This window comes from Arthrobacter sp. DNA4, assembly GCF_024362385.1.
Taxonomy (GTDB): domain Bacteria; phylum Actinomycetota; class Actinomycetes; order Actinomycetales; family Micrococcaceae; genus Arthrobacter.
Genome location: NZ_CP101466.1, coordinates 390808 through 446974 on the forward strand (window position 1 = coordinate 390808; position 56167 = coordinate 446974).

Below are 56167 nucleotides of genomic sequence, written 5' to 3' on the forward strand. Positions count from 1 at the left end.
GCCCGGTGATGATCGCCGGCCTGGCCCTGTTCATCGCCTACCTCTTCCCAATGTTCGGCATGCTCGGCTCGGGCAACGTGGGGTTGGTCTTCCTGGCCTTCACCGTGGCGCTCATCCTGCACTCCTCCCTTTACGGGCCGCTGGCGGCGTTCGTGTCCGAACAGTTCGGCACCACCTCCCGCTACACCGGCGCCGCCGTGGGCTACCAGCTGGCCACCCTCATCGGCGCAGGCTTCACCCCGGGCATCATCGCCGGACTCTACAAGGACTCCGGGCAAAACATCCTCCCGGTGGTGGTGTTCCTGTCCGTCATGGCGCTGGTCTCGATTGTCTTCATCACCCTGACGCGGGAATCTAAGAACAACGACCTCACCACGGTCCGTTAGGAGAACCATGGACAACAATGGAGTTGGATCCTGGCTGCAGCGCCGCCGCCGGAAGTCGGGCTCCAAGGCAGCCCTCCTGTCCGGTGCCGGCGCCTTGAGCTACCAAGAGCTGGCCGAAAGGGCCGACCGCCTGGCCAACGCACTCCGGGACAGGGGAGTGGCCAAGGGTGACCGGGTGGCCTACCTTGGCGAGAACCACCCTTCCTTCGTGGAAACGTTCTTTGCCTGCGGCATCCTGGGCGCCATCTTCGTGCCGCTGAACACCCGGCTCGCGCCGCCGGAACTGCAGTTCCAGCTGCAGGATTCCGGAGCCCGGCTCCTGGTCAACGCCGGCGTCCTTGAGGCGTCCGCAACTGCCGCGCTGGAAGGGACCGGTGTCACCCACCGCCTGGTGGTAACGCTCGACGGCGGGACGGAACCTTCCGCCGCCGCGTCACCCGCCGCCGTCGAACGCTCCGTCACGGTGGAACAGTACGGGGAGGCGCTGCAAACGGCGGCTGCCGAACCCGTCGACGTGCCCGTGGCCCATGACGACGGCGCCATGATCCTGTACACCTCCGGGACCACGGGCAAGCCCAAAGGTGCGCTGCTGACGCACGGGAACATCACGTGGAACTGCATCAACACCATCGTGGACATGGACCTGAACCGCAACGACGTGGCGCTGATGATCTCGCCGCTGTTCCACGTGGCGTCCCTGGACATGGGGCTGCTGCCGATGCTCCTCAAGGGCGCCACCGTGGTCCTCGAGGCCAAGTTCGATCCCGCCAGGGTTCTGGACCTGATCCAGAAACACAAGGTGACCACCCTCAACGGGGTGCCCACCACGTTCCAGCTGCTTTGCGAAGACCCAGGCTGGGCAACCGCGGACCTCAGCTCCCTGGACAAGCTCACCTGCGGGGGCTCCGCCATTCCGCGCCGGGTCCTGGACGCGTACGAGGACCGCGGCATCGGCTTCACCAGCTGCTACGGCATGACCGAAACGGCCCCCGGCGTCACCATGCTTCCCGTGGACCGGTCCAGGGAGAAAGCCGGTTCGGCGGGCCTGCCGCACTTTTTCACCGACCTCCGGATCGCCGATCCCATGGGTGGCGCGGTGGCCCCTGGCGAGGTGGGGGAAATCCAGATCTCCGGCCCCAACGTGATCAAGGAGTACTGGAACCGGCCGGAGGCCACTGCCGCCAGCTATGCGGACGGGGCATGGTTCCGCTCCGGCGACATGGGCTACCGGGACCCGGAAGGCTTCCTGTTCGTCTCGGACCGGCTCAAGGACATGATCATCTCCGGCGGGGAGAACATCTACCCGGCAGAGGTGGAAGCGGTCATCTCCGAGCACAGTGCCGTGGGCAGCGTGGCCGTCATCGGCGTCCCGGATGACAAATGGGGCGAGGTCCCCCAGGCGATCGTGACCCTGCGCGAAGGGGAATCGTTGACCGCGGAGCAGCTGCGCAGCTTCCTCGACGGCAGGCTCGCCCGCTACAAGATCCCCAAGTCATTAGTGGTGGTGGAGGACATGCCGCGCACCGCCAGCGGCAAAATCCGCAAGATGGAGCTCCGCAAGCAGCTCTGACGTTCGCTGTACAACGCCCGCCCCGGTATCCCGGAGCGGGCGATTGTCTTAAGGGGCGATGAGCCCTGTCAGGCGGCACGTCCACGGGCGCCCGTTTGGAAAGTGACACCGAGACTGCGGTGGAAGGAAGCGCGCCACCTCGATTTCGACAACAGCGGAGCTTCCGTGGATGTCAACGACTTCGCAACCCAGACAACCCCAGGGGCAGCATAGGGTGCTGTTTCACGTACCGGTGCGCTGGGGCGCTCCGCTGGATTGGCGTGGGATGAGAGTGGGCATGGACCGGCGGATGAGTGGTTCGATGCCTGGGTTGACGATGAGGTCGATGGCGGTGGCTGCTATCTGGTCCAGGGGAACGTGCACCGAGGTCAGGGGCGTCGGCAGCCGGGCGGACAGTGGCGTGTCGTTGTATCCGACCAATGCCAGATTGTCGGGGATGCTGATCCCGTTGCGGTGGGCTGCGGCCATGACACCCATGGCGATGTTGTCGTTGGCGGCGAAGATGGCTGTCGGGCGGGATTGCGGTGTTCCTGCGAGGAGCGTTTCGCTTACCGTGTAGCCATTCTCGATGCCGTACCCGGCAGCGATAAGCCATTCTTCGCGCGGCTGGATGCCTGCTTCATTCAGTGCTCTGCGTGCTCCCGCCAAGCGTGCGGTTCCGGTGGAGGTGAAAGCGGGGCCGGTAACGACAGCAATGTTGCGATGGCCCAGGTCGATGAGGTGACGTGTGGCGAGGTAGCCGCCGACCTCGTCGTCTCCGAGCGCCGAGGGACTGATGCCGTCGGTTCGGAGCACCAGCGCATGCGCTACACGGCGCTCACGCAGCAGTCGGGGGAGCTCGTCATCGAGCCGCGCCGTGGCGAGAATCAACCCATCGACGTTTCTATCGAGGAGTGTTTCGGCCGCGCTGCGTTCATCCACGGGGTCATCTCCGCTGGTGGCGACCATCGCAAAGTAGCCGCGGGAAGACGCTGCCTTCTCGAGCTCTTCGAACATCAAGGCCATGACCGTGTCGCTGAGCCGGGGCACAAGGACGCCCAAAGTCCGGGTCTCGCCGCGGCGCAGGCTTGAGGCAAAGGAGTTCCGCCGGTACCCGAGTTCTTCCGCGATCTTCCGGACATGGGCTGCCGCCGCGGATCTGGAGGTGGTGCGTTCATCCAGCGCGCGGCTGGCGGTCGAGATGCTCACGCCACTGGCAGCCGCGACATCCTTGAGCGTGACAATCCCTGCGGGGGCGGGACGTTCCATCGCGGTTCTCCTCTTCAGCAAGGGTGTTACAGCCACTCTATTCCTCCTTCTTGCAAACGTTCTCTTGACAGTGAGCTGCGACACGTGCAAACTTGAAAACGTTCCCGCAAACGATTTCATCTTAGCGGAACTACCGACCATCAATGAAGACAAGAAGGTAGCTGCAAATGGCACTCGATCTCCGCGGACTTAGCCCCGCACCTGTCACCCCGTTCACCGAAGATGGCGCTGTCGACTTCGCTGCGATCCAGCGCCTGGGTTCGTGGCTCGGATCGATTGAGGGCGTAAAGAGCCTCGTCGTCCTGGGCCACGCCGGCGAAGGCACGTTCCTCACCGAAGAAGAACAGCTTGACGTCATCCGCGCGTTCGTGGCCTCCACCGACGGCCGGGTACCGGTTGTGGCTGGTATCACCAAGGAAGGCAACAAGACTGCGGCCCTCGAGGCCAAGAAGGCCGTCGAGGCCGGCGCGTCAGCTGGTCTCGTTTACCCCTCGCACGGCTGGCTGCGCTTCGGCTACCAGCAGGGCGCACCGCAGTCGCGCTACAAGGAAATCTATGAAGAGTCCGGCCTGCCGCTGATCCTCTTCCAGTACCCCGACAACACCAAGGCGACCTACGACCTCGACACTCAGCTGGAGATCGCTGGCCAGGAGGGAGTCTTTGCCACGAAGAACGGTGTCCGGAACATGCGTCGGTGGTACACCGAGATCCCCGCCCTGCGCGCCGCTTACCCCGAACTGCAGATCCTGTCCTGCCACGACGAATACCTGCTGCCGACAATGTTCGATGTCGACGGCCTGCTCGTCGGCTACGGTAACATCGCCCCCGAACTGCTCGTCGAACTGATCGAAGCAGGCAAGGCGCAGGACTACAAGCGTGCCCACGCAATCCATGAGCGGCTGCTCCCGGTAACGAAGAACGTTTACCACCGCGGCTCCCACATGGAAGGCACGGTCGCCTTGAAGTGGGGCCTCGTGAACCGCGGCATTCTGGACCACGCCACGGTGCGCACCCCGCTCCTGCCCCTGCCCCAGGGCGCCGAAACCGAAATCGCGGAAGCCTTCGCTGCCGCGAACATCGGCAAGGTCACCGTCAGCGCCTGATCCCCGGATCCTGAGGATGGCGGGAGCAACTCCCGCCATCCTCCCCTAGGCTTTAGCCATCTCCACTCTGGTCAATGAGGACCCCAGCATCACCGCTGGAGAAGGAGGACTCGCAATGCGCGAGCCAAACAACACCACAACCATGGCTGGCGGCCCCAACGCCGCCAGGATCAATGCAGAGCTCGTAGCCCGCCTCGAACGGCTCCCGCTCACCCGACGCCTGACCCTCATCCGCGTGGTCATCGGGTCAGCCACGTTCTTCGACGCTTACACCGTCCTGGCCATCGCATTCGCAATGCCCCAGCTGTCCTCAGAATGGCACCTCACCGCCGGGGAAATCGGAATGATCCTCTCCGCCGGCTACGTCGGCCAAATCTTCGGATCACTCTTCTTCGGCCAACTCGCCGAACGGATCGGACGCCTCCCGGTCCTGCTGATCACGATCCTGCTTTTCGTCTCCATGGACGTAGCCTGCCTCTTCGCCTGGGGCGCCACGTCAATGATCATCTTCCGCTTTCTCCAAGGCATCGGCACCGGCGGCGAAGTACCGGTCGCCAGCGCCTACATCAACGAATTCGTCGGAGCCAAGAAGCGCGGCAGATTCTTCCTGCTCTACGAGGTCATCTTCCCTGTCGGTCTCATGTTCGCGGGCGTCGCCGGATACTTCCTCGTCCCGGTCGTTGGCTGGAAGGCCATGTTCATCGTCGGCATCGTCCCGGCCCTGCTCACCATCCCGATGCGGTGGCTGATGCCCGAATCACCGCGCTGGCTAGCCTCCCGCGGACACGTCCACAAAGCCGAAACCGTCGTCACCATGCTCGAAAAGGAAGCACTCAAGGCAGGACACACCCTCTCCGAGCCCGTCATCCGCCCCGTGGATCCGAAGGCCACCGCCCGCACCAGCTGGCGCGAACTCTTCTCAGGCATATACAAAAAGCGCACCTTCATGATCTGGATGCTCTGGATCTGCGTCTACATGGTCAACAACGGCCTGGTCACCTGGCTGCCGACCCTTTACAAGCAGACATTCAACCTCCCCCTGCAGACCAGCCTCGCCTACGGCTGGGTCACCTCCGCCGTGGGCGTCGTGGCATCCATCCTCTGCGCACTGCTGATCGACCGCGTAGGCCGTAAACGTTGGTACACATTCGCCTTCCTGGCCGCGACCGTCCCTCTTGTCATCCTCACAGCCCTCGGCGCCGTGTCGGCGACACAGGTCGTAGTATTCGCCAGCATCGCCTACGCCATCCTCCAGACCATCTCCTTCTCGCTCTACCTCTACTCCGCCGAGCTGTACCCGACCCGGCTCCGCGCCATCGGCACCGGCTTCGGCAGCGCCTGGCTCCGCGCCGGCTCCGCCATCGGCCCCATCCTGGTCGGCTACATCGTGGACAACTACGGCATCAGCCTGGTGTTCACCGTCTTCGCAGCCGTTGCCCTCATAGGTGGCCTGGTGACTATCTTCTTCGCCATCGAAACTAAAGGCCGGGTCCTCGAGGAACTCTCGCCCTAACTCCCTAGCACCCGCCTCAATGGCAGCGCCACGAACCAGCTCCGGTCCGTGGCGCTGCCGTTGCCAGTCAAGGACTACCCTCGGAACATTGCTTCCCGTTCCGCCCAGATCCCAGGTGCGCCGTCTTGAGGACACTCGCGCTGCGCTTCGGCGGCCAAGGCGTCGACCTCAAAGGCGCATTGCCGCGGGATTCCGCCGTTGTTACCGTTCACGGTCATCAATTGGCGGAATCCTATAGGACAGTGCCACCATTATTGGATGCTTGAGGCAACTAAACCCCAGAAGTCCCCGGACGGGACACCCGTCAATCCCGCGCTCGAGGCGGAAAGCAGGATCGCCCGCATCGCGGTGACTGTGTTCCCCATCCTGGTGGTCGTTGCCGGCATCCTCGGTTTCCTGCTCCCCGGAGTCTTCAAGCCCATGGCCCCCAGCGTGCCCTACCTGCTGGGCATCATCATGTTCTGCATGGGCCTGACCCTCACCCCGCCGGACTTCGCCGCCGTGGCCAAGCGGCCGTGGGCTGTGGCCTTGGGAATCGTGGCGCACTACATCATCATGCCCGGCGCAGGCTGGCTGATCGCGGGCGCCCTCAACCTCCCGCCCGAGCTGGCCGTCGGCGTGATCCTGGTGGGCTGCGCACCCTCCGGCACGGCCTCGAACGTCATGGCCTTCCTGGCCAAGGGCGATGTTGCCCTCTCCGTGGCCGTGGCCTCCGTCTCCACCCTGATCGCCCCGATCGTCACCCCGCTGCTGGTCCTGTTCCTGGCCGTCTCGTACCTGCAGATCGACGCTGCCGGCATGGTCCTGGATATCGTCAAGACCGTGCTGCTCCCGGTGGTGGTAAGCCTCCTCGCCCGGGTCTTCCTCAAGAAGCTCGTTGCCAAGGTGCTGCCCGCGCTGCCGTGGGCGTCCGCCGTCGTGATCTCCCTGATCGTGGCCATCGTGGTAGTAAGCAGCGCCAACAAGATCATTGAGGCCGGGGCCATCGTCTTCCTCGCCGTGGTGCTTCATAACGGATTCGGACTGGGCCTTGGCTACCTTGCCGGCAAGCTGGGCCGCCTGGACGACAAAGCCCGCCGCGCCCTCGCGTTCGAAGTGGGCATGCAGAACTCCGGCCTGGCCGCGACGCTGGCCACCGCCCACTTCACGCCCCTGGCCGCACTGCCGTCCGCGGTCTTCTCGCTGTGGCACAACATCTCCGGGGCCATCGTGGCCGCCTGGCTGGCCCGGCGCCCGCTGCAGGACAAGCAAGCCTAAGGAGCCCGTTTCCAGCCAGCCATCCTGGGTACAGGATCCGGTAGGGACAGCGCCGTTTCGACGCTGTCCGCCGGTTCCTGTAAGGAGATGGACAGATGGCTCGGATTGACCGGATAGCTGAACCATGGGGGACACGGACGCCGTACGGCAGCGGCGCTGACTGGCCGGTCAGGGTGGATACCCACTTGGCCGAAGGCGTGACGCCGGAGGACGTGGACCGGTGGGTCCAGACGGCCTCGCTCCTGCATTCCAACGGCGACGCCATGGACATTGCCGTCAAGGACAACAGGATCGTTGGCGTGCGCGGACGTGCCGTGGACCGGGTCAACCACGGCCGGCTGGGACCGAAGGACCTGTACGGCTGGCAGGCCAACGCCTCCCCGGACCGGCTCACCAAACCCCTTATCCGCGAGGGCGGGAAGCTGGTGGAAACGGACTGGGACACCGCCATGCAGCGTATCGTGGACAAGTCCAAGGCGCTGCTCGCGGAACAGGGCCCCAGCGCCCTCGGCTTCTACACCACCGGCCAACTCTTCTCCGAGGAGTACTACACCCTGGGCACTATGGCCCACGGCGGCATCGGCACCAACCACGTGGACGGCAACACGCGTCTGTGCACCGCGACGGCGGGGGAGGCGCTGAAGGAATCCTTCGGCTGCGACGGGCAGCCCGGCTCCTACACGGACGTGGACCACGCCGATGTCATCGCCCTGTACGGGCACAACGTGGCGGAAACCCAGACCGTCCTCTGGACCCGGATGCTGGACCGGCTGGCCGGTCCCAACCCGCCCAAGATCATCTGCGTGGACCCGCGCATGACGCCCGTGGCCAGGGCCGCCACCGTGCACCTGGCGCCGCGGCCCGGCACCAACGTGGCGCTGATGAACGGCATCCTGCACGAGATCATCACCAACGGCTGGGTGGACCAGGAGTACATCCAGGCGCACACCGTGGGGTACTCCGAGCTCGAGAAAGAGGTCAAGAACTACCCGCCGGCCCTCGTGGCGGAGATCTGCGGTGTCCCGGCGGAACAGATCTCCGAGGCGGCCAGCATCATTGGCCACGCGGAGCGGCTGCTGTCCACGGTGCTGCAGGGCTTCTATCAGTCCAACCAGGCCACGGCCGCCGCCGTGCAGGTCAACAACGTCAACATCATCCGCGGCATGCTGGGCAAACGCGGCTGCGGCATCCTGCAGATGAACGGCCAGCCCACCGCCGAGAACACCCGCGAATGCGGGGCCGACGGCGACCTCGCCGCCTTCCGTAACTGGTCTAACGACGCGCACATCCAGGACCTGGCCCGGGTCTGGAACATCGACCCCATGTCCATCCCGCACTACTCCCCGCCCACGCACGTCATGCAGATGATGCGGTACGCGGAGGACGGCTCCATCCGGATGCTGTGGGTCAGCGGCACCAACCCCGCCGTCTCGCTGCCCGAGCTGGCACGCATCCGCAGCATCCTGGAACAGGACCGCCTGTTCCTGGTGGTGCAGGACATCTTCCTGTCCGAGACGGCCCAGCTGGCCGACGTCGTCCTTCCCGCCGCCACCTGGGGCGAAAAGACCGGCACCTTCACCAACGTGGACCGCACCGTGCACCTCTCCGAGAAGGCGGTTGACCCGCCGGGCGAGGCCCGGCCGGACCTGGAGATCTTCATCGACTACGCCCACCGCATGGGCCTGCAGGACAAGGACGGGCAGCCGCTGATCAAGTGGCACGACCCCGAATCAGCCTTCGAGGCCTGGAAGGAATGTACCCGCGGTAAGCCCTGCGATTACACCGGCATCACCTACGACAAACTGCGCGGCGGCTCCGGCATCCAGTGGCCCTGCAACGAGGAGAACCCGGACGGCACGGAACGCATTTACGCTGACGGAAAATTCTGGGCGCACCCCGAGTACTGCGAAACCTACGGCCGCGACCTCATCACCGGTGCCCCGGTGGAACCCACGGAGTACAAGGCCCTGAACCCGGAGGGCAAGGCCATCATCAAGGCCGCCGAATACATGCCGCCGCACGAGCTGCCCAGCCAGGACTTCCCGCTCCAGCTCATCACCGGCCGCACGCTCTACCAGTTCCACACCCGCACCAAGACGGGGCGTGCACCGGAGCTGCAGGCGGCCGCGCCTGACGTGTGGGTTGAGTTGTCAGCGGACGACGCCGGCGCGTACGGGATCGCCGAAGGTGACCTTGCCGAGGTGGAGACGCCCCGCGGTTCGGTCCGTGCGCGGGTGCGGATCAGCGGCATCCGGAACGGCGTCCTCTTCCTGCCCTTCCATTACGGCTACTGGGACACCAAGGGCGGACACCAGCCGGACGGGGCCGGGCGGGCAGCGAACGAACTGACCATTACCGACTGGGATGCGGCGTCCAAGCAGCCCATCTTCAAGACGGCGGCAGCACGCATTACCCGCATTTCCGGCGGTGATGGGCCCTCTTCGGCGCCCACCACCACGGCGTCGGCACCCGCCGGCGTCTTCCCGGAAGACGCCAGGACCAAGGGCCTACCCACCGCCTTGGCGGACGAAGCCACCGGCACGGCAGGAGGGGCACGATGAAATTCGGGCTGGTACTGGAGGAAATGCACCGCTCCGAGAACGACCTGGCACACCACCTGCTGGTCATCTCCGAGCGGCACAAGGTGGACCACGAGATCTACCACCTCGCCCGGGACCTGGCGCGATGGTCGCAGCAGCACGTCCGGGACATCGCGGACATCGCCAAGAACTACGGCCAAAACCTGGATCCGGAGCCCCGCGGCGAAGCAGGGCTGATGGAAACCATCCGGGAGAAGGGCAGCGAGATGGTTGGCCGTCGCCCCGAAACCGGGATGCTGCTGCTGCGCGACCTCCGCGAGCTTTACCTGAAGGCCTGCGGGGTGTCAGCGGACTGGGAACTGCTGGCCCAGGCCGCCCAGGGGATGAAGGACAAGAATCTGCTGGCCCTGGCGGAGAAGTGCCACCCGCAGACCATCCGCCAGATGAAGTGGGCCAACGGGAAGCTGAAGGAATCCGCCACCCAGATCCTGGTCAGCTAAGCGCCGGCTGCGGGAACTTTCAGCGCGTCTCCCGCGCCGCCTGGAGGTGCGCCACCAGGGCCTGCAGCTGCTCCGCGGTCCACGGCAGGGCGTGGCTCAATTCGGTGCTGTTCTCCGCCCACATCGCGCGGGCGGCTTCCTTGGTGCCCTCGCTGCTGTGGAAACGCGAGCCCAGCTCATCCCAGCGGCGCACCAGCTCCCGCGCGTCGGGGCTGACGGCGGGGACACCGCCGTCGACCTGCCGCAGGCCTTCCTGCACGAGGCCCGCCCACTCGGTCCGTGATTCATCGGCGGCCTCCTGCCCCAGTCATCCTTTCCAAAACAGTCATGAAATAGGCGGGCTCGGCGTGCCCTTGCCCCTGCCCGCCGAGGCGTGCCAGCAGCTCCCGGACGGTCCCCTGAGGCTGTTCCAGCTGCAAGGCCTGCTCGCCCAAGGCATCGAGCTGCCTCAGCAGCAGTTTTTGCAGGGAATCGGAACTTCCTTCCGGCCCGTCCACCAGGGCGCCAATCTCGCCAACTCCAGCGGGGTTCTTCCGGTTGTTCCATACCGCCCACCGTAGGACCTGACGCCGCGTCAGGTTCAACCGCGGCGCACGCGACCCTGGGCAGGATCCTGCGCGGAGTGAACCAGTTTCATTCAGTGAAACTGGCGGCGCGTGCAGCCCGGCCCATGGCACAGAGTTGAGTCCATGAACGCGGGTCCCGTTGCGGGCCCCCGCCCAGCCCATCCAGCAGTTCGGTAAAAACAGCACAGAAACGGCGCGCTACACATGGAGTCAACGATGACGGGACGGCAGATCCTCAAAGGGATCGAGTTCGCCCGGCCACAGAACGCGGCGCCGCTGCTGCTGGACCTCTACCTTCCCGCAGGAGCAACGCACCAGGGCGGCCAGCCGGCGGTGGTCCACTTCCACGGCGGCGGCTGGCGGACGGGGGAGCGGTCTTCGCTGGGCCCCGCTGTTGACGGTTTTGGGCTGAACCCCATCGAACAGCTCGCGGATGCCGGGTTCGTGGTGGCTTCGGCCGACTACCGGCTCAGCACGGTTGCCACGTTCCCGGCCCAGCTGGAGGACGCCAAGGCAGCCGTCCGCTGGCTCCGCACCCACGCGGCCGAGTACGGCGTGGACCCACACCGGATCTACGCCTGGGGAGACTCGGCCGGCGGCCACCTCGCTGCCCTCCTGGGCCTGACCGCAGGGGCAGCGGAGCTTCCGGGCCAAGCCGGATATGACGGGCCCGCCAGCGACGACTCGGTTGCCGGCGTCGTGGCCTGGTACCCGCCCACTGACCTCCTCCGGATGGGTGGACAGGCACGGCCGGATGCCGTGGCCCGGGCGGATGATCCCGGATCCCGGGAAGCGCTGCTGATCGGCGCGCAGCCGGCCGACGCCCCGGACAAGGCCAGGGCCGCAAGCCCCCTCAGCCACGTCCACGCAGGCGCCCCGCCTTTCCTCCTCATCCATGGAACGGCGGACCGCTTCGTCCCGGTAGCCCAGTCCACCTCGCTGGCCGGGGCGCTGGAAGGCGCGGGCAACGCCGTCGAACTCCTCCTGCTTGACGGCGCGGACCACATGTGGGCCAGCCCGGACGGCAACAGCGAGGACGCGGAACAGGCCATTGCCGCCACCATCGATTTCCTCCGCCGCCAGGCAAAGCAGCACTGATTTCCCACCACCATGCCGGGGCAATACGCGCACCCCGGACCAGACCGAAAGGCCTCCCATGCAGTTCATCGGCATCACCCACCACGGCGGACCCTGGGCAGCGGCGCTCGCAGGCTCCCGCGTCCTCCCGCTCACGTCCGTCGACGATTTCTGGGCCGACGCCGAGGGCTGGCAGGACAAGGCAGCAGCCTTGGTTGCCGGCGCAGCAGACACTGAAACGTCCGACGCCGGCACCTGGCTGGAGCGCGGCAGTGTCACCGAAGTGCCGCTGGTCCCGGCCTCCGCTCGCGTGATCTGCGTGGGGCTGAACTACAAGGCGCACGTAGCCGAGGGCAGCTTCAAGGACCAGGAACTGCCGTCCTACCCCACTCTGTTCGCCCGCTGGACGGCCTCCCTGTCCGTGGGCAACGTCCCGGTCCCCGTCCCGGCGGGCGAGGAAGGCCTGGACTGGGAAGGCGAAGTGGCCGCCTACATCGGCCGCCGCGTGGAGTCCGCCGACGAGGACACGGCCGCGGATTCCGTCTTTGGCTACTCCACGTTCAACGACATCACCTCCCGCAAGGCCCAGAAGCTCACCTCGCAGTGGACCCTGGGCAAGAACGGCGATTTCAGCGGCCCCCTGGGTCCCGTGGTGAGCCGCGACGAGGTGGGTGACCTGCGCGACGGGTTGCAGGTCCGCACCCGCGTCAACGGGATCGAAGCCCAGAACGGCAACACCCGGGACATGATCTTCTCCGTCCCGGCCATCATCTCGCTCATCAGCGAAACCTTCACCCTGCACCCGGGTGACGTCATCGCCACCGGCACCCCCGAAGGCGTGGGCTACGCCCGTACCCCGCAGTGGCTCCTGCAGCCCGGCGATACCGTGGAAGTGGAGATCGAGAAGCTGGGCACCCTGACCACGCCGGTGGGCGACATTTCCCTCCGGAGCCGTGCCTGATGAACTCCTTCCATACCGCTGCTGACCTGCCGGCGGAGGTACAGGTCCTGATCGCCGGCGGCGGCCCCAGCGGGCTGTTCCTGGCCCTGGACCTCGCCTCCCGCGGGGTGCCCAGCACCGTCATCGAACCGCGGACAGCGCTGGACCACACCCGTCCGCGCGCCAAGACCACCAATGCCCGTACCATGACGCACCTGCGCCGGCTGGGCCTCGCCGAGGTCCTCCGGGACGCTTCGCCGCTGCCGGTGGAGTACGCCCAGGACGTCATCTTCTGCACCGGCCTCACCGGCCCTTCCGCGTACGAGCTGCGCAGGTTCAGCAACGCCTTCCAGCTGGTCCCCGGCAGGTACGGGCCGCAGCCGGAGTGCGGCCAGCAGGTGCCCCAGCCCGTCCTCGAGGAGGTGCTCCGGGCCGCCGTCGAAAGCCACCCGCTGGTGACGTTCCTGGTAAGCTGGACTGTCACTGGCGTCAACGTCCCTGAAGGCGGGGCAGCCACGGAACCGCGCGCCGTCGTCATTAGGGATCCCGAAGGTGATGAACGCACCATCGCCGCCGAGTACGTCATCGGTGCCGACGGCGGGTCCTCCGCCGTGCGCCGCAGCCTCAGGCTGCGGCTGGAAGGCGGGTCCGCCGAGCTGTCCAACATCAGCATCCTCTTCCGCTCTGAATCGCTGGCGTCAGCTGTCTCCTTGGCTCCGGCGGTGCAGTACTGGGTGGTGGGCTCGGAGACCTCCGGCATGGTGGGGCCCATGGACCGTGACGGGACGTGGTGGGCGATCGTCCAGGGCGTGGATCCGTCCTTCACCGTCACTGCGGGGGAGGCGGCCGCGATGGTCCGCTCCCTGGTGGGCTCGGATGTGGACATCGAGGTGGTGGCCACCGACCCGTGGACGGCCCGGATGCTGCTGGCTCCCGAATACAGCCGCGGCAACGTCTTCCTGGTGGGGGACGCCGCCCACCTCAACCCGCCCTGGGGAGGCCACGGATTCAACACCTGCATCGGTGACGCCGCCAACTTGGCCTGGAAGCTCGCCGCCACGATCAACGGCTGGGCCGGGCCCGGACTCCTTGCCAGCTATGGGGCGGAACGCCGGCCGGTGGCTGCGCGCACCATCCGCGACGCCGCCACCAACGGCAAGGCCCTGGCCTACCACTTCGCAGACCCGGAGCTGGTTGCGGCGGGGATTGCCGGGGAAGCCGCGCGGGACGCGGCCCACCGGGCGCTCGCCGTGAAGCAGAGCGAGTTCGATTCCCTGGGCCTGGTGCTGGGCTACGACTACGGCGGTTCATCCGTGGTGGTGCCGGACGGTTCGGCCCTCCCCGACGAGGACCCCATCCGTTACGTTCCGTCCGCTGTTCCGGGGGCCCTGCTGCCGCACGCCTGGCTGGCGGATTCGGTCTCCGTGTACAGCGCCCTTGGTGCGGGTTTCACGTTGCTGGCCGACGCCGGGGCGCTGGGCGGGGTGCCCGCCGCCGAAGTTTTCGAGCCGGTCCTGGCAGCCGGTGCCCGGCAGGGCATCCCGGTGACCGTCGCCGCCGTCGGGCCTTCCGACGACGGAACGCACCTTGCGGACCTGTGGGGCGCCACTGCACTGCTGGTCCGTCCCGACCAGCACGTGGCCTGGCGCGGCAACTCCCCGGTGGAGGCCGCCGCAGCGTTGTCCGTCGCCGCGGGCTGGGCGCCGGCTGTCCTTCCCGCACGTCCTGAAGAATCTGCACCTTCCATCGAGACCAGGAGCGCCCGTGTCGACGCCGTCATTCCGTGATTTCCTCTTTGCCCCGGACCACCCCCGCGTGGCGGACATCCGGGGGCTGGACGCCCGCGAATACGCCGAGGCGGCCAAGACCGATGCGTTCGCCGGGCCCATGATCGAGGGCTGGCGGAAGCTCTATCCCCAGCCGTTCACGGGCATCACCAGCGACGGCGTCCGCCGGGAGGGCCTGTATCCGCTGGCTCCTGCCCGGCCGGGGGAGGAAGCGCCCACGGCGGACATGGTGGCTGCGGCGCGGAAGCTGCTTGGCGCTGTCGCCGCGGACCAGGCCGGGAAGCTTTGCTACGCCGTGGACGCGCCGGAGTGGCAGAGCTGGGCCAACCCCGAATTCATGCAGCACGACACCGGACTCCGTTTGGACGAGGTTGCCGGTCCCGTGCGGGACGCGGTGTTGGGCGTGGTGGAGGCTTCGCTGAGCCCGGCCGGGTTTGAGCTGGTGCGGAACCTGATGCGGATCAACGGTTTCCTGGGTGATCTGGTGGAGCTGCCGCTGCTCATGAACGAGTTCAGCTACAACTTCGCCCTCTACGGGGAGCCTTCCGAGACGGAACCGTGGGGGTGGCAGCTGTTTGGCCACCACGCGGCGCTGAACTGCCTGGTGGCCGGGACGCAGCTGGTGATCTCGCCGGTGTTCATGGGGGCCGAACCGGACATGATCGACGCCGGCCCGCACAAGGGTGTCAAGGTGTTCAAGGAGCGCATCGCCCTGGCCCGGCAGCTGATGGCCGCCCTGCCCGCGGACCTGCGGTCCCGGGCCGTTGTTTATGCCGGGATGGTGGATCCGGCCATGCCCGAGGGGCGCCTCCACCCGGGCGACGAGCGGCACCTGGGCGGCTGCTTCCAGGACAACCGGGTGATCCCGTACGAGGGCATCCGGGTGGCCGAGCTGCCGGCCGGGGCCCGGGAATTGCTCGACGCGGTGGTGGAGGACTTCATCGCCTACCTTCCGGACGGTCCCCGTGCCGCCCGGCGTCGGGAAATTCAGGAGCACTATTCAGAGACGTTCTTCAGCTGGATCGGCGGCTGGGAAGGGGAGGAGGCCTTCTACTTCCGGGTCCAGAGCCCGGTGGTGGTGCTGGAACTGGACCACCACACCGGCGTCTTCCTGGGCAACGATGAGCCCGCCCCCTTCCACATGCACACCGTGGTCCGCACCCCCAACGGCAATGACTACGGCCGCGAACTCGTCAGGCAAGCCACTTCCTGACCCACTCTCCACCCATCCACTCAGCAATCGATGGGTTTCAAAGACCAGAAGGCCCGGATTTCCTCTCGGAAGTCCGGGCCTTCTGTGTTAACTGTGGGTTAGGGGATGTCCAGTGCTGCGCGGCGCTGCGGCGGCGGGCCGACGACGGTCAGGTCCATCTCGGCCTGGGCGCGCCCGAAGCCGTCCATGTCCATGTAGGGCTCGCCGCCCTCGGTGTACATGTAGTCCTCCGTGGGTTCGTTGAAGTACTCGAAGAAGCCGTTGAACACCGAAGGGGTCAGGAAGCCCACCATCTGGGTGTTGTGGGCATCGAGCGCGAATGAGTGGATGGTCCCGGCGGGGGCGTGCACAAAATCGCCCTTCGTCAGGAGCATCTCGCGGCCGTTGGCATAGAGCCACATCCGGCCCTCGGTGCAGAGGAAGTTCTCCGTGTGCTGGGAGTGGAAGTGAAGCGGGATATAGGGGCTCTTGGCGCCCTTGGTGTGCACAGCGAAGTAGTTGGAGCCGGTGTTGGCGGGCCGGGACAGGTAGGTGAACATAGTCTGGTAGCTGACCATCCGCTCACCCTCCCCGGCAGTGAGGAAGTACGGGCTCTGTGTGGGCGGCAGCCCGGCGTCGTGCTTGAACGACGGCGCCACCCGCTCAACGTCTGGGAACGTGATGCCAAACTCGGCACCCACCTCGGCCTGCTCCTGCAGGCTGGCCTTGTGGCCAGGGCGCGCCGGCGGGACGTGCGAATCGATGGGCGTGCCCACCCGCTCGTAGTAGGCCTCGCCGCCGCCGGGGGTCATCCAGTTCAGGAAGCGGGTGTAGTGGCTGGCCATCCGGTAGGCGTGCGGCGTGTTGGGCGGGATGACCACGGAGTCGCCGGGGGTGAGGATGCGGCTCTCGCCCGGCAGCCAGACATGGAGGATCCCGTCGAAAACGTAGAGCGTCTTGTGCTCCACCGTGTGGCTGACAAACGGGGACTCAGCGCCCATGCCGCCGGAGATGTAGGCAGCGCTGAAGATGCCCCCGGTGTCGGCAGCGCGGGCGATGACCGTGACCAGCTGGCCGTTGATCTCGTAGCGCGCGCCTTCGCCCGAGGCCATGTAATACGGGACCGCCTCGCCGGGCAGCGCGTTGGCCACCGGGAGCTGCTTGTTCATTTCCTCAACGCTGAGGGACATGGTTTCCTTCTTTCCAGTCGGTAAGCCCTTGCCGGAGCGTGACCTACATCATGGCTGTCCCACGCCCCCGGCCACGAGCCCTGATTCCATTAGTTGAAATCCGAACGTGGCCGGTCATCGTCCCCCTGCTACCCCTCACATTCCTTGCAGTACTTCTTGCCGTCCTTCTCACGGGCCAACTGGCTGCGGTGGTGCACCAGGAAGCAGGACATGCACGTGAATTCGTCTGCCTGCACCGGGACCACCTGGATGAGGAGTTCCTCGTTGGAGAGGTCGGCGCCGGGCAGCTCGAAGCTGTCCGCGAGATCCGTTTCGTCCATGTCGGGAGCGGCCTCCCGGCGGCCGGACTTGTCGGACTTCAGCTCCTCCAAGGCGACGTTCGGCTCTTCCTCGGGAGTCACCCGCGGAGCGTCGTAGTCAACTGACATGTGGTGTGTTCTCCTGTCCAGCTGCTGATGTCCAGATTGTTCTGGACAGATCGACAACGCCGGATGGGCGCAACTAATTCCCATTCCGGATGTTGCTGTTTTCCCGCAGGGCCAGCGCGGCCTGCACCAGGGCGGCGTGGGTGAGGGCCTGGGGGTAGTTGCCCAGGAAGGCACCGGAGGCGGGATCCAGTTCCTCGCTGAAGAGTCCCAGCGGGGAGGCCAGGTCCAGCAACGCCCGGAAGGTCTCCACCGCCTCCCGGCCCCTGCCCGTCAGGGCCAGGGCCTGCACCAGCCAGAAGGAACAGGGCAGGAAGGCGCCCTCACCGCCCTCCAGCCCGTCCTGGCCGGGCGGATACCGGTACAGGAGGGGCCCGCCCGCGCCGAGCTCGGCCCGCACCGCGTCAACGGTTTGGCGGACCACGTCAGCGTCCGGGTCCTCCAGCCCAATCAGCGGAAGGACCAGCAATGCCGCGTCCAGGTCTGCCGACCCATAGGTCCGCGTGTAGGTGCCCCGCACGGGGTCGATGCCCAGGCTCCGGACTTCGGCGCCCAGCTGGTCCCTCGCGGACAGCCAGCGCTGCCGCTGCCGCGCGCCCAGGTGGTGGGTGGCACCGATGCGCAGCGCCCGGTCCAGGGCGAGCCACGCCATGAGCTTGGAGTGGACGTGGTGGGCGGCATCATCCCGGATTTCCCAGATCCCTGCATCCGGGGCGGCCCAGGACGCCGCCACCCTGTCGGCGAAACCGCGCATGGCCCGCCACGTCTCCGAGTACAGCCGGTGCCCGCCCTGCACCAGCACCCAGGCGGCGTCCAGCACCCAGCCGTAACCGTCCAGCTGGTGCTGCCCGGCCGCCCCGTTGCCCGTCCGCACCGGTACGCTCCCCAAATATCCAGGCCAGCCGCGCAACTCGTGCTCGCGGGGGACCGGCCGACCGGACAGTGTGAGCAGCGCCGGAAGCCGTGGCCGCTGGAGCCGGCTGGCGTGCAGCAGCCAACCGAAGAAGTTCCGGGCCACATCCGTCTTGCCCGCGTGCAGGAACGCGGCCACGCCGATGCTGGCGTCCCGCGGCCAGGCAAACCGGTAGTCCCAGTTCCTGATGCCGCCCGGATTTTCGGGCAGCGACGTGGTGGGTGCGGCCACTGGAGCCCCGGACGGTGAATAAGTGAGCAGCCGCAGGGTGAGCAGGCTCCGCAGGACCTGGCCGCGGAACGGGATGTCGGCGTCCACCTCCCCGGACCAGGCTTCCCACCGTTGCTCGTCCTCAAGCACCAGGTGCCAGGCCGCCTCGGGGTCCACGTGAATCAGCGGCTCGCCGTAGGCAATGGACAGGACCAGGGTCACCGGGTTGCCGGGCTGCACCACCAGCGTCTGTTCTTCGCCGTCGGGGAGCGGGCACCCCTCGCTGGAGCCCAGCGCTATGGCCAGCGGTCCCCATTCGCACACCAGGTCCCGCGCCCGCCGGCTGATCCGTGGCACGCGGTGGGTTTCACCCAGGCGTGGAGTGAAGCGGACGACGGCGGCTGCCGGGCCGCCGTGGGCGGTGAGCCGGCGCACCAGGAGCGTTGTGGGCAGCAGGGCTCCGGAGACTTCGGCCACCATCGCTTCGGTGAGCGTCAGCCGGGCCCCGCCCGCGGACCATGTCGTTTCCAGTGTTGCCGTATTCCCGCGGTAATGGCGCTGGAGCAGGTGGGCGGGGCCGGCGGGTCCGGCGACGAACTGGCCCGCTTCCGTTCCTCCCAGCAGGGCGCCGAAGATTGGCTCGCCGTCGAACGCCGGAGCGCACATCCAATCCACCGACCCCTTGGAGGACACCAGGGCGGCCGTCCTGGTGTCGCCGAGCATGCCGTAGTCGGCGATGGCAGCGGGCTGCCAGGGCCTTGGTTCGCGCGTGGGGACGGGGGAGGGGGCGACGGCGGGGTGCCGCTTTGGCGGCCCGGTCACGGAAGGTTCTTCCATCGAAGGGCGGGGCTTCCGCTCGAATGCGATGCTCACGGCTGCCTGCTCACAGCGCCCTCAGCAGAAGCCCCAGCACGGCCCCGTAGGCGACATGCGCCACGATGGCTACCGCCGGTGTCTGGATGCCGTAATTCAAACCCAGCAGTCCCGGTGGCTCCAGCACGGCGGTAGTGGACAGGCCCGCGCGGGTGGATGCCATCCTCGGGTGGACACCGGGCAGCAATGGCAGGATGACCGTCAGGGCCACGGCTACGTGCAGCAGGCCCAGCAGCGCGCCGATCCACCAGGTTGCCCTGCCCAGGAGGGAGAACGCCGCGGCATAACCGAGGGCAAACACCTGGTAAGCAGCCAGATGGATGAAGAAGCCGGCAACACGGGCCCGGTCGGGATCAGGCGTCACCAGGGTGCCCAGGACCAGAGGCAGGTCGAGCCGGGTCAGGCTTACCATCTGGGCCGCGATCATGATGACCGTCAGTGCGGCGGTAGCCAGGAGCCCGAACAGGTCCCATCCTTGCCAGTCCATGTCATGCCGTCCAGCCCTGGTCGTTCTAAAAAAGATTATCTTGAATTTAGAAGCATCCGCGGAGGTTGTCAAGAGTGAGCGCGGGCCAGCACACCCGCTCCCCGATTCCGAGGGCCTGATGGCGTTGTTAACGCCCTTGATTACGCCATTGAGACGCCGCGGCACGTGAATGTTGGCATGCTTGAGCTCATGCCCATCTTCCAGGTCCCGGGCGGCCTGACCTTTGACCGCCGCGAGCCCACTGCCTGACGTCCGCCCGCACTTCAACCACCACCAACCGATAGGTCCCCGCCAATGCAGCATGTGCACACCGTCAGCTTTCCCGATTCCCAGCTCCTGGCCGACCTGTCGCCGCTTCCCGGAAGCCTGCGCGGGGTTGTCTGGGACATGAAGGAGGCCCCCGGTGGGGACCTGGGCAGGATCGACGGCGTCATCCTGCCGTACATCAACGCCGGGGAAGTGCTGGGTTCCCTGGGCAAGGTCCCGGACCTCAAGTTCGTGCAGACGCAGTCAACAGGGTACGACGGCGTGTGCGAGGCCGCCGGTCCGGGCGCCGCGGTGGCAAACGCCTCGGGCGTCCATGCAGCTGCCACCGCGGAGCTGGCCGTGGGCCTCATCCTCGCCAAGCTGCGGGGGATCGACCAGGCTGTCAAGGACCAGCAGGCTGAAAGCTGGAGGCCGCAACGCCGCCAGTCCCTGGCCGACCGCAAGGTCCTGCTGCTGGGCATCGGCGGGATCGGCAAGGAACTGGCCCGCCGCCTGGAACCCTTCGAGGTCACCATCACCCGGGTGGGAAGCACGGCCCGCACGGACGCCGACGGGCAGGTTCACGGCCCGGACGAACTGGTGGCCCTCGCCGCGGACCACGACATCCTGGTCTCCGTCCTGCCCCTGAACGACAACACCCACGACCTGGTGGGCCGGGACGTCCTGGCCGCCCTGCCCGACGGAGCCCTGGTAGTGAACGTGGGCCGCGGCGCCGTCATCAGCACCGAGGCGCTGACCCGCGAAGTGGTCTCCGGCCGCCTCCAGTGCGCCATCGACGTGGTCGATCCCGAGCCGCTTCCCGCCGGCCACCCTCTGTGGTCCGCGGAGAACGCCCTCATCACCCCGCACGTGGGCGGCAACGCCTCGGCCTTTGAGCCCCGAATCCTGAAACTCCTGAAACAGCAGCTCGAGGCCCTGGCGACAGGCCAAACCCCGGACAACCTGGTGCAGCAGGGACCCTTTCAGCAGGGCCCGTTCTAACGGCCGCCGCGATCTCATGCAGGCAGCGGTACGAAACAACAATGAAGAGGAAGTAACCAGGACATGACAGGGCTTTTTGATCTTACGGGGCGCGTAGCCCTGGTCACCGGTTCGAGCAGGGGCATCGGTTCGGCCCTTGCCAAGGCATTGGCCGACGCCGGAGCAACAGTAGTGCTGAACGGCGTCAACCCCGAGCGGCTCAAGGACGCCGAAGCGGCCATGGCGGCAGGTTTCCCGCCGGGCCGAATCCACAGCGTGGCCTTCGACGTCACCGACGACGATGCTGCCGCCCGCAGCATCCGCTGGATCGAGGACAACGTAGGGCCGCTCGAGATCCTGGTGAACAACGCCGGTATCCAGCACCGCGTCCCCATGCTTGAGCTGGACGTGGCGGACTGGGAACGCGTCCTCTCCACGGACCTCACCAGCGCCTTCCTGGTGGGCCGCGAAGCCGCCCGGCACATGATCACCCGGGGCCGCGGCAAGATCATTAACATCTGCTCTGTCCAGGCCGACCTGGCCCGCCCCACCATCGCCCCGTACATCGCGGCCAAGGGCGGGCTGCGGAACCTCACCCGTGCCATGACCGCAGAATGGGCGGGCTCCGGGCTGCAGATCAACGCCGTTGCACCGGGCTACATCCACACCGAAATGACCCAGAACCTGGTGGATGACGAGGAGTTCAACTCCTGGATCCTCGGCAGGACACCCGCGCACCGCTGGGGCACCGTGGAGGATCTGGCCGGTCCCGTGGTGTGGCTGGCCTCGGACGGGTCCAACTTCGTGAACGGGCAGACCATCTTCATCGATGGCGGAATGACGGTGGTGGTCTGATGGCACCGTCCCTTGATGTCGCATTGCCCGCCACCGGTCCGGCGCTGGTGGCCCATGCCGCCGGCGACCTGCGGATCGACGAGGTCCCGCTGCCCCTGCCCGCAGCCGACGAAGCGGTGGTCGAGGTCCGCTACGGCGGCATCTGCGGTTCCGACCTGCACTACTGGCTGCACGGTGCGGCGGGGGAGTCCATCCTCAAGGCGCCGCTGGTCCTGGGGCACGAAATCTCCGGGACCGTGGTCCGGGCCGCGGCCAACGGTACCGGGCCGCAGGCAGGGACCGCCGTCGCCGTCCACCCGGCAACGCCTGGTCCAGGCGCCGCGCGCTATCCGGAGGACCGGCCCAACCTGTCCCCTGGCTGCACATACCTGGGCAGCGCCGCCCGCTACCCGCACACCGACGGCGCCTTCAGCCGCTACGTCACGCTGCCCGTCCGGATGCTCCGCCCGCTCCCGGACAGCATCGACCTGCGCACCGCGGCCCTGATCGAACCCGCGTCCGTGGCCTGGCACGCCGTGTCCCGCGCCGGTGACGTCCGCGGGAAAACCGCGCTGGTCATCGGCTCCGGCCCCATCGGCGCCCTCACCGTCGCCGTCCTCAAACGCGCCGGCGCCGCCCGCATCACCGCCGTCGACCTCCATCCCAAGCCGCTGGAGATCGCCACGGCCGTCGGCGCGGACCAGGTCATCAACGCCGCGGACACCGCAGCCATCGCCGCCGTCGAGGCCGACGTCGTGATCGAATCCTCCGGCAACCACCACGGCCTTGCCTCCGCCATCAACGGCGCGGTCCGCGGCGGGACTGTGGTGATGGTGGGCCTGCTGCCAGCCGGCATGCAGCCGGTGCCCATCTCGCTGGCGATCACCCGCGAACTGCAGCTGCTCGGCTCGTTCCGCTTCAACGACGAGATCGATGACGTGATCACGGCCCTCGCCGACAGATCCCTGCACATCGAGCCCGTCATCACCCACGAATTCCCGCTGGCCGACGCCCTCCACGCCTTCGAAGTCGCCAAGGACTCCACCAGTTCCGGCAAGGTGCTCCTCTCTTTCGGCGATGAGGGGCAGGCCCAATGAGGAGAACTTCTCCTGCGCGAAGGTGGTAGGTAGACTGGTCTACCTACCACCTCTGTGAGGAGTGAACTATGGCAGCTTCAGGACTTTCATCACCTGCCCGGCGCCCCGCCCGGGAGCTCCTGCTCGACGCTGCGGCGCGCCTTTTCTATGCAAACGGCGTCGCGGCCACCGGGATCGATACCATCACTGCCGAAGCCGGAGTGGCCAAAAAGAGCCTCTACAACAACTTCACTTCCAAGGCGGACCTGGTGGCCGCATATCTTGAGGCGAGGCACGAGGAATGGCTCGGCCTGTACCGCAAGCGGCTGGAAACGGCGCCGACACCGCGCAGCCAGGTCCTGGCCGTCTTCGATGCCTACCTGGACCACGCCAACTTCGCCTACGAGCACGGCTTCCGGGGATGCGGCTTGCTCAACGCCGCCGCGGAACTGCCGGCCGGCGATCCCGGCCGGGACGCCGTGCGCCGCCACAAGGAAGAAGTCCAGGAACTCCTGGCCGGGCACGTGTCGGGGTTGTTGCCGGAGCGGGAGGAACAGGTCCCCGCCATCGCCGCGCACCTGGCGTTCCTGCTCGAAGGCGCCATGGCCCGCGCCGGGCTGGAAGGCAATGACGGTCCGCTGAAGGACGCCAGGCGCATGGCCGGACAGTTGCTGGACGCCCTGTGAGCATCGAGCGCCACCACCCCAAGGCCCAACGGTGGGGGGCAATGTCCGTGGTGGCTGCCTCCGTCCTCTGGGGCACCACCGGGACCGCAGCCACCTTCGCCCCCGACGTGAGCCCGCTGGCCATTGGCGCCGTGGCAATGGGACTGGGCGGCCTGCTGCAGGCGCTCTTCGCAGCACGGCACATCGGCCTCCAGACGGGCAGCCTGCTCGCACGGTGGCGCCTGGTCTCGCTCGGTGCCGCGGCCGTGGCCACCTACCCCCTGGCCTTCTACAGCTCGATGCACCTCTCCGGCGTAGCGGTGGGAACCGTCGTCTCCATCGGCTCGGCCCCCGTGGCGGCAGCGCTCATCGAACGCTTCGCGGACAGGAAACCGCTGAGTAAGCAATGGATTCTTGGGGCCCTGCTGGGAGTCGGCGGCGCCGCATTGCTCTCCTTTGCCGGGCATGCCCCCGCAGCGTCATCACCGGTTCCAGCTGCTCCGGCTGCTGCGGGGGAGGCCACGGCTTGGAGTTCGACGGCGGGAATCCTCCTTGGGCTGCTGGCCGTCGCCACCTATGCCCTGTATTCCTGGGCGGCGCACCGCCTGACTGGTCTCGGTGTTACCCCCAGGGCCGCCATGGGCAGCATTTTCGGGCTGGGCGGACTCCTCCTGATGCCTGTCCTCGCGGTGACGGGCGGCCCGCTGCTGCAGTCCTGGGCCAACGCGGGCGTGGGGGCCTACATGGCTGTGGTGCCGATGTTCGCAGGGTATGTCCTGTTCGGCTGGGGCCTGGCCCGCGTGGGGGCGAGCACGGCCACCAGCATCTCCCTGCTGGAGACCGTGGTGGCTGCTGTCCTCGCCGTACTGGTGGTGGGTGAAAGGCTCCCGGCGCTCGGCTGGCTTGGCGCCGCCGTCGTCCTGGCCAGCTTGTTCATCCTGACCCCACGCACCCGCGCACTGGCCCCCGCAACGGCATCATCACCCGCAACGGCATCATCACCCGCAGCGGCACAGTCACGGGCAACAGAACGGCCTGTTGCGGAATCAGCCGGTGTGCTGCCGACCCGCGCTCCGGGCCAGTACCGTGGGGCCGAGCAGCAGGCAGGCGCCCAGCCCCAGCAGCAAAATCCCTAGCACCACCGCGCCCGGGGCAGGGACCCCGGCCCCTGCAAAGACGAGCACCACGCCGATCAGGGCCGCCAGGATCCCCGGGAACAGGCCTGCGGGGAAACGCCGCGCGGGATAGCCGGACAGCAGTTCCATGGCCAGGTGGGGATCGTCCGCGATCAGCCCCAGTTCGAGCTCCTTGAGCAGGCGTCGCTCCTCATCGGACATTGGCATGGCGGGCCCCTGTTTTCCCTGGGAGGCGGTAACGGTATCGACCGTAGGAGCCTTCTACCGGTTAGTCAATAGGTGCAGCGGCCCGGCACTGCCCTCACTCCAGGACGTCGTAACGCAGCTCATCGCCCGTTACCCGTACGCCTCTGGTGGGAACGTGCGGAACTGCCTTGGCCGTCGGCATCAGGTGTTCAACGGGCAGGCTTACCAGCAGGACGCAATGGTCCGCGATGAGGCGGCGGTGGCAGCGCCACCACAGGGTTTCGCTGCACATGATTGCGGTGGTTGCCGCCTGGGAGCCTGCCACCAGTTCTGCGGCTGCCGCCAGGAAGTCTTCACTGCGCATATAGCCTGCGTAGGCGCGGAACGACTCGTTGCGGAGGGCCGTATCCGGAGAGTCCGGGAGCAGCTTGCGGAACCCGCCCAGCCGCTTCTCCCAGCGGTAGTCGATGCACGCCTCCGGAAGCCACAGGGCCAAACGGTCCTTGCCGAAATGCGGATACTTGCGGCTGCCCGGGCCGATCCGGACATCCACCAGGGACGTCACTCCGGCGCTGCGGAGCAGCCCGGCGAAGTCCTCCTCGGACGCGGTGCCGTGACCTACGGTGAACAGGGCCTTCATCGAAGCCATGATAGGCACGTGGGCGGGGTGGCCCGCAGAAGCCGGCTACCGTCGTCGTAATTCGGCGAACTCGATGGACGGCACGATGGCGCCCGCATCCCGCTCCACGAAGTTGGTGCCCGGGGGCACCAGGTCGTCGATGGCGTCCAGTACTGTCTCGCCCAGCTGGACGTCGGCTGCGCGAAGGTACGCCTGGAGGTGTTCCTCGCTACGGGGGCCGATGATCACGCTGCTGATGGCGGGGTGGGTCAGGGCGAACCCCACCGCCAGGTCCACCAGGGACAGCTCCAGCTTGTCCGCCAGGCGGGCCAAGGAGTCTGCGGCGAGCAGCTTCCGCTCGCTGGACGGTCCGGACAGGTCGTACCGGCCGGGAAGCGTATGGACGCGGGTGGGCGGCTTGCCCGATTCCAGCACGAAACTGCCGGAAAGCCAGCCGCCCGCCAGGGGCCCGTACGCAAGGACACCCAGGCCGTACTGTTGGGCAATCGGCAGCACGTCGCGTTCATTGCCGCGGACCAGCATGGAATACGGGACCTGGTTGCCCACCGGCGGGATCAGGTGGTTGGTGGTGGCCAGCCATTGTGCCTCCACCAGCTGCGCCGGCGTGAACACCGAGGTGCCGTAGTACAGGATCTTGCCCTGGCGGATGAGGTCGTTCAGGGTGGTGATGGTTTCCAGGACGTCGGTGTTGTAGTCCGGCCGATGAGCCTGGTAGAGGTCGATCCGGTCCGTCTGCAGCCGGCGGAGGCTGCCCTCCACAGCCTGCATGATCCAGCGCCGGGAGTTCCCGGAATGCGCGGGGTTGCGGCTCATCTGGCCGTGAAACTTGGTGGCCAGGAAGACGTCGTCCCGGCGTCCCCGGAGTGCGCGGCCTACCACCTGCTCCGATTCGCCCTGCGAGTAGACATCGGCGGTATCAACCGCGGTGATGCCGGCGTCCAGGGCCGCGTGGATGATGCGGATGCTCTCGTCGGCCCCGGTGGGTGCACCCTGGCCGTTGCCGGTCCCCTCACCGAAATTCATGGTCCCAAGGGTGAGGGGACTGATGGGGGTTCCCGACCGTCCAAACACCCGCAGTTCGCTCAGGCTCATCTCCGGTCTCCTCCATTCAGTTGCCGTCCCCTGGATCGTCACGACGCTACACAGATCAGGCAGGCGGCCGCAGATTTCCGTTTTAGTCCTTCTCTTTTCGTCGCATGGAGTAACCGGGGCAGCGGGGATGACGTTTTGTGGCGCACAAAGGAGGAGGGAACAACGCCTATATTGAGGGCATGGGCATCCTCAGCAGCGATGAACAGTTCGTCCAGTTGCACGACCTCATTATCGGCAGCAGCAACGTGGCCGACTTCCTGTCCGAGCTTTCCGCTGTTGCCGCGTCAGCGCTCAGCGATGCAGCGGGCGTCTTCATCGAATGCGGGGTCACGCTCCGCCGCCGCAAACGCAGCGCCACCATTGCCGGCAGCAGCGAACGGGCCGTCGTGCTGGACAAGCTGGAACAGGCCCTCGGGGAAGGGCCGTGCATCGCCTCCCTGGACGCAATGAAGCCCATGGTCCTGTCCGACGTCCACACCGATACCCGCTGGCCTGAATACCAGAAGGTGCTGGCCGACAACGGCTGCCGCAGCGTGCTGGGCGTGCCTTTGGCGCTCGACCGGAACCAGGCGGCCGCGTTGAACTTCTTCGCCGCGGAGCCCGACGTCTTTGCCCCCAATGTCATCCGCACGGCGGAGGGGTTTGCGGACCTTGCCGGCCGGGCGCTTCGACTGGCCCTGCGGATCGCGGACGCCCAGAACCTGGCGGACGACTTGAAGGCCGCGATGGCGAACCGCACCGCGATCGACCTTGCGTGCGGGGTGATCATGGCGCAGAACCGGTGTACCCAGGATGAAGCCATGGCCCTGCTCACCAAGGCATCCAGCCACCGGAACCAGAAGCTGCGGGACCTGGCCGCTGAAGTCCTTGGCAGGGTGAGTACCGGGCCGGTGACGACGCACTTCGATCCGTAGGCAGCCCGGATCCACTCCCTATAAACCGGTCTTGACCCGCTTGTATGCCGCCTGGGTTTCGCCTCCGCGCCGCGCTGCAATAATCTGAACCAACGGTTGTGCACGGGGGTGTGAGCGCCCGGCACGACAGGCAGCACTGTAAGTTCCGGGACCATCACAGACGAGGCGGACGCCCATGACGGCTTCAGACCAGCAGCACGCAGCACGGCCAACGACGCCCGCAGACCCTCCAGCCGCGGCGCCAGGGCCGGTGGATCCGCACCTGCTGCAGCAACTGGCCGACGCGCACGGCGTGGGCACGTCCTTCCAGGGCTGGGACGGCCTTCCGCACTCCGTTGCCGAACCGACGCTGATCAAAGTGCTGGCGGCGCTGGGAGTCGAGGCCCACACCAACCAGCACATCGAGGCCGCCCTGGCCGAGGTGGAACTGGCGCCCTGGCGGCGGATGCTGCCACCCGCCGTCGTCATCAAGCAGGGCGAACCGGCGCAGGTTCCGGTCCACGTGCGGGACGGTGCCACAGCCAGCCTCACCATCAACCTTGAAGGGGGAGCCGGATCCAGGGAGGCGCTCCAGCAGGACATCTGGATCCAGCCCCGGGAGGTCGACGGCGTCTCCACCGGACGTGCCACGTTCTCCCTGCCCGAGGACCTGCCGTTGGGCTGGCACACCCTGCATGCGGAGGCAGAGGGCGCCACGGCCAGTGCCGTCCTGGTGGTCACGCCCGCCCGGCTAACGACGGCAAAACCTTTGGAGGAACGCCGCGGCTGGGGGCTGGCCACGCAACTGTATTCGGTCCGGTCCAAGCGGTCATGGGGCATCGGCGACTTTGCGGACCTGGCGGACCTGGCGGCCATCAGCGGTGCGCGCGGGGCCGATTATGTGCTGGTCAACCCGCTGCACGCGGCGGAGCCCGTCCCGCCCGTCCAGCCCTCGCCCTATTCGCCGTCCACCCGCCGGTTCTTCAACCCGCTGTACATCCGCATCGAGGCCATCCCCGAACTGGCGTACCTCCGGCCCCGGAAACGGGCGGCGCTGGAAAAGCTGCACGAGGAAGTGGCCGGCCTGAACCGGGACGCTGCGCGGTTGGACCGGGACGCTGTCTATGCGGCCAAGCTGCAGGCACTGGAGATGCTGTACCACACGCGGCGTTCGCCCTCCCGGCAAGCCGCCTTCGAGGAGTTCTGCCGCATCTCCGGCAGCGGGCTGGATGATTTTGCGCTTTGGTCCGCCATCCGCGAGGACCTGGCGCCCGGTGATCCGTTGTGGGCGGATCCGGCGTGCGCCATCGGAACACCTGAGGCGGAGTCGCTGCGGGAGAAGCTGGCGGACCGGATCGGGTTCCACCGCTGGCTGCAGTGGATCTGCGATGAGCAACTGGAAAACGCCCAGCAGGTGGCGCTCCGCTCCGGCATGCGGCTGGGCGTGGTGCACGACCTTGCAGTCGGCGTGGACCACAACAGTGCCGACGCGTGGACGCTGGGCCGTGTGCTGGCCCCGAACACCAGCGTGGGCGCGCCGCCGGACATGTACAACCAGCAGGGCCAGGACTGGGGCCAGCCGCCATGGCACCCGGCCCGCCTGGCCGAGGCCGGTTACGAACCGTTCCGCAACATGCTGGCGAACGTGCTCCGGCACGCCGGCGGCATCCGCGTGGACCACATCCTGGGCCTGTTCCGGCTGTGGTGGATTCCCATGGGGAACGCGCCCGGGGACGGTGCCTATGTCCGGTACGACCACGAGGCATTGATCGGCATCCTGGCCCTTGAGGCGCACCGCGCCGGGGCCGTGGTGATCGGAGAGGACCTGGGCACCTTCGAACCCTGGGTGCGTGACTACCTCGCGGCCCGCGGCATCCTGGGTACGTCCATCCTCTGGTTTGAGTACGACGGCGAGTCGCCCCTTGCGCCGGAAAAGTACCGTACGCAGGCGCTCGCAAGCGTAAACACCCATGACCTTCCGCCCACGGCAGGCTACCTTGCAGGGGACCACGTGGGGCTGCGGAGCCGGCTGGGACTGCTGGAGCGGTCTGAGGAGGAAGAACGGGCCGAGCACAACGCGTCGCTGGAGAAGATGTTTGCCCTGCTGCGCGAACGCGGGTACCTCTCCGAGGGGGCAGCCGGCGGAGCCGGTGCGCAGTCGGCGGAGGAGCACACCATCGAGGCGCTGCACCTCCTGCTGGCCCAGGCACCGTCTGTACTGCTCGGTGTGGCACTGGTGGACGCGGTGGGGGAGCGGCGGGTGCAGAACCAGCCCGGAACAACGGAAGCCCTGTATCCAAACTGGCAGGTTCCGCTGGGCGGCCCGGACGGCAGGCCGGTTTACCTGGACGACCTCCCCGGCAATAAGCGCTTCAACGCACTGCTCGCTGCCGTGGAGGGATCCCTGCACGGGTCCTGACTGGCTGGTTAACCACCATGGCCCCGCCGCTTCCGTAAGCGGCGGGGCCATGGTGGTTGTTCCGCTGAACTAGCGTGCGGTGATCACGTGGGTGAAGTGGTCGTAGCGGAAGGTGACCGGGCCGCCGTCGTGCTCAAACACGATGTTGGCTCCGGGCGTTGCCCCGCCGGCCCCGTAGCTGACGTCCCATGACTTGTTGAGGGCCGCCTTGAACTCGTAGCTCCCTGCCGGCAGGTCAGGCACGGTGAGCTTCCAGACGAGGTCTGCCGGGTCCAGGACCAGCTGGGCCTGCTGGCAGGCCGGCTCCCAGTCGGTGGCGCAGCCCAGCTCGCTGTCCATGCTTCCGGCCGCCGCCACGGCGGACGGCTGCTGCGACGCGTAGACGGCGCTGAGCAGGTGCGTGCTGTTGTCGTAGCGGAAGGTGACCGGTCCGCCGGGGTGGTCCAGCACGATGTTCTGGCCATTCAGCTGGCCGTCGGAACCGTAGTTTTCGTCCCAGCCGCCGTTGAGCGCGGCCTTGTATTCGTACTTCCCGGTAAGCAGGTCCGCGGTCAGCCGCCAGATGCGGTCCGCCGGGTCCAGGACCATCTTTGCCTGCGGGCAGGCCGGATCCCACTGCGCGGTGCAGCCCATGGCCTGGTTCAGTGATCCGGCCACCGTGACCGAGTCGGGCTGCGGCGCCTGGCCTACCGTGACGGTCCTGGTGCCGCTGGTGACGCTGAAGGCCGTGCCGGCCATGACGGCCCGGTACTGGACCTTCGTGCCGTCAGCCAGCGTGGAGACATCATCGGTTGCCGAGTACACGGGCGACGACGAGTCGGTCCCCACCGCCGTCCAGTCTCCGCCGTTCACGCTGCGCTCAAAGGACACCACGTGGCTGGCCTTCTCCGGATCGGCGGTGGCGCTCAGCTCCACCTTTCCTTCCACGCTGCTGCCTTCGGCGGGCTTCTGCAGGGTCAGCACGGGCGCGGGGACGCTTGCTTGACGGCTCTGGCTGGTGGCGGTGTGGCCGCCGTTGTCCAGCACGGTGGCGCGGTACTCCAGGGGTGTGCCGGCGTCCAGGGCCGCGACGTCGTGGAACACCTGGTACGGGGCGGTGTCGTCCGTGCCGATCGGCTGCCACTGGCCGCCTGCCGTTCGGGCCTCGAAGGTGACCTCGTAGAACGAAGTACCGTCGACGTCGGCCGTCACGTTGATGCGCCCGTTGTCGCTTGGGGCTGCGGCCGGCTGTTGCAGGGCGACGGCGGGTGCAGCCTTTGAGTGCGGGATCCGCCCCGAGGATTCGTAGACGACGGCGGAAAGCGGCGGCACGGTGACCGTCAGCTTGGCGTCCTCCGAGGTTTTGGCCTCGTCGGCCCCTTCGCCGTAAATGCGCGTGTAGCTGCGCTTGGCAATGTAGGTGGGGATTTCGGCCGTCTGCGGCTGGGCGCTGTTGTTCAGGGCCACCACGTATTCGCGCTGGTCCTGGGCGTCCGTGCGGGAGAAGGCGTAGATGCCTGGGCCGTCCGAGGCGTAGCGGTGCTGGTGGGCGCCGTTCCGCAGTGCCGGATGCTCCTTGGTGAGGGCGGCCAGGTCGCGGATCTTCGCATACAGCGGATGGCCAGGGTTGAAGTTGTCCGTGGCGTGGGTGGCATCCGTGCCCAGCAGGTCGTCGTCGAGGTAGTCCGGGACCTTGCTTGCGAAGAGTGTCTGGCGGGCGTCCTGGTCGCCGCCGGGGCCGGTGAATCCCTGTTCGTCGCCGTAGTACACCACCGGGTTGCCGCGGGAGAAGTACATCAGCTCGTGGGCCAGTTCGTCGCGGGCCACCTTCTCGGCATCGCTGGCGGCCGGGTTGTCCTGGCTGATGAAACTGCCGATGCGGCCCATGTCGTGGTTGCCCAGGAAGGTTGGCAGTTCGTAGACGTTGGAGTCGGCGTCGGTGTACCAGTCGTCCCCGGCGAAGAAGGTTTGCAGGGCCTTGGCGTCCTGGCCCTTGGACGCGAAGTTGCGGGCCGCATCCTGGAAGGGGAAGTCCAGGACTGCCTGCATCTTGTTGCGGGTGGTGAACTGGGACGTGAAGCTCTTGGTGGTGTCGAAGACCTCGCCGAACATGAAGAACTCGTCCTTGCCGTGCTCTTTGGCGTAGTTGAGGACGTTGGGGCCGAATTCCTGCCAGAACTCGTTGTTGACATGCTTCATGGTGTCGATCCGGAAGCCGTCCACGCCGAAGTCGCCGATCCAGGACTTGTAGATGTCCTCCATGCCGTGCACCACTTTGGGGTTTTCGGTGAACAGGTCATCGAGGCCGAAGAAGTCACCGTACATGGAGTCCTCGCCGGTAAAGGTGGTGTCGCCCCGGTTGTGGTACAGCGTGGGGTCGTTCAGCCAGGCCGGCACTTTGAGGTTTTCTTCGCCGGGTGTCAGGACGGGTTTGTAAGGGAATGAAGTGTTCGCGTCCAACTGGGGGAAGGTCCCGGTGCCGGCATAGTCGCGGTCATCGAAGGGTTCGCCCGAGGCCGTCTTGTACGGGACGGCGTCCTTGGAGACGTAGCCTTTGCGGTCGCCCTCCTGGTAGCCGATGACGTCAGCCGTGTGGTTGGTGATGATGTCGAAGTACACCTTCATGCCGCGGGCGTGGGCCTCGTCAATCAGGGCCTTGAGTTCGTCATTGGTGCCCAGGTGCGGATCGATCTGGGTGAAGTCGGTGACCCAGTAACCGTGGTAACCGGCTGACTTGTCTTCCGGCTGGACTGCCTTGTTCTTAAAGCTGGGGGTCAGCCAGATCGACGTGGTGCCCAGGCCCTGGATGTAGTCGATCTTGTTTCGGAGGCCGGCGAGGTCGCCGCCGTTGTAGAAGCCTTTCTTTGTGGGATCGAAGCCGGAGACCATGGGATCGGGGCCAAGGCCGCCTTGGTCGTTGGCCGTGCTGCCGTTGCTGAACCGGTCCGCCATGACGAAGTAGAAGTTTTCATCCGTCACGGGACCGCGCAGCGAATGCAGGGCGGGCGCGGATCCCTGGTTCCTGGTGCCCGGGTCGTTGGACCCTGGACCGTTGGGGGCGGCCTGCGCCGGGAGGACTGCTGCGGAGACTGCGACGGCGGCCGCCAGGAGGCCGGCGGCGGACCGGCCAGCAACGCGTTTCCGCGTTGGCCGGGTGGTTGGAGGGTGCGGTGTCCCTGCCGGACCTGCCGGCAGGTGGGCGCGTGGGGGCGCGCCGGGAGGGGTGCGGAATAACAAGGGTGAGACCTTCCTGGGAAGCAGCGCTGCTGTACAGGCTTGCCGTTGACATGGGGATGCGGCAGGAGGGTTCGAAGAACAGCATGCTGTCTTGTGAACCAAGTCACAACTGTAAGCGCTTGCACTGAATTACTCCAGTGTTTAGGGAACGCGCTGGCGCGGGAAGCTTCCGCGGGGACCTGAAGTGCTAGCCGGCGGCTATCAGTGCGGTGGGCGACGCGGCATGCAGGTTGTGCAGCACCGGTCCGGGAAGGCCGGTGATGGGATCCAGCTCAAAGGTCGCGATGTTGTGTGATCGTTCGTGCGCCACGTGGAGCCAGTTTCCGCGGACAAGGTGGTGGCGCGGCCAGTTCCCGCCGCTGTCAAAGTCCTTGACGGGTATCAGTTCGGTGCCATCCCCGGCAACCTCCAGGACGCTGATGAGGTTGGAGCCGCGCACGCCGGCATAGGCGAAGTTTCCTTGCGGGCCCAGGCAGATCTCGGCGGCGGAGTCCCCTCGCTGGCTTCCGCCCGCCGTCGCAGGTCCGCGGAAGACCAGCTCGTAGGTGCCGGCCTCGGGACGGACCACGAAGACTTCCACGGAGTACTCCGACACGATGAAGACGTTCCCGTTCGGGTGCTCCACCAGGTGGCGCGGGCCGCAGCCGAAGGGGAGGACCACCTCGTGGTCCGCCACCAGCCCTGCACCCGCCTGGTAGGTCCAGATGCGGAGGGTGTCATGGCCCAGATCTGTGGTCATCACCCGGCCGTCCCGCAGCATCAGGCTCGCGTGGGCACGGCTTTGCCTCGGGCTGCCGGGAAAAAGGGCAGCGTGGGGATCAACGGACGGTGCGGCCGGGAACCGCCCGGCCAGGCCGCCGTCGGAATCCAGCTCGTAGAGCAGAACCTGCCCGTCGCCCCAGCACGCGGCAGTGACAAAGCGGCCGTGCGGGTCAACGGCAACATGGCAGGTGGCCTCGCCGGTCGGTTGTGGTTCCCCGTAGGGTTCCAGGGCGGCTTCGCCGTGACGGCGGTATGCCCGGACTTTCCTGCGCTGCTCAGCCGCCGCGTACACCACCGGCAGGGTTGGGTGTGCAGCAACGAACGACGGCGATTGCGCTTCGACGGCCGTTCCCAACCATTCCAGGCGGCCGTCCTGGTGCGCGCGGACGGCGCCGATGCCGTCCGCGCGGCCGCCGCCGTCGGGGGTGTACGCGCCGATCCACAGGATGTTGGTGGCCGGATTGTTGGTGGCTGCGCCGTTGGTCATGGCCCAATCCTGCCAAGGTTTCGCCCCTATTCCCGTACCCCGGGCCGCCGATTAGCATGGGATTTCCGGCAGTGGCAGAAGGGAGACGGGCGCGGTCATGGCTGCATGGATGTCGATTGTCCACACCCGACGCCCTTCTGGGGCTTGGGCCTAGCCCGCGTGGAGGTGCCCGTGGGCTGGCCGGAGGGCGCTGCCCAGCCTCCTCCCGGACCGCGCGCTGTTCACGGCCGGTCCCCGTTGCTGGGCTTCGGCCGGATCGTTTCCCTGTTGCGTGCTGCCGGTTGTGTATTCGCCGAAGACGAGGCGCGGCTCCTGCTCGCTGAGGGCGCTGGCCCCGAGGAACTTTCACGCAGTGTCCAGCGCCGTATGGAGGGTGTTCCCCTGGAGCACATCCTGGGCTGGGCTGAGTTTGCCGGTGGCCGCGTTGTGGTTGAGCCCGGCGTTTTCGTGCCACGGCGCCGCACGGAACTGCTGGTCAATGAGGCCTTGGTTCTGCTGACGGACGGAGCACTGCCTGCGCCGCCGGTTGTGGTTGACCTGTGCTGCGGGTCCGGGGCCGTGGGAGCTGCAATTCTTCGCCGTGCCCCCCAGGTGGAGCTGCATGCAGCGGATATCGAGCCCGCTGCCGTAAGGTGCGCCCGGCGGAACCTGGATCCCCTGGGCGGCCATGTTCATGCGGGTGACCTGTTCGCAGCCCTCCCGCCGGCGCTGCACGGGCGGGTCGGGGTGCTCGCCGTCAACGCGCCGTATGTCCCTACGGAAGCAATTCGAACCATGCCTCCGGAAGCGCGCCTTTACGAACCTGTTGCCTCGCTCGACGGAGGCCCTGACGGCCTGGACTTCCACCGACGGGTCGCCGCCGGGGCCGTTCACTGGCTGGTTCCCCACGGCCGCCTACTCATCGAAACCAGTGACCGGCAGTCGGTAAGCACCTCCAAAATCCTGGCCGCAGCGGGGTTCACCGTCCGCACCGTGCGGTCGGAAGAGCTGGATGGGACGGTGGTCGTGGGACAGTACGAGTCCCAAAACCCCTAAGTGGAAAACCTGGCTGTGGTTTAAGCGCTGCCGGGGTTTAAGCACTGCTTACCGCCGCGTCCCCCAAGGATCGCGACGGTAAGCAAGGCGATTCAGTTGTAACACAAAGGCGTGCCACGCCCATGTCACGCGGCGGCCCGTGCGTAATGAACGTTGCCGCTGCGGCAATCAGGACTTCGTGCCGGTCCCATCGGAGGTACCAAGGTTGGTGGTCTCCGGGTGGGTGCTGTGGGCTGGGATGTGGTCCTCGCCCAGGGCACCGGCGTCGCCGGCCCCGGAAGTGCCGGTGGAAGTACCAGCGGCAGCAGCAGTAGAGGGTCCTGAGGCCTGGCTGCCACCGGATGCGCCGTCACGGTGCATCGCAGAGCCAATCACGGTGCCTGCCCTGCGTGCGGCTTCCCCAAGCTGGTCTGCCACTTCAGGCGCCTTTTCCTTGATGGTTTCCGTCGCCACGGACACTTTGTCCTGGACCGGCTTGCTGTCCCAGATGCCGGCCGCGCGGGCCTTCAGCTTGTCGTAAGCCGCACGGCCTGACCGCGAACCGAGGACGTATCCCACGGCAACGCCTACACCCAAAAGAAGCTTGTTTTTCACGATGAACTCCTGCTCTGCGAGAAGGTTGTCAGTCCCGGCCGGGGCAACGGGCGCCCGTGGCCGGGGAAAATGAAAGCCGGCCTGGGGATGATGTCCCCAGGCCGGCTTCCTGGCTTGCCCGTGCAGTTATCCGCGGGCGCTGCGCTTGGTGACCATGCCGTAAATGGCAAGGACGATCAGCGAGCCGACGATCGCCAGCAGCCACGTCTGGATCGAGAAGAACTCCTGCAGTCCACTGCCGAAGATCATCCCGCCCAGCCAGCCACCGAGGAATGCGCCAACGACGCCCAGGATCAGAGTGATGACCCAGCCGCCACCCTGCCTGCCCGGGAGGATCGCCTTAGCGATCGCACCAGCAATAAGTCCGAGAATCAGAAATGCAATAAATCCCATTTGAAGCTCTCTTCCTAAGTAAAGGAGGCCTCCAGGTTCCGGAGGCACTTCATCCTTCTGGCTCAATAGTAATCATGCTTACTATCTATTTGCCAACCCCGTTTTTGGAAAAGAGTGCAGTTCAGGCTGGTTTCAGTGTCCTGTTTTGTCCGAGTCGTTGCCTGATCCGGGACCTTCGTCAAGGATCGATAATTCCGCTAGATCCTGCGGGTCCAGGGCGAAATCAAACACGTCCAGGTTCTCCGCCATCCGGTCCGGCGAAGCGGTCTTCGGAATCGTTACCAATCCGTTTTGTATGTGCCACCGAAGGACGAGTTGGCCAGGGGTTTTCCCATGCTTTTCCGCCAGTTGGGAAAGGACGGGAGCGCCCAACAAACCCGCTCCCGAGCCGCCCAGCGGACTATAGGACTCAGTAATAATGCCATGCCGGCTATGGAATTCCCGCTCGGCGGACCGCGTGATGGCCGGGCTGAGTTGGATTTGGTTTACCGCCGGCACTACGTCAGTCTCCGCCATCAGCCGTTCGAGGTGCGCTGGCTTGAAGTTGGACACTCCGATGGACCGGACTTTTCCCTCCGCCTGCAGCCGTTCAAAGGTCTGCCACGTGGAGACGTACTGGTCCCTGCCGGGCAGGGGCCAGTGGATCAGCAGCAGGTCCACGTAATCAAGCCCAAGACGCGCCAGCGACCCCTCGAGGCCGGCTACGGCACGGTCGTGGCCCTGGAATTCGCCGTCCAGCTTGGTGGTGATGAATAGCTCACTGCGGTCCGCGCCGCTGGCCCTGATGCCGTTGCCCACACCGCGTTCGTTGCCGTACTTCACGGCGGTGTCGATATGCCGGTACCCGGCTTCCACGGCCTGTACGACGGCGGCGCCCGCCTGTTCGTCGTCCAGCGGCCAGGTGCCAAGCCCCAGCTGCGGAATCCTGTTGCCGTCATTGAGTTCGATGAGCGGTGCAAGTGTCATGCGATCAGTCTGCCCCCTCCCGGCCGTCCCGGCTCCAAGTGCCCGCGATTCGGGACGGCCCGGAGGGTACTGCCGGCGGCCTAGGCCGGTTCCTCCGCCAGTTTCCGCTTCAGGATCTTTCCACTGGGTCCCAGCGGGAGCTCGGAGAGTATCTTGACCACGCGCGGATACTTGTAGGCCGCAAGCTGGGAGCTGGCGAAGTCCATCAGCTCGGTCTCGGTGACACTGGCCCCGGCGTCCAGCACGATGGCGGCCGCGATCTCCTGGCCGTGGACATCGTGCGGGATGCCGTAAACGGCGGCACTGACAACTGCAGGGTGTGTCAGCAGGACTTCCTCCACCTCCCGCGGATACACGTTGTAGCCGTTGCGGATGATCATGTCCTTCTTGCGGTCCACGATGGTGAGGTAACCGTCGTCGTCCTTTGTGCCAAGGTCCCCGCTGCGGAACCAGCCATCCACCACGGCCTCGGCGGTGGCCTCAGGCCGGTTGAGGTAGCCCTTCATCAGCAGGTGTCCGCGGATCACCAGCTCGCCGAGTTCCCCGTTGGGCAGCAGCTCGATCCGCTCCGTCACCTCAGGGCGGGCGATTTCGATATCCACACCCCAGATCGGGATACCGATGGTGCCGGGCCGTGGCTGCATGCCCACGTGGTTGAAGGCCGCCACGGGGGACGTCTCGGTCAGGCCGTAGCCCTCATGGATCTCCACGCCGAAGACGTCGCGGAACCGGTCCATCACTGCCAGTGGAAGTGAGGCTCCGCCGGAGATGCCGTAGCGCAGGGCCGCCGGCCGGTCCGGCACGGTCTTGGCGGCTTCCAGGAGCGCCACGTACATGGTGGGGACGCCCAGGAAGATGTTCACGTCGTGCTTCGCCAGCAGCTTCAAGGCGTCCGGGCCGGTGAACCGGGGCATGAGGACGATGGTGGCCCCGGCGCGCAGGCCCGTGTTCAACACCACCGTCTGGCCGAAGGTGTGGAAGAGCGGCAGGCCGCCGAACAGGACGTCACCGGGCCGGAAGTCCATCACGCTGGTCAGCAGGACGCTGGTTTGTTCCACCAGGGCGAAGTGGCTGCCCAGTGCGCCCTTGGGCTTGCCGGTGGTGCCTGAGGTGTACAGGATGGTGGCCGTGTCCGATGGGCGGCAGGGTTCGTACGTCCGGATCGGCTCCGCGGCGGCCGCCTCCGCTTCCAGCCGTGGAAACCCGCCGTCGTCGGGCGCCATGACCGTCAGCACATCGACCCCGCTGGCTGAAGCACCGGCAGCGCCTTCCGTGAGCAGGGGAGCAGCGCAGATGAGCAGCCGGGCGCCGCTGTCCTGCAGGACGTACTCGATCTCGCGCGCCTTGAGCAGGGCGTGGACCGGGACAACGATGGCGCCCAGCGACAGGATGGCGTAGTACACCCGGGCGAAGTCCGGGACGTTGGGGATCAGGACGGCGACGGCGTCTCCCGGCCCGATTCCCCGCGCCCGCAGTGCACCGGCATAGCCGCGGGTTTGGCTCCACAGGTCGGCGTAGCTGACCTGGTCCTCGCCGACAACGAGGGCGATGCTGTCAGGATTCCTCTTGGCTGATTCTGCCAGGACGGCAGCGACGGAGATGGTGGCGAAGCCGTCAGCGGAGTTTGTGTTGGTCATGGCCTGCTTCTTTGTTGGGATGGGTCACGCTGTGAGGATCAGGGCGTCGCCCTGGCCGCCGCCCCCGCAGAGGGCCACGACGCCGGTGCCTCCGCCGCGGCGTTTCAGCGCCAGTGCCTGGTGGAGCACCAGGCGTGCACCCGAGGCGCCCACGGGGTGGCCCAGTGCGATGGCGCCGCCTTCGGCGTTCACGGATTCGGTGTCGATGCCAAGATCGTTGGCGGACTGGATGAGGACCGAGGCGAAGGCCTCGTTGATTTCCACCAGGTCCAGCTCCTGCACGGTCAGCCCCTGGTCCTTGAGCGCGCGCTCGATGGCGCGGGCGGGCTGGGAATGCAGGGATCCGTCGGGGCCTGCGGTCTGGCCGTGGGCGCCGACCTCGGCAATCCACTCCAGGCCTGCCGCTTCCGCGGCTGCCTTGCTGGCAATGACCAGCGCCGCTGCGCCGTCGGAAAGGGGCGACGACGACCCCGCCGTGATGGTGGCACTCTCCGCCTTGGAGAACGCCGGGCGGAGCTGCGCCAGGGATTCCGCGGTGGTGTCCGGACGGATGCCTTCGTCGTGTTCAAGGGTCACGGCAGGTCCCTTGCGCTGCGGTATCTCGATCGGAGCGATCTCCTCGGCCATGATCCCGGCGGCGCGGGCGGCTTCGGCGCGCTGGTGGGAGCGGGCCGCGACGGCATCCTGCTCTTCGCGCGTGATGCCGCGTTCGGCGTTTCCCGAGTCGGTGGCCTCACCCATGAGCTTCTTGCTCACCGGGTCCTGCAGCCCGTCATGGTTAAGGGAGTCCAGCATGGGCGCATCACCGATGACGACGCCGGCGCGCAGCCCGGGGACCAGGTGCGGTGCGTTGGTCATCGATTCCTGGCCGTCGGCCACAATGAAGTCGGCTTCCCCTGTGCGGATCATCCGGGCGGCGTCGATCACTGCCGTCAGGCCGGACAGGCAGAGCTTGTTGATGGTGATGGTGGGGACGTCCCAGCCGATTCCGGCGGCCAGGCTGGCCTGCCGTGCGGGGCCCTGGCCGGCGCCGGCTTGAATGACCTGGCCGACAATGACGGCGCCGATCTGCTCTGGCGCCACGCCGGTGCGTTCCAGCGCGGCGCGGATGGCGTGGGCGCCGAGTTCGCTGGAGGAAAAGGGCGTGAGTCCGCCGCGGAACCTGCCGAACGGGGTGCGGGCGCCGCCCAGGATGACGGGGATGTTGGCGTTCTGGTTCAAGAACAGTCCTTTCAGGGGATGATGGGCAACCAAAGCCGAAGGGCAGGGCTCAGGCGAAGGCGGAGGTGCCGGTGATGCCGCGGCCGATGATGAGGGCCTGCATGGTTTCGGTGCCTTCGTAGGTGTGGATGGCTTCGATGTCCGCAAGATGCCTGGCAACGCGGTTTTCCAGCAGGATGCCGTTGCCGCCCAGGAGGTCGCGGGCGTTGGAGGCGATGCCGCGTGCGGTGCGGGTGCAGGTGTACTTCACGAGGGACGCCTGCTCGGGCGTGAGCGTTCCGGCTTCATCAAGCCGGGTCATCTGCACCACCATCAGCTGCATGGTGGCCAGTTCACTGAGCATCCGCGCCAGGCGCTCCTGCACAATCTGGGACGCGGCCAGCGGCCGGCCGAACTGCTTGCGCTGTTTGGCGTACTGGACGGCCGTTTCGTAGCAGGCGGTGGCATGGCCGACGGCGGACCAGGCCACGCCCAACCGGGTCGCCAGCAGTACCCGGGCCGTGTCCTTGAAGGTGCGTGCCCCCGGCAGGACGTTCTCCTCGGGGACGAAGACGTCCTCCAGGCGGATGTGGGCCTGCCAGATGGCGCGGAGGGCAAGTTTGCCTTCGATTTTGGTTGCGGTGTAGCCGGGGGAGTCCTGCGGAACCAGGTAGCCGTGGACCTGGCCGTCGTCGCCCCGGGCCCAGACGATGCTGACGCCGCCCACGGAGCCGTTGCCGATCCACTTCTTTTCGCCGTTGAGCAGGAACCCGCCGTCCGTGCGGGTTGCCGTGGTTTCCAGAGCCACCGAGTCGGAGCCGTGCGTAGGCTCGGTGAGGGCGAACGCCGCGTATTCCGTGCCCCTGGCAATTGCCGGCAGCCAGCGTTCCTTCTGTGCCGCAGAGCCACATTCAGCCACGGAACGCAGTGCCAGGCCGCCCTGGACGGCAATCATCGTGGCCACGGAGCCGTCGCCCCGGCTGATTTCCATGTTCACCAGGCCGGCGGCCATGCTGCTCATGGGTGCGAAGCCCTCCACGGTGATGCCGTCGCGGAGCAGGTCCAGTTCGCCCAGGCGCTGGAGGAGGTGCAGTGGGTACTCGCCGCGTTCCCAGTAGCAGTCAATGACGGGCAGGACCTCGTCCTGGACAAAGCTGCGGGCGCGCTCCCAGTAGGCGCGGTCCTCGTCCCCGACGCCGGCCAGGATAGACGCCGGGTCCGTCCCGAGGGCTTCGGTCAGGACATATTCCGGCTCAACTGTTCCGGAGGGGAAACCGGCGGGATCCCCGGTGCGGGTGGGCGCGGGGCTGGGCGACGTCGTCGTCATTGAAAGCATCCTTTGAATCAGCGGCGGCGGGAGGGCCGGGGCCTTGTGGCCTGGACCACACCCTCCAAGGATGCAATGAAACCCAGTTCCACGTCAAGAAACTGGGTATCAAGAGGCTGTAGTGGCGGGTTGGGGCTAGGGGAGGGCGTCCCGGACCGCCTGGGCGATTGCGTCCTTGTCGGCGGGGCCGGGGAAAACCGTAACGACGACGGTCGGCGCAGGTGGGGCGGCAGCGGCCGCGCCCAGGAGCGCAGGCCGGAACGTATCCGCCAAAGCATGGAGTTCGGCAGCCAGGGCGGTGGCCCGCTGCCGGTCGCCCGCCAGGGTGTCTCCGGCACTGGGAGCGGCCCGCAGCCACTCCCGCAGGAACGCGTTGTGCACCGCCACTACCGCTGCAGCGAAGGCGACGGCCTTGTATTCGCGCCGGTCGTTCCGGGGCAGCTTGTCGCTCAGGTAGTGCAGGAACGCCCGCTCGTACCGGTGCGAGGTCACCAGCTCCCGGTCCCTGAGGGCCGGGACTGCCTGCAACAGCCCGTACCGGGCGCGGGAGGTCTGGGGGTTCCGCAAGTGGTGGTCGAAAACCAGCAGCGCTGCGTCCGCCACTGCAGCCAGCGGCTCGAGCCTGGATTCGGCGAGCCTTTCGTTGACCTGGTGCAGGATCCGCTCGTGGTCGGCGAAGACGACGTCCTCCTTGGACCCGAACCTGCGGAAGAACGTGCTGCGGCTCATGCCCGAGGCTTCTGCGAGTTCCTCGACCGACGTTGTGTCGAAACCCTGCTTCGCCAGGAGGCCAATGGCTGCGGCAACGGGCCCGTCGGCAGGATGCCCATCGACGGGACGGTGGGAAGGGGGCGAAGTCATGCGCCGAAATGTAGCACAGCTGCCCTCCGGCAGCTGGCGCGCCGCTGGCCCGCCGCCGGCTGCGGCAGGCCAGCGTGCGGCCGGGGGTCAGGCGCCCTGCCGCGCCCAGCCGGTCAGCTTGTCGGAAAGCTGCATGTAAGCCTCGTTGACCTGCTGCAGCTCCGGGTGGCTGTCGTGCCACTCCACGATTTCCCGGGCACCGTCCGCGAACGGGATGGCGGCGGTGTAGTCCGGGACCAGTGACTTGATCTTGGTGTTGTCGAAGACCACCGAATGGGACCGGTCGCCCAGGAGGTTGGAACCCAGTTCCTGGTCGTGGGCGGCGATGGTTTCAGACGCCACATGGACCAGCTCCGGTTCCCGGACCCCGGCCGCCCTCGCGAAGAGCCGGTAGATCTGGTTCCAGGGCAGGTACTCGTCGGAGGTGATGGTATAGCTTTCACCCACCGCCTGCGGCCGGCCGAGCAGGCCGACGAACGCCTTGGCAAAGTCCTTGCTGTGCGTCAGCGTCCACAGCGAGGTGCCGTCTCCGTGGACCATGACCGGGAGGCCGTTGCGCATCCGGTGGATGTCCGTCCAGCCGCCCACCATGGCGATCTTGGTGCGGTCATAAGTGTGCGACGGCCGCACCACCGTCAATGGAAAGTCATCCTCCCGGTAGGCCCGGAACAGCAGCTCCTCGCACGCGATCTTGTCCCGGGAGTAATGCCAGAACGGATTCTTCAACGGCGTGGACTCGCGGATGGGCAGCCTGGTGGGCGGCTTCTGGTACGCGGAGGCCGAGCTGATGAAGACGTATTGACCTGTCCGCTCCCGGAACAACTCCATGCTGGTTTGGGCCTGGTCCGGAGTGTAGGAGATGAAGTCCGCCACGGCGTCGAACTCCCTCCCGCCCAGCACCTCCCTGACGGAGGCCGCATCGCGGACGTCTGCGTGCAGCACTTCGGTGCCGTCGGGGACAGGCCTGCCGGACTGCCCCCGGTTCAGGATGGTCAGCCGGTGGCCCAGCGCGGCGGCGCGTTCTGCCGCCGCCGCGCTGATGACCCCGGTGCCGCCGATGAAAAGGATGCTCCTGGGCGCCGCCGTATCCGCGGCGATTGTGCCTACCACGCGTAGTCTTCCGGCGCCGTGCGGTGTCCCGGGAAGATATCGTCAAGCCGCTTGAGTGCGTCGGCATCGAGGGAGACATCCAGCGCGCGGATTGCGGCATCCAGCTGTTCCTGGGTCCTGGGGCCCACGATCGGCGCGGTCACGGCAGGCTGATGGAGGAGCCATGCGAGGGCCACGTCGCCGGGTTCGTGGCCCAGTTCGTCCGCGAAATCCTCGTACTGGCGGATCTGGTCCTCGTGCTTCTTCAGCGTTTCCGCGGCCCGTCCCTCCGTGCGGCGGACTCCCTGGCGTTCCTTCTTCAGCACGCCGCCCAGCAGCCCGCCCTGCAGCGGCGACCAGGGAATGAGGCCCAGCCCGTACTGCTGTGCCGCCGGGATGACTTCCAGTTCCACCTGGCGCATGAACAGGTTGTAGATGGACTGCTCGCTGACCAGGCCCGTGTAGTTCCGGCGGCGTGCCGCTTCCTGCGCCTGGGCGATGTGCCAGCCGGCGAAGTTGCTGCTGCCCGAGTACAGGATCTTGCCCTGCTGTACGGCCACTTCGATGGCCTGCCAGATCTCGTCCCACGGAGTGTCCCGGTCGACGTGGTGGAACTGGTACACATCGATGTAGTCCGTCTGCAGTCGCTTGAGGCTGGCATCCAGCGCGCGGCGGATGTTCAGTGCGGAGAGCTTGGACTCGTTGGGCCGGTCCGTCATGGTGCCGTAAAGCTTGGTGGCCAGGACGGTGTGCTCCCGGCGCTCGCCGCCCTTTGCAAACCAGCGCCCGATGATCTCCTCGGTCCAGCCGCGGTGGTCGGCGCCCCCGTACACGTTGGCGGTGTCGAAGAAGTTGATGCCGGCTTCGTGGGCCGAGTCCATGATGCTGTGGGCATCCGCCTCCTCCGTCTGCGGCCCAAAGTTCATGGTGCCCAGGCAGAGGCGGGAGACTTTCAGGCCGGAGCGGCCCAGATGGGTGTACTGCATGGAAGATCCTTTCAACGGGTAGGCATGCCAACCGGTGGGTGGGCCGGTTGGAACCTACATCTGGGTGAAGGAGGCGACGGCGGGATCGGAGCCAATGCGCGCACCGGACTCCAGTGCGGTGATGGCGGACAGTTCGTCTTCGGACAGCTTCAGGGACGAAGCGGCGAAGTTTTCCCGGATGCGGCCAGGGTTCGCGGATTTGGGAATGACGATGTTGCCGTTGGCGAGGTGCCAGGCGAGCACCACCTGGGCGGTGCTGGCGTCGTGGGCGTTGGCGATTGCGGTGACTGCGTTCCCGTTGAGGTCACCGCCCTGCCCCAGCGGGCTGTACGCCTCCACGGCGATTCCCAGGCTCCGGCACTTGGCGGCAAGGTCCGCCTGCTGGTAGCTGGGGTGAAGCTCGATCTGGTTGACGGCGGGCACTGTTTCCGCGGATTCCAGCAGGGTGTCCAGATGGTCGGAGAGGAAGTTGGAGACGCCGATGGCGCGGATCTCCTTGTTTTCGTACAGCCGCTCCAATTCCTTCCATGCCTGGACGAAGAGGCCCTGCGAAGGAACCGGCCAGTGGATGAGGTAGAGGTCGATGAAGTCCAGGCCCAGGGCCTTGCGGCTGTTCTGGAACGCTTCCTGGGCCCGGCCCTGCTCGCCGTTGCGGAGCTTGGTGGTCACGAAAATTTCCTCGCGGGGGATCCCGGTAGCTGCGAGCGCTGCCCCTACCCCTGCCTCGTTGCGGTACGCGGCAGCGGTGTCGATGTGGCGGTAGCCCGCTTCCAGCGCATCCTCCACGGTCCGCTGGGTATCCTCCGGCGGGACCTGGAAAACGCCGAAGCCAAGCTGCGGAATGATGACGCCGTTGTTGAGTGTCAGCTCTGACATGGATGTACTCCTTGGACGTATGGTGCTGAGGAATGAATGATGCCGGCTGCTCGACGAGTGGGGAACCAAAGTGAGAAATCGGTTTCCACCGGCTCACTCCTGAGCCTATGCACTTTCCGCCATCAAGTCAGCAGCCAAGGCTGATCCTGTTTTTCCTAGGACCGCCAGTCCTACCTTCGTTGTAGAGCCGGTCACGTCAACGCAGGCACAATGGTCTGCATGGGTCAAAGCGCCGAGTTCGGAAAATTCCTCAAAGCCATGCGGTCCCGGTTGAGCCCGGAGGTCGCCGGGACGGGGCCGAGTACGGGTGCCCGCAGGGTTCCGGGCCTTCGCCGGGAGGAAGTGGCGCGCCTGGCCGGGGTCAGCACCGATTACTACGTGCGGCTGGAGCAGGGCCGCAATATCCACCCGTCACGCACGGTCCTGGACGCCGTTGCCAGGGCCCTGCGGCTGGACAGCAGCGAGCACGCGCACATGCTGGACCTGCTCGAGAACTGCGCGGGTGCTCCCCGCGAACCGGGTGCCAATGCAGCCCAGGGCGTCCGGCCGGCGCTGCGCCAGCTCCTGGACGCGGTGGGGGAGGTGCCCGCGCTGGTGCTGGGCAGGCGCAACGACGTGCTGGCGGGCAACAGGATGGCGTTCCTCTTGTTCGCCGATTTCCCCGCGCTGCCGCCCGCGGAGCGGAACCTGACACGCTGGACCATCCTTGACCCGGCTGCGCGGGAACTCTTCAGGGACTGGAAAACCGTGGCGGCGGAAGCCGCAGGCTCCCTCCGCCTGGACGTGGGCCGGCACCCCAACGACCCCCAGGCGAACCACCTGGTGGGGGAGCTGGCGGTCCACAGCGAACACTTCCGCCAGTGGTGGGCGGGGCACCGGGTTGCCACCCGCGCTGCAGGCACCGTCCGGCTGCACCATCCCGCCGTGGGGGACCTGGAACTGAACTTCGAAAACCTGGTCCTGCCGGAGGACCCCGACCAGACGCTCCGCGTGTACTCCGCCCGGCCCGGATCGCCGTCGTCGGACGCCCTGGCGCTGCTGGGAAGCCTCGGGGCAGCCCCGGATGCAAGCCTGCCACGGGACCCTGCCGCGGTGGCCGAAAGCGGCGACGCGGGCTGACCGGCACGTAGATGGCCACGCCACTGTACATTCGTCCAGCGCCGTGGGGTGATTCTGGCCAGCCGCCCATTGGTGGCGGCCCGGCCCTTTCCTAGGGTGGGAGTACCAGCTTTCCCTGCCCAGTTCTTATCACCCCAGGATGGTCTCAACGATGAAACGCATCGCCCTGCTGAAGGAGCGCCAGGCCTCTGCCGGCGCCGCCTCCACCGCCACCGGTTCCCACTGCCCGGCCTCCGGCCTCTGGAGCCCCGACATCGATCCCCACACTGTCCTGTCCTTCTTCGAGGGCCACGTGTTCCCGGCATTCGACGGCGTGCCCACTGTCTGGCGGCGCCGCAGCCCCGGCACGGCAAACTAGGTCCTGCCTTAAACACAACTGGCCCGCAGCCAACATCGTCAGGAACGTGTTGGCTGCGGGTCAGCCGTGTTTGGCGTTAGTGCTCTTCCAGGCGGAAGCCAATCTTGATGGTGACCTGCCAATCTGCGACCTTTCCGTCCTCCAGGTGGCCGCGGACCTCCTTGACCTCAAACCAGTCGAGGTTCCGCAGGGTCTGGGATGCCTTGGCAATGCCGTTGCGGACGGCGTCGTCCACGCCCTCGGTGGAGGTGCCGACAATTTCAGAAATGCTGTACGTGTGGTTGGACAACTTCGCTCCTCGTGATCGTCGATGCTCCCGGTTGCGGGCCGTTCCTGAAGCCTAGTAGGACTGCGGGAGCGTTGAACAGGGGCCCGGGGCAATCAGGACCGTGGCACGGGAGGCTACTTGGAGTCCAGCACCAGCTGCTTCAAGTCATCGAGCGTCTGCTGCATGTGCGCGTCCATGGCCTGGCGTGACCGGTCAGGGTCACGGGATTCCAAGGCCTCGGCAATGTTCTGGTGATGGCCGATTGCGTGCTCCTGGATCGCAGGGACAGCGGAGGTCTCGGTCCTGCGCTTTTCCAGCACGCGATGCAGCGGCTCAAACAGGACCGACACGAACACATTCCCGGATGCGCGCAGGATGACGTCATGGAAGGCAAGGTCCGCTTCCACGAAAGCGGCAACATCGTTGATGCTGTGGGCGGCCTTCATCGCGGAAATGTAGTTGAAAAGGGAGGTGATGTCTTCCTCGACAATCCGTCCTGCGGCAAGTTCACAGGCTCCCGTTTCGAGCATCCTGCGCAGCTCGATCAGCTGGATGGAGGCATCGGCGTCGTTCTTGCCCTCGGATGCGGCGCGAAGGACGGCTTCGAGGGAGGCCCAGCGGCTCAGGGGATTGACGAAGGTGCCCCGGCCGCGCTCCACGCTGAGGATGCGCTGGGCCTGCAGCGTCTTCATCGCCTCGCGGACCGTCATGCGGCTGACCTCGTGGCGGGCACTCAGTTCATGCTCGCCGGGAACCGTGGAGCCGGGCGGAAACTCGCCTTCGATGATGCGGTCCAGCAGCTCATCGGCCACCACGCCCACCAGTGACTTCCTTGCCATGTTGCCCCCGATCGCTCTTTCCGGCCGACGCCTGGCGGATATGTCAGACAAGTGTACTTGCGTGTCCGTATGCCGTGTGCCACACTAATTTTCAGATGCAAGATGTCAGACATCTTACAGTTACCTTTACATCTGGATCCGCGAGCCCGGATCGCTACACAACGGAGTGCACTGTGACGTATGAAGCAGACGTTCTGGCCGCCTATCCGGCAGACCTTGAGATTCCCGCCGGGCTGGTTGCCGGCGCGCTGGCCGCTTCCAACGCAGCGGTTCCCCGCGTCCTGGTAGTGCTCGACGACGACCCCACCGGCACGCAGTCCGTGGCAGACCTGCCCGTGCTCACCCGTTGGGAAGTGGAAGACTTCACCTGGGCCTTCGGCCAGGGCAAGCCCGCCGTGTATGTCCTGACCAACACCCGCAGCCTTGACCCGGCGGAGGCGGCAGCCCGCAACGAGGAAGTGGTCCGCAACGCCCTGGCCGCAGCAGGGCAGCAGGACTCCGCTGGTTCCAGTCTTCGGCTGGGTTTCGTCAGCCGCAGCGATTCCACCCTCCGCGGCCACTTCCCCCTGGAGCCGGACGTCATTGCAGCCACCGTGGCCAAGGTCAGTGGAGAAAAGACCGACGGCGTTGTCCTGGTTCCGGCCTTCCCCGACGCCGGCAGGCTCACCATTGGCGGCGTCCACTACATGCGCGGCACCGGCGACGCCAAGGGCACCCTGGTCCCGGTCTCCGAAACGGAGTTCGCCAAGGACGCGTCCTTCGGCTTCAGCACCTCCGTCATGGCGGACTACGTCGCGGAAAAATCGCAGGGCAGGTTCCCGGCAGATTCCGTGATCGTCCTGGACCTGAACACCATCCGCGCCGGTGCCTCCGCCCAGGACCCGGCCATCTCCGCCAAAGCGATTGCCGACGCCATCGAACCGGCCACCGATTCCACGCCCATCGTCGCGGACATCGTCACCGAGAACGACTTCCGCGCACTGGCCTTGGGCCTGGAAGAAGCCGAGCGCCGCGGCAAGAAGCTGCTGTACCGCGTTGGCCCGCCGTTCGTCCGGGGCCGCATCGGCCAGGACATCCGCGCCGCGCTGACCTCCGAGGAGGCTTACGCGGGCAACACGCCGTCGGAGGCCGGTGGCCTGATCGTGGTGGGCTCGCACGTCGGCGTCACCACGCGCCAGCTCAACGTCCTCACCGCGGAACACAGCTCCGCCCGGATCATCGAGATCGACGTCGAGAAACTCCTTGGTGCCGAGCCGGACGCCAAGGCGCACCTGGACCAGACCGTTGAGGCCGTCGTCGAAGCCCTCCACGCCGGCGACGTCATCGTGCACACCAGCCGGCTGCTCATCAAGACCGATGACCCCGCCGAAAGCCTGCGGATCGCACGGACCGTTTCCGCCGCCGTCGTGGACGTGGTCAACCGCACGCTGAAGACCTTCCCGCCCCGGTTCGTCATCGCCAAGGGCGGCATCACGTCCTCGGACGTCGCAGCCCACGGCCTGGAAATCCGCCACGCCATTGTCCGCGGCCCGATGCTGCCCGGCATCGTCAGCCTCTGGGAACCGGTCGACGGCCCCGCCAAGGGCATCCCGTACATCGTGTTCGCCGGGAACGTGGGCGACGACGACTCCCTGGCCCAGGTCACCCGCAAGCTCAGCAGCACTTTCTAATTCCCACCGGCTCCACGGGCCGGGCCCCCGCCGGCGAGGGCCGGGCAAATTTCAAGGAGAAACACCATGACCAGCAACTACACCGTCACCGTCCTGGGCCTCGGCGCCATGGGCCTGCCCATGGCCACCCGCCTGGCCTCGCAGTTGACCGTCCACGGCTTCGACATCGCCGAACCCCGCCTGGAACTTGCCCGGGAAGCCGGGATTGCCACCTTCAGCACGGCCCGCGAAGCCGCCAAGGGTGCCGACGCCGTCCTCCTGGCCGTCCGCAATGGTGAACAGCTCAACGACGTCCTCTTCGGGGAGAACGGTGTGGCCTCCGTCCTGGAACCGGGCGCCGTCGTCATCCTCGGCAGCACGGTGGGCACCGACGCCATCCCCGCCACGGTCGCCAAGCTGGCCGAATACGGCGTGGACCTGGTGGACGCTCCGCTGTCCGGCGGCCCCAAGCGCGCCGGCGAAGGCGACCTGCTGATCGTCGTCGGCGCATCCCCCGAAGCCCGCGAAAAGGCCGCCCCCGCCCTGGACCTGCTCGCCTCCACCCTCACCGTGGTGGGCGACAACCCCGGCGACGGCCAGGCCCTGAAGACCGTCAACCAGCTCCTGTGCGGCGTCCACATCGCCGCCGCCGCCGAGGCCCTGGCCCTGGCCGACGCCCTGGGGCTGGACCAGGCCAAGACACTTGCCGCCCTGGAAGCAGGCGCGGCCGGTTCCTTCATGCTCTCCAACCGCGGACCCCGCATCCTGGAGGCCTACAACGAGGAAGGTGCCGAAGTGCTGTCCCGCCTGGACATCTTCGTCAAGGACATGGGCATCGTGGGCAAGGCAACCCGCGCCGCCGGCCTGGCAGCCCCCGTTGCTGCCGCCGCCGAACAGCTCTACCTCCTGGGCCAGGCCCAGGGCCTCGCCGCCGCCGATGACTCCGCCGTCATCAAGGTGGTCGCGCCCGCCAAGCGCACCAAGTAAGCCACCCCTCCTGCCCTTGCGGCACAAGACGTACGACGACGGCGGTCCCCCTCCGCCGTCGTCGTGCCTCCCAGCGTTGCTTAAGCGCAGTCCCGCAACGTTTATCCCCACCCACCATTCCCTGATGCCGCCCTGCCCCGGACCGGCACGTCAAAGGAGACATCCCCCCGTGAACCACCTGATGAGCCCGCTGATACAGCGGGCGGCCGATGCCCCGGCCATCAAGCCCGCCGTTGAGCTGGGCACCCCGGTACTGCTCACCATCGCAGCGGTGGGCATCGCCATCCTGCTGGTGATGATCATCCGCTTCAAGATCCAGGCCTTCGTGGCCCTGCTCACCGTCAGCATCCTGGTGGCCGTGGCGGCAACCATCCCGCTGCAGGACATCTTTACCGTGGTCTCCAGCGGCGTGGGCAGCACCATGGGCAAGGTTGCCATCCTGATCGCGCTCGGCGCCGTGCTGGGCCGCATGATCGAGGTGTCCGGCGGCGTCCAGTCCCTCGCGGACCACTTCACCCGCAAGCTCGGGGCCAAGCGCGTTGCCGTGGCGCTGACCGCCGTCGGCTTCCTGGTGGCCATCCCCGTGTTCTTCGAGGTGGGCATCATCGTGCTGGTGCCCATCGTGTACGCCTTCGCCAAGATCGCCAAGGTCCACCCCGTGAAGTTCGGCCTCCCCATGGCCGGCATCATGCTCGCCATCCACGTGGCAGTACCCCCGCACCCCGGAATCGTCGCCGGGGCCGGCGTGCTTGGTGCCGACATCGGACTCATCGCCCTGATCTCACTGCTGATCTGCGTGCCCCTGGGCTTCCTGTCCTACTGGGTTGCGTCCATCATGAACCGCAAGGACTATGAGCTGCTGCCGGTCGTGAAGGCCCAAGTGGAGGAGTTCGGCTCCAAGTCACTGGTCAAGGTGGGCCATGACGGTCCCGGGGCCGCCGCCATCGCACCCCGCGCCCGGGCCTGATCATCTTCCTGATCGCAGCGCCCATTGTGCAGATCCTGCTCGGTACCGTCGGCACCCTGGTGATCCCCAAGTCCGATCCGCTGTATGGCCTCGCTGCCTTCATCGGCAACCCCTTCCTGGCCCTGCTGGTGGCCGTGGCGCTGTCCTTCTTCCTGCTGGCTGTCCGCCGCGGCTGGTCCTTCAAGGAAACCGGCGAGATCTTCGAAGGCTCCCTTCCTCCCATCGCCTCCATCCTGATGGTGGTGGCCGCCGGCGGCGTGTTCGGCAACGTGCTGCAGGTCTCCGGCATCGGGTCGGCGCTGTCCAAGACCCTGGACACCCTCGGCGTTCCGCTGCTGCTGCTCGGCTTCATCATCTCGCTGGCCCTCCGCGCCGCCCAGGGTTCGGCCACCGTGGCCATCGTGACCACCACCGGCCTGCTGTCCGCAGCAGTCAGCGGCGGCGGCTACAGCCCGGCGCAGATCGCAGTAATCGTGATCGCCATCGGCTTCGGCGCCCTGGGCCTGTCCCACGTGACTGACGCCGGCTTCTGGGTAGTGGTCCGCTACTACGGCCTCACCGTCTCCGACGGCCTCAAGACCTGGACCGTCCTGACCACCATCCTGGGCGTGGCCGGCTTCCTGCTGACCTTCGTCGCCTGGATCCTGGTGGGAGGCCTGGGCGCCTGATGCAAACCCGCCTGGACCACCTGGTCACCTCCGCCCTCCAGCAGGGCTCCGCAGTGCCGGCCTTCACCTGCTACGACTTCACCACCGCGCTGGCCGTGGTGGGCGCCGCCGAGGAATCCGGCAGGGGCGTGATCCTGCTGGTGGCACCCAAGACCGCCGCCACCGCGAACGGCCTCCGGCTGATCTCGGCGCTGCGTGGCCTGGCCGACGCCGCCCGCGTCCCCGTCGCGGTGCAGCTCGACCACGCCTCCGACCTCCACGTGATGGCCGACGCCGTCACGGCAGGGGCGGATTCGGTCCTCGCCGACGGTTCCTCCCTTCCCTACGAGGACAACATTGCGCTGGTCCAGGCTGCGCGTGCGCTGCTGGGCTCCGACGTGGTGCTTGAGGCGGAACTCGGTGGCCTGGCCGGGGACGAGGACCGTGCCTTCGGCGTCGACCCGCTGGATGCCGCGGGGCCAGCCAGGCATCGACGTGGCAGGCCTGACCGACTCCGCGCAGGTGGAGGACTTCGTGTTCCGCACCGGGGCCGAACTGCTGGCCGTCGCAGTGGGCAACGTCCACGGCAAGTACAAGGGCGAGCCGCGGCTGCGCTGGGACGTGCTGCAGGACATCGCGGCGCGGATCCACATTCCGCTGGTGCTGCACGGTGCCTCCGGCATCCCCGCGGAAGAGCTGGTCAAGGCCGCGGCCATGAACGTTGGCAAGGTCAACTTCAACACCGAACTGCGGACCGGCGTCCTTGCCACGCTCCAGGACCAGCTTCCCGCGCACCGTGCCGACGGTGAGAACCTGCAGGGGCTGCTGGCTTTGTGGAACACGTCGGCGAAGGGCTTCGCTGCCACCACGCTGGCCACGCTGGCACGGTAACGGGAACGAATCTTCCACGAACGGGAGGCCAGGATCAAGCAGCCGGTCCTGGCCTCCTCCTTTCCGACTTCATCCCGCCTGCCAGGCGGGATGGAGGTTTTCGCCGGGAGGCTAGGATCGAGCAATGATCCTGGCCTCCCTTCTCTTTGCCTTCCTTGCCGCCGCACTGCACGTCTTCATCTTCACCATGGAGTCGCTGACCTGGACCCGGCCCGCGACGTGGAAGCGCTTTGGGGTTGCCTCCCAGGCGGACGCGGAGACCACCAGGCCGCTGGCGTACAACCAGGGCTTCTATAACCTGTTCCTGGCCGTCGGGGCGTTCATTGGCGTGGGGCTCGTGGCGTTTGGCGGGGCGGGATCGATGCAGGACGTGGCAGGCTGGACCCTGATCTTCAGCTGCTGCGGTTCCATGCTGCTGGCGGCCGCCGTCCTGGCGTTCACCGGACGCAAGTACCTCCGCGCCGCGGCAACCCAGGGCACCACGCCGCTGCTCGCCGTCGTGCTCGGACTGCTTGCAGTGCTGCAATAGGGGCAGAAGGGGCGTAAGTCCTTAAACCCGCGCAGGCAACGGGGGCACAATAGTGCCGTGGGCAGCGTCGAGCCGTTGTAGGTCCCATGCACAGCACCGAAGGGCGGGGGACAGGAACCGGGGCGGACACGGTGGACCGTGATCCGGCCATCGACCTTGTCCGGTTCATGTGCCTGGCGCTGGTGGTGGTGGGGCACTCCATGATGGTCAGCCCGGTCCTGCACCCGGACGGAACAGTCACCAGTGAGAACACCCTGGCCCAGCAGGACTGGTTCGAGCCCATCATCTGGATCTTCATGGTCATGCCCCTGTTCTTCGTCACCGGTGGCGTGACCGGACTGCAGTCCTGGCGCCGGCTAAAGGCAAGCGGAGGCACCGCAGCCCAGTTCATCCGCGCCCGGCTCCTGCGCCTTCTCCGCCCGGCCACCCCTTTGCTGGCCACGATGGTGGTGGGTTTGTCCGTGGCGGCCGCGCTCGGCGTGGACCGGCAGGTGGTCCAGCTCATGGCAGCCGGGGCGGCCATGCCCCTGTGGTTCCTGGCCGCCTACCTCGCGGCACAGCTGAACATCCCGGCCCTGGCGGCACTGCATGCGCGGGCGCCCTGGCTTGGCTTCTGCCTGCTCACCGGGCTCGTGTTTGCCGTCGACTGCCTGCGGGGCGTCCTGCCGGACCTCGCCAACGTCAACCTGGTGTTCGTATGGTGCGCGGTCCAGCAACTGGGTTTCCTGGCCGCCGACGGCTACTTTTCCCGTCTTTCCCGTTCCGAACTGCTGGGCATCGCCGTGGCCGGACACCTGCTGCTGGGACTCGTGACCGGGCTGGGGCTGTACCGCGGAAACATGCTGGTGAACCTCAACCCGCCCAACCTGACCCTGGTGATCCTGGCCGTCCCGCAGCTGGCCACGATGGAACTGGCGCGTCCGGTCCTGGCGCCTTTGGCCGGGGTGGGCTGGATCGGCCGGCTGCTGGTGCTGGCCGGCAGCAGATCCCTCACGGTGTACCTGTGGCACCTGCCGCTGCTGGTGGGCATGTCCGGGCTGCTGCTCCTGGCGCCGATCCCCAAGCCCGGCGCCGGCACCGCTGCATGGTGGTGGTCGCGGCCCCTGGTGGTCCTCGCGCTGCTCATCCTGCTCCTGCCGGTGGCCGCCGCGTTTGGCCACCTGGAGGAACGGACGACGACGGCCGTCACCCTGCGCTGCCGGCCCGCCACGGCGGGGGCCGCCGTCGTTGTGGTCTTCATCCCCGTGGCGGACGCCGCGCTCAGCGGACTGTCACCGGGACTGCTGGCCGCCGGCACGGTGTGTTTCTCGGTGGCGATCGTTTTGCTGGGCGGTTTTCCGCTGCGGCGCCGGCAACCATACCGGCGCCGCCATGGCCGAAGGACCATTGCCAGCGGACTGAAGTAGTGCCAGTGTCGAACCATGACCGAGAACACCACGTCCGCTGAGGACAAGTTCACCGCAAATGTCTCGCTGCGGCGCAATGACGCACAGCACCGGTACGAACTCCTGGTGGACGGCAGACTGGCTGTCCAGGCCTTTTTCCACGACCTTCCCGGGCACATCGATTTCACCCACACCGAGACCGGCGAGGATTTCGAGGGACAAGGCCTGGGCAAGGTCCTTGCACACTTTGCCCTGGATGACGTGGTAGCCACCGGCAAGCGGATCATTCCGCACTGCCCGTTCATTTCCAGCTACCTGCGAAAGCACGAAGGCTACGAACAATTCGTCGATTGGCCGGAGCGCTGATCTTTGAGGCGCTACCAGGCGCTAAGCCTGAAGCGCCCGGGGCGCGTGCCCTGGGCTAAGCGGCCAGGCGTCAGCTGGCCAGCGCCTGGCCGGTGACCGCCATGGCGGTTCCCGGATCATCGATGGTGAAGCCGCAGGCACAGCGGTAGGTGACGATGCTGTCCGGGACGGACCCGGGACGCAGTGAAACTACGGTGTTCCCGTCAACGTACACGGGCTGCCGGACCGGAAGCTCATCATGGTCGACACGCTGCATTGGCGTGCGGCAGTGCATGCGCGAATTCAGGGTCATCAACAACCCTGCGTCCACGGGTACGGTTGTGGACAAGAGCTGCCCAGCTGCCTCGGTGCGCTCCCCAAACGCCGTCAGCCGGTGTTCCATTGCGGTGGTCATGATGTTCTTCCTTGGGCTTCTTCACGGAACCGCCGGCATTGGCAGCCCCGCCGCGAACTGCTTGCGGAGGTTCATTTATCACCGTAAGCAAAGCATGCTTACTATTTGTTGCACAAGTCGGAACAGCCCGGAATGCGGTCGTGGGGACCGCGCGAGGATACGTTTTCCTGGTCAGCTGCGCTGCCACTGCCAGGCATGCCAGAACAGCAGGAAAACCAGGGTGGCAAAGCCGGCGAGAACCACCTGCGGAGCGAACGTGAACACGACGTACGCGAGCGGGATTGCGCCGGAGGACGGCCCCATGATCATCGGGCCGCTCAGCAGCGGTGCTGTGCCGCCGGCAATCATCGCAGCAGCCAGCAGCCACAACAACACAATGAAGGGATTGGGTGCG

Annotated in this window: 51 protein-coding genes and 3 pseudogenes (2 of these 54 running past the window's edge); 29 read left to right on the plus strand and 25 right to left on the minus strand. The window is 66.9% G+C overall.

Translation table 11 applies throughout. From position 1 onward, the window contains the following. On the plus strand, nt 1-386 hold the final stretch of the coding sequence (locus tag NMQ03_RS01915) for an MFS transporter (protein ID WP_255174152.1). The gene continues 940 nt to the left of window position 1, outside the view; only the last 386 of its 1326 coding nucleotides appear in the window; its start codon lies off the left edge, out of view; the stop codon is at nt 384-386. A gap of 7 nt (nt 387-393) precedes the next feature. After that, nucleotides 394-1956: an o-succinylbenzoate--CoA ligase gene (gene menE / locus NMQ03_RS01920; RefSeq protein ID WP_255174153.1), complete on the plus strand. Its 1563-nt coding sequence runs from the start codon at nt 394-396 to the stop codon at nt 1954-1956. 222 nt (nt 1957-2178) lie between these two features. Here menE and NMQ03_RS01925 read toward each other — a convergent pair whose 3' ends face one another. After that, nucleotides 2179-3204 carry a LacI family DNA-binding transcriptional regulator gene (locus tag NMQ03_RS01925; RefSeq protein WP_255174154.1) on the minus strand — a complete coding sequence of 342 codons (1026 nt, stop codon included), beginning with the start codon at nt 3202-3204 and terminating at the stop codon, nt 2179-2181. Nucleotides 3205-3371: 167 nt separating this feature from the next. Here NMQ03_RS01925 and NMQ03_RS01930 point away from each other — a divergent pair, with 167 nt between their 5' ends. The 5 genes from NMQ03_RS01930 to NMQ03_RS01950 all read left to right on the plus strand — a co-directional run bounded on the left by NMQ03_RS01930 (nt 3372) and on the right by NMQ03_RS01950 (nt 10117). After that, on the plus strand, nt 3372-4307 hold the full coding sequence (locus tag NMQ03_RS01930; protein ID WP_255174155.1) for a dihydrodipicolinate synthase family protein: 936 nt from the start codon (nt 3372-3374) through the stop codon (nt 4305-4307). Nucleotides 4308-4422: 115 nt separating this feature from the next. Then, nucleotides 4423-5820 (plus strand): MFS transporter, encoded by a 1398-nt coding sequence (locus tag NMQ03_RS01935; protein ID WP_255174156.1) that lies wholly within the window; start codon nt 4423-4425, stop codon nt 5818-5820. Between the two features lie 258 nt (nt 5821-6078). After that, nucleotides 6079-7077, plus strand: coding sequence for a bile acid:sodium symporter family protein (locus tag NMQ03_RS01940; RefSeq protein WP_255174157.1), 999 nt, complete (start codon nt 6079-6081; stop codon nt 7075-7077). Nucleotides 7078-7172: 95 nt separating this feature from the next. Next, on the plus strand, nt 7173-9638 hold the full coding sequence (locus NMQ03_RS01945; protein ID WP_255174158.1) for a molybdopterin oxidoreductase family protein: 2466 nt from the start codon (nt 7173-7175) through the stop codon (nt 9636-9638). Then, nucleotides 9635-10117 carry a hypothetical protein gene (locus NMQ03_RS01950; protein WP_255174159.1) on the plus strand — a complete coding sequence of 161 codons (483 nt, stop codon included), beginning with the start codon at nt 9635-9637 and terminating at the stop codon, nt 10115-10117. The genes NMQ03_RS01945 and NMQ03_RS01950 overlap by 4 nt, the downstream gene beginning before the upstream one ends. 19 nt (nt 10118-10136) lie before the next feature. On the opposite strand, the gene NMQ03_RS01955 is transcribed toward NMQ03_RS01950, so the two are convergent. Next, the gene (locus tag NMQ03_RS01955; RefSeq protein WP_255174160.1) at nt 10137-10376 is read right to left on the minus strand and encodes a hypothetical protein; all 240 of its coding nucleotides are present in this window, start codon (nt 10374-10376) and stop codon (nt 10137-10139) included. A 523-nt stretch (nt 10377-10899) separates the two neighbouring features. Between NMQ03_RS01955 and NMQ03_RS01960 the strand changes: the two genes are divergently transcribed. The 4 genes from NMQ03_RS01960 to NMQ03_RS01975 are packed head-to-tail and all read left to right on the plus strand — an operon-like array spanning nt 10900 to nt 15700. Then, nucleotides 10900-11781, plus strand: coding sequence for an alpha/beta hydrolase (locus tag NMQ03_RS01960; protein ID WP_255174161.1), 882 nt, complete (start codon nt 10900-10902; stop codon nt 11779-11781). 58 nt (nt 11782-11839) lie between these two features. Beyond that, the gene (locus NMQ03_RS01965) at nt 11840-12721 is read left to right on the plus strand and encodes a fumarylacetoacetate hydrolase family protein (protein WP_255174162.1); all 882 of its coding nucleotides are present in this window, start codon (nt 11840-11842) and stop codon (nt 12719-12721) included. Beyond that, nucleotides 12721-14487 (plus strand): FAD-dependent monooxygenase, encoded by a 1767-nt coding sequence (locus NMQ03_RS01970; RefSeq protein WP_255174163.1) that lies wholly within the window; start codon nt 12721-12723, stop codon nt 14485-14487. The genes NMQ03_RS01965 and NMQ03_RS01970 overlap by 1 nt, the downstream gene beginning before the upstream one ends. Further along, the gene (locus NMQ03_RS01975) at nt 14465-15700 is read left to right on the plus strand and encodes a DUF3500 domain-containing protein (RefSeq protein ID WP_255174164.1); all 1236 of its coding nucleotides are present in this window, start codon (nt 14465-14467) and stop codon (nt 15698-15700) included. The genes NMQ03_RS01970 and NMQ03_RS01975 overlap by 23 nt, the downstream gene beginning before the upstream one ends. A gap of 98 nt (nt 15701-15798) precedes the next feature. Here NMQ03_RS01975 and NMQ03_RS01980 read toward each other — a convergent pair whose 3' ends face one another. The 4 genes from NMQ03_RS01980 to NMQ03_RS01995 all read right to left on the minus strand — a co-directional run bounded on the left by NMQ03_RS01980 (nt 15799) and on the right by NMQ03_RS01995 (nt 19777). Beyond that, a complete protein-coding gene (locus NMQ03_RS01980) occupies nt 15799-16869 on the minus strand; it encodes a quercetin 2,3-dioxygenase (protein WP_255174165.1) in 1071 nt (356 codons plus the stop codon). Between the two features lie 128 nt (nt 16870-16997). Then, nucleotides 16998-17297, minus strand: a complete 300-nt coding sequence (locus NMQ03_RS01985) for a DUF4193 domain-containing protein (protein WP_018772148.1) — start codon at nt 17295-17297, stop codon at nt 16998-17000. 73 nt (nt 17298-17370) lie between these two features. Next, nucleotides 17371-19290 (minus strand): glycoside hydrolase family 15 protein, encoded by a 1920-nt coding sequence (locus NMQ03_RS01990; protein WP_255174166.1) that lies wholly within the window; start codon nt 19288-19290, stop codon nt 17371-17373. Between the two features lie 10 nt (nt 19291-19300). Beyond that, nucleotides 19301-19777 carry a hypothetical protein gene (locus NMQ03_RS01995; RefSeq protein WP_255174167.1) on the minus strand — a complete coding sequence of 159 codons (477 nt, stop codon included), beginning with the start codon at nt 19775-19777 and terminating at the stop codon, nt 19301-19303. Between the two features lie 117 nt (nt 19778-19894). On the opposite strand from NMQ03_RS01995, the pseudogene NMQ03_RS21075 reads away from it, so the two are divergent. The 6 genes and pseudogenes from NMQ03_RS21075 to NMQ03_RS02020 form a co-directional block, all read left to right on the plus strand. Next, nucleotides 19895-20026: pseudogene (locus NMQ03_RS21075) on the plus strand (SDR family NAD(P)-dependent oxidoreductase); the annotation flags it as partial. Nucleotides 20027-20071: 45 nt separating this feature from the next. Continuing rightward, complete coding sequence (locus NMQ03_RS02000; RefSeq protein ID WP_255174168.1) at nt 20072-21025, plus strand: 2-hydroxyacid dehydrogenase; 954 nt, start codon at nt 20072-20074, stop codon at nt 21023-21025. A 63-nt stretch (nt 21026-21088) separates the two neighbouring features. Further along, nucleotides 21089-21859, plus strand: a complete 771-nt coding sequence (locus NMQ03_RS02005; RefSeq protein WP_255174169.1) for an SDR family oxidoreductase — start codon at nt 21089-21091, stop codon at nt 21857-21859. Continuing rightward, nucleotides 21859-22935 (plus strand): L-idonate 5-dehydrogenase, encoded by a 1077-nt coding sequence (locus NMQ03_RS02010; RefSeq protein ID WP_255174170.1) that lies wholly within the window; start codon nt 21859-21861, stop codon nt 22933-22935. Before NMQ03_RS02005 ends, NMQ03_RS02010 begins: the two co-directional genes overlap by 1 nt. 68 nt (nt 22936-23003) lie before the next feature. Beyond that, complete coding sequence (locus NMQ03_RS02015; RefSeq protein WP_255174171.1) at nt 23004-23600, plus strand: TetR/AcrR family transcriptional regulator; 597 nt, start codon at nt 23004-23006, stop codon at nt 23598-23600. A gap of 41 nt (nt 23601-23641) precedes the next feature. Further along, nucleotides 23642-24715, plus strand: coding sequence for a DMT family transporter (locus NMQ03_RS02020; protein ID WP_255175717.1), 1074 nt, complete (start codon nt 23642-23644; stop codon nt 24713-24715). Here NMQ03_RS02020 and NMQ03_RS02025 read toward each other — a convergent pair. From NMQ03_RS02025 to NMQ03_RS02035, 3 genes are all read right to left on the minus strand, one after another. Then, nucleotides 24626-24922 (minus strand): DUF3040 domain-containing protein, encoded by a 297-nt coding sequence (locus tag NMQ03_RS02025; RefSeq protein WP_255174172.1) that lies wholly within the window; start codon nt 24920-24922, stop codon nt 24626-24628. The two genes, NMQ03_RS02020 and NMQ03_RS02025, sit on opposite strands and share 90 nt — an antisense overlap. Nucleotides 24923-25016: 94 nt before the next feature. Next, nucleotides 25017-25550 carry a DUF488 family protein gene (locus NMQ03_RS02030; protein WP_255174173.1) on the minus strand — a complete coding sequence of 178 codons (534 nt, stop codon included), beginning with the start codon at nt 25548-25550 and terminating at the stop codon, nt 25017-25019. A 36-nt stretch (nt 25551-25586) separates the two neighbouring features. Further along, a complete protein-coding gene (locus tag NMQ03_RS02035; protein ID WP_255174174.1) occupies nt 25587-26633 on the minus strand; it encodes an aldo/keto reductase in 1047 nt (348 codons plus the stop codon). A gap of 179 nt (nt 26634-26812) precedes the next feature. Here NMQ03_RS02035 and NMQ03_RS02040 point away from each other — a divergent pair, with 179 nt between their 5' ends. After that, nucleotides 26813-27547: a GAF and ANTAR domain-containing protein gene (locus tag NMQ03_RS02040; RefSeq protein WP_255174175.1), complete on the plus strand. Its 735-nt coding sequence runs from the start codon at nt 26813-26815 to the stop codon at nt 27545-27547. A gap of 175 nt (nt 27548-27722) precedes the next feature. Next, nucleotides 27723-29945: a 4-alpha-glucanotransferase gene (gene malQ / locus NMQ03_RS02045; protein WP_255174176.1), complete on the plus strand. Its 2223-nt coding sequence runs from the start codon at nt 27723-27725 to the stop codon at nt 29943-29945. Between the two features lie 69 nt (nt 29946-30014). Here the strand turns inward: malQ and NMQ03_RS02050 are convergent, their stop codons facing one another. Both NMQ03_RS02050 and NMQ03_RS02055 read right to left on the minus strand, forming a co-directional pair. Next, a complete protein-coding gene (locus tag NMQ03_RS02050; protein ID WP_255174177.1) occupies nt 30015-33161 on the minus strand; it encodes an alpha-amylase family glycosyl hydrolase in 3147 nt (1048 codons plus the stop codon). Between the two features lie 187 nt (nt 33162-33348). Continuing rightward, entirely contained in the window at nt 33349-34410 is a 1062-nt protein-coding gene (locus tag NMQ03_RS02055) for a beta-propeller fold lactonase family protein (protein WP_255174178.1), read from the minus strand. Between the two features lie 267 nt (nt 34411-34677). On the opposite strand from NMQ03_RS02055, the gene NMQ03_RS02060 reads away from it, so the two are divergent. Then, complete coding sequence (locus NMQ03_RS02060; protein ID WP_255175718.1) at nt 34678-35445, plus strand: putative protein N(5)-glutamine methyltransferase; 768 nt, start codon at nt 34678-34680, stop codon at nt 35443-35445. Nucleotides 35446-35613: 168 nt separating this feature from the next. Here the strand turns inward: NMQ03_RS02060 and NMQ03_RS02065 are convergent, their stop codons facing one another. The 10 genes from NMQ03_RS02065 to NMQ03_RS02110 all read right to left on the minus strand — a co-directional run bounded on the left by NMQ03_RS02065 (nt 35614) and on the right by NMQ03_RS02110 (nt 45374). Beyond that, nucleotides 35614-36039: a YtxH domain-containing protein gene (locus NMQ03_RS02065; RefSeq protein WP_255174179.1), complete on the minus strand. Its 426-nt coding sequence runs from the start codon at nt 36037-36039 to the stop codon at nt 35614-35616. A 126-nt stretch (nt 36040-36165) separates the two neighbouring features. Then, a complete protein-coding gene (locus NMQ03_RS02070; RefSeq protein ID WP_018769627.1) occupies nt 36166-36432 on the minus strand; it encodes a GlsB/YeaQ/YmgE family stress response membrane protein in 267 nt (88 codons plus the stop codon). 132 nt (nt 36433-36564) lie between these two features. Beyond that, complete coding sequence (locus NMQ03_RS02075; RefSeq protein ID WP_255174180.1) at nt 36565-37398, minus strand: aldo/keto reductase; 834 nt, start codon at nt 37396-37398, stop codon at nt 36565-36567. A gap of 80 nt (nt 37399-37478) precedes the next feature. After that, a complete protein-coding gene (locus NMQ03_RS02080) occupies nt 37479-39035 on the minus strand; it encodes a long-chain fatty acid--CoA ligase (protein WP_255174181.1) in 1557 nt (518 codons plus the stop codon). A 24-nt stretch (nt 39036-39059) separates the two neighbouring features. Further along, on the minus strand, nt 39060-40256 hold the full coding sequence (locus NMQ03_RS02085) for an acetyl-CoA C-acetyltransferase (RefSeq protein ID WP_255174182.1): 1197 nt from the start codon (nt 40254-40256) through the stop codon (nt 39060-39062). A gap of 49 nt (nt 40257-40305) precedes the next feature. Further along, nucleotides 40306-41562, minus strand: a complete 1257-nt coding sequence (locus NMQ03_RS02090) for an acyl-CoA dehydrogenase family protein (RefSeq protein ID WP_255174183.1) — start codon at nt 41560-41562, stop codon at nt 40306-40308. Nucleotides 41563-41697: 135 nt separating this feature from the next. Then, nucleotides 41698-42423, minus strand: a complete 726-nt coding sequence (locus tag NMQ03_RS02095) for a TetR/AcrR family transcriptional regulator (RefSeq protein ID WP_255174184.1) — start codon at nt 42421-42423, stop codon at nt 41698-41700. A gap of 87 nt (nt 42424-42510) precedes the next feature. Continuing rightward, nucleotides 42511-43533: an NAD-dependent epimerase/dehydratase family protein gene (locus NMQ03_RS02100; RefSeq protein ID WP_255174185.1), complete on the minus strand. Its 1023-nt coding sequence runs from the start codon at nt 43531-43533 to the stop codon at nt 42511-42513. Further along, nucleotides 43527-44498 carry an aldo/keto reductase gene (locus NMQ03_RS02105; RefSeq protein WP_255174186.1) on the minus strand — a complete coding sequence of 324 codons (972 nt, stop codon included), beginning with the start codon at nt 44496-44498 and terminating at the stop codon, nt 43527-43529. Before NMQ03_RS02105 ends, NMQ03_RS02100 begins: the two co-directional genes overlap by 7 nt. Nucleotides 44499-44552: 54 nt before the next feature. Further along, nucleotides 44553-45374: an aldo/keto reductase gene (locus tag NMQ03_RS02110; protein WP_255174187.1), complete on the minus strand. Its 822-nt coding sequence runs from the start codon at nt 45372-45374 to the stop codon at nt 44553-44555. A gap of 219 nt (nt 45375-45593) precedes the next feature. On the opposite strand from NMQ03_RS02110, the gene NMQ03_RS02115 reads away from it, so the two are divergent. Both NMQ03_RS02115 and NMQ03_RS02120 read left to right on the plus strand, forming a co-directional pair. Then, nucleotides 45594-46493 (plus strand): helix-turn-helix domain-containing protein, encoded by a 900-nt coding sequence (locus NMQ03_RS02115; RefSeq protein WP_255174188.1) that lies wholly within the window; start codon nt 45594-45596, stop codon nt 46491-46493. Nucleotides 46494-46644: 151 nt separating this feature from the next. Then, nucleotides 46645-46851: a hypothetical protein gene (locus tag NMQ03_RS02120; protein WP_159633882.1), complete on the plus strand. Its 207-nt coding sequence runs from the start codon at nt 46645-46647 to the stop codon at nt 46849-46851. 76 nt (nt 46852-46927) lie between these two features. Here NMQ03_RS02120 and NMQ03_RS02125 read toward each other — a convergent pair whose 3' ends face one another. Both NMQ03_RS02125 and NMQ03_RS02130 read right to left on the minus strand, forming a co-directional pair. Continuing rightward, nucleotides 46928-47140 (minus strand): dodecin, encoded by a 213-nt coding sequence (locus tag NMQ03_RS02125; RefSeq protein WP_142131425.1) that lies wholly within the window; start codon nt 47138-47140, stop codon nt 46928-46930. A gap of 113 nt (nt 47141-47253) precedes the next feature. Beyond that, nucleotides 47254-47958 carry a FadR/GntR family transcriptional regulator gene (locus tag NMQ03_RS02130; RefSeq protein WP_255174189.1) on the minus strand — a complete coding sequence of 235 codons (705 nt, stop codon included), beginning with the start codon at nt 47956-47958 and terminating at the stop codon, nt 47254-47256. 173 nt (nt 47959-48131) lie between these two features. Between NMQ03_RS02130 and NMQ03_RS02135 the strand changes: the two genes are divergently transcribed. The 7 genes and pseudogenes from NMQ03_RS02135 to NMQ03_RS02165 all read left to right on the plus strand — a co-directional run bounded on the left by NMQ03_RS02135 (nt 48132) and on the right by NMQ03_RS02165 (nt 55379). Beyond that, nucleotides 48132-49628 (plus strand): four-carbon acid sugar kinase family protein, encoded by a 1497-nt coding sequence (locus NMQ03_RS02135; protein ID WP_255174190.1) that lies wholly within the window; start codon nt 48132-48134, stop codon nt 49626-49628. Nucleotides 49629-49694: 66 nt separating this feature from the next. Further along, the gene (locus tag NMQ03_RS02140; RefSeq protein ID WP_224024499.1) at nt 49695-50594 is read left to right on the plus strand and encodes an NAD(P)-dependent oxidoreductase; all 900 of its coding nucleotides are present in this window, start codon (nt 49695-49697) and stop codon (nt 50592-50594) included. A 169-nt stretch (nt 50595-50763) separates the two neighbouring features. Beyond that, nucleotides 50764-52229 (plus strand): annotated as a pseudogene (locus NMQ03_RS02145) (GntP family transporter). Continuing rightward, nucleotides 52229-53099, plus strand: a pseudogene (locus tag NMQ03_RS02150) (class II fructose-bisphosphate aldolase). Before NMQ03_RS02145 ends, NMQ03_RS02150 begins: the two co-directional pseudogenes overlap by 1 nt. A gap of 124 nt (nt 53100-53223) precedes the next feature. Next, nucleotides 53224-53628: a DUF1304 domain-containing protein gene (locus NMQ03_RS02155; RefSeq protein ID WP_255174191.1), complete on the plus strand. Its 405-nt coding sequence runs from the start codon at nt 53224-53226 to the stop codon at nt 53626-53628. An 86-nt stretch (nt 53629-53714) separates the two neighbouring features. Beyond that, nucleotides 53715-55034, plus strand: a complete 1320-nt coding sequence (locus NMQ03_RS02160) for an acyltransferase (protein WP_255174192.1) — start codon at nt 53715-53717, stop codon at nt 55032-55034. Nucleotides 55035-55049: 15 nt separating this feature from the next. Further along, nucleotides 55050-55379, plus strand: a complete 330-nt coding sequence (locus NMQ03_RS02165; RefSeq protein ID WP_159633855.1) for a GNAT family N-acetyltransferase — start codon at nt 55050-55052, stop codon at nt 55377-55379. A gap of 70 nt (nt 55380-55449) precedes the next feature. Here the strand turns inward: NMQ03_RS02165 and NMQ03_RS02170 are convergent, their stop codons facing one another. Beyond that, a complete protein-coding gene (locus NMQ03_RS02170) occupies nt 55450-55773 on the minus strand; it encodes a hypothetical protein (protein ID WP_255174193.1) in 324 nt (107 codons plus the stop codon). A 171-nt stretch (nt 55774-55944) separates the two neighbouring features. Further along, nucleotides 55945-56167, minus strand: the 3' portion of a protein-coding gene (locus NMQ03_RS02175; protein WP_255174194.1) for a hypothetical protein. 113 nt of this gene lie beyond the right edge of the window; the window shows 223 of its 336 coding nt (coding positions 114-336); its start codon lies beyond the right edge, outside the window — the gene reads right to left on this strand; the stop codon is at nt 55945-55947.

Coding starts and splice junctions, on each gene's coding strand:
- NMQ03_RS02080 (WP_255174181.1), bottom strand. CDS start 39,035: ATGACCAACACAAACTCCGCTGACGGCTTCGCCACCATCTCCGTCGCT.
- NMQ03_RS01925 (WP_255174154.1), bottom strand. CDS start 3,204: ATGGAACGTCCCGCCCCCGCAGGGATTGTCACGCTCAAGGATGTCGCG.
- NMQ03_RS02165 (WP_159633855.1), top strand. CDS start 55,050: ATGACCGAGAACACCACGTCCGCTGAGGACAAGTTCACCGCAAATGTC.
- NMQ03_RS02160 (WP_255174192.1), top strand. CDS start 53,715: ATGCACAGCACCGAAGGGCGGGGGACAGGAACCGGGGCGGACACGGTG.
- NMQ03_RS02005 (WP_255174169.1), top strand. CDS start 21,089: ATGACAGGGCTTTTTGATCTTACGGGGCGCGTAGCCCTGGTCACCGGT.
- NMQ03_RS01945 (WP_255174158.1), top strand. CDS start 7,173: ATGGCTCGGATTGACCGGATAGCTGAACCATGGGGGACACGGACGCCG.
- NMQ03_RS02155 (WP_255174191.1), top strand. CDS start 53,224: ATGATCCTGGCCTCCCTTCTCTTTGCCTTCCTTGCCGCCGCACTGCAC.
- NMQ03_RS02030 (WP_255174173.1), bottom strand. CDS start 25,550: ATGGCTTCGATGAAGGCCCTGTTCACCGTAGGTCACGGCACCGCGTCC.
- NMQ03_RS02110 (WP_255174187.1), bottom strand. CDS start 45,374: ATGTCAGAGCTGACACTCAACAACGGCGTCATCATTCCGCAGCTTGGC.
- NMQ03_RS01960 (WP_255174161.1), top strand. CDS start 10,900: ATGACGGGACGGCAGATCCTCAAAGGGATCGAGTTCGCCCGGCCACAG.
- NMQ03_RS02075 (WP_255174180.1), bottom strand. CDS start 37,398: ATGACACTTGCACCGCTCATCGAACTCAATGACGGCAACAGGATTCCG.
- NMQ03_RS01935 (WP_255174156.1), top strand. CDS start 4,423: ATGCGCGAGCCAAACAACACCACAACCATGGCTGGCGGCCCCAACGCC.
- malQ (WP_255174176.1), top strand. CDS start 27,723: ATGACGGCTTCAGACCAGCAGCACGCAGCACGGCCAACGACGCCCGCA.
- NMQ03_RS02130 (WP_255174189.1), bottom strand. CDS start 47,958: ATGGCAAGGAAGTCACTGGTGGGCGTGGTGGCCGATGAGCTGCTGGAC.
- NMQ03_RS01985 (WP_018772148.1), bottom strand. CDS start 17,297: ATGTCAGTTGACTACGACGCTCCGCGGGTGACTCCCGAGGAAGAGCCG.
- NMQ03_RS02000 (WP_255174168.1), top strand. CDS start 20,072: ATGCAGCATGTGCACACCGTCAGCTTTCCCGATTCCCAGCTCCTGGCC.
- NMQ03_RS02115 (WP_255174188.1), top strand. CDS start 45,594: ATGGGTCAAAGCGCCGAGTTCGGAAAATTCCTCAAAGCCATGCGGTCC.
- NMQ03_RS02040 (WP_255174175.1), top strand. CDS start 26,813: ATGGGCATCCTCAGCAGCGATGAACAGTTCGTCCAGTTGCACGACCTC.
- NMQ03_RS01965 (WP_255174162.1), top strand. CDS start 11,840: ATGCAGTTCATCGGCATCACCCACCACGGCGGACCCTGGGCAGCGGCG.
- NMQ03_RS02035 (WP_255174174.1), bottom strand. CDS start 26,633: ATGAGCCTGAGCGAACTGCGGGTGTTTGGACGGTCGGGAACCCCCATC.
- NMQ03_RS02055 (WP_255174178.1), bottom strand. CDS start 34,410: ATGACCAACGGCGCAGCCACCAACAATCCGGCCACCAACATCCTGTGG.
- NMQ03_RS02170 (WP_255174193.1), bottom strand. CDS start 55,773: ATGACCACCGCAATGGAACACCGGCTGACGGCGTTTGGGGAGCGCACC.
- NMQ03_RS02105 (WP_255174186.1), bottom strand. CDS start 44,498: ATGCAGTACACCCATCTGGGCCGCTCCGGCCTGAAAGTCTCCCGCCTC.
- NMQ03_RS02010 (WP_255174170.1), top strand. CDS start 21,859: ATGGCACCGTCCCTTGATGTCGCATTGCCCGCCACCGGTCCGGCGCTG.
- NMQ03_RS02140 (WP_224024499.1), top strand. CDS start 49,695: ATGACCAGCAACTACACCGTCACCGTCCTGGGCCTCGGCGCCATGGGC.
- NMQ03_RS02090 (WP_255174183.1), bottom strand. CDS start 41,562: ATGACGACGACGTCGCCCAGCCCCGCGCCCACCCGCACCGGGGATCCC.
- NMQ03_RS01995 (WP_255174167.1), bottom strand. CDS start 19,777: ATGGACTGGCAAGGATGGGACCTGTTCGGGCTCCTGGCTACCGCCGCA.
- menE (WP_255174153.1), top strand. CDS start 394: ATGGACAACAATGGAGTTGGATCCTGGCTGCAGCGCCGCCGCCGGAAG.
- NMQ03_RS02015 (WP_255174171.1), top strand. CDS start 23,004: ATGGCAGCTTCAGGACTTTCATCACCTGCCCGGCGCCCCGCCCGGGAG.
- NMQ03_RS02020 (WP_255175717.1), top strand. CDS start 23,642: ATGTCCGTGGTGGCTGCCTCCGTCCTCTGGGGCACCACCGGGACCGCA.
- NMQ03_RS01970 (WP_255174163.1), top strand. CDS start 12,721: ATGAACTCCTTCCATACCGCTGCTGACCTGCCGGCGGAGGTACAGGTC.
- NMQ03_RS01940 (WP_255174157.1), top strand. CDS start 6,079: ATGCTTGAGGCAACTAAACCCCAGAAGTCCCCGGACGGGACACCCGTC.
- NMQ03_RS01930 (WP_255174155.1), top strand. CDS start 3,372: ATGGCACTCGATCTCCGCGGACTTAGCCCCGCACCTGTCACCCCGTTC.
- NMQ03_RS02095 (WP_255174184.1), bottom strand. CDS start 42,423: ATGACTTCGCCCCCTTCCCACCGTCCCGTCGATGGGCATCCTGCCGAC.
- NMQ03_RS01950 (WP_255174159.1), top strand. CDS start 9,635: ATGAAATTCGGGCTGGTACTGGAGGAAATGCACCGCTCCGAGAACGAC.
- NMQ03_RS02070 (WP_018769627.1), bottom strand. CDS start 36,432: ATGGGATTTATTGCATTTCTGATTCTCGGACTTATTGCTGGTGCGATC.
- NMQ03_RS02120 (WP_159633882.1), top strand. CDS start 46,645: ATGAAACGCATCGCCCTGCTGAAGGAGCGCCAGGCCTCTGCCGGCGCC.
- NMQ03_RS01980 (WP_255174165.1), bottom strand. CDS start 16,869: ATGTCCCTCAGCGTTGAGGAAATGAACAAGCAGCTCCCGGTGGCCAAC.
- NMQ03_RS02025 (WP_255174172.1), bottom strand. CDS start 24,922: ATGCCAATGTCCGATGAGGAGCGACGCCTGCTCAAGGAGCTCGAACTG.